Source organism: Allolucifera butyrica (assembly GCF_900476375.1).
Lineage (GTDB): Bacteria > Bacillota > Negativicutes > Sporomusales > UPPP01 > Lucifera > Lucifera butyrica.
Map to the genome: position 1 here is coordinate 1 of NZ_UPPP01000084.1, position 44,903 is coordinate 44,903.

Genomic DNA, 44,903 nt, shown 5'->3' on the forward strand with positions numbered 1-44,903 from the left:
GCATTGCCGTTGAATGGAAACTGCAGTTGTATCCGGTGTTGCCGTATATCAAGCCTGTCAAAAAAGAGCCTGTTGCCCCTTCGTCCAAACAAAAATCAACATGGAGGCCGCCTGATAGTCATTATTACAAATACGGCCATACCTTGATTAATAAAGTCTCCTTCGAAGATACCGACAAGGACATTCTAGCAATGCTGGAATCCATTTTCCTATGCAAATATGCTTAACTACGAGGTGACATTTTCTCACGATAATTATCCCTATTTGGGGGTGACATTTTCACAAGTTATTGACATGGTAATAGTCCCGGCAAATTAAGAAAAACGCTGACCCGGTTTTGCGGCCCGCGGCGCAGGGCTCAGGGCGCAGAAAGATAATATAAAAAGGCAGATGGTTTTCATCTGCCCCGTAATATTTTCAACTTAGCTTCTGAACATTCGCTGCTTGCAATCCCCTTTCCCCTTTACGAACGTCAAACTCGACCTTCTCCCCTTCATTTAAATTTTTAAACCCTTCGCCTTGTATTTCACTATAGTGAACGAAGACATCTTCGCCATTGCTTTGTGAAATAAAGCCAAAGCCCTTCTCTGAATTAAACCATTTAACAGTTCCTTGCGCCATAATTTTAACCTCCAAAACTATTATTTATTTCTTGCGCAAAAATAGTATTCCCCACCTAGGCTTAAAAATAACTGCCGCAAAAATTTTTATGTCATCTTTTAGGAAACTCAACCAGCTTGCCAATATTCAAAGTTAAAGCTAAAAACAAAAAGAACTTCCAGAGTTGCACTCTAAAAGTTCCAGAAAACAGATGGTGATCCACCCGCGACTCGAACGCGGGACACCCTGATTAAAAGTCAGGTGCTCTACCGACTGAGCTAGTGGATCAGATGGCTGGGGCGGCTGGACTCGAACCAACGCATGCGGGAGTCAAAGTCCCGTGCCTTACCGACTTGGCTACGCCCCAAAGCTATGAAATTAAATATTTAGTGGGGTGACTGGTGGGACTCGAACCCACGAGTAACGGAGCCACAATCCGCCGTGTTGACCACTTCACCACAGCCACCATAGTATTCGCCCCCGGACATTAGCCCGGCGACGAATTATATTTTATCATTCTGTAATACTTATGTCAATAAAATATTTAAACATTTCCACTTGTAATTATTGTAAAATAACTGGCCCTTGCATTATACCTTAAACCGCTTAACTACCTCTTGCAAGTCAGCCGCCATTTTCGCCAAAGCAGCGGCGGAAGCAGCCATTTCGGCCACTGAGGCATTTTGTTCTTCACTGGCAGCCGCCATATTGCCGGACCGGTCGGCATTCAGTCTGGCCGCATCCGCAATCAGACGAACTGTGCGTTCGACCTCGACACCGGCGGTTTGCTGCCGTTCAGTTAACTCCACAATATGATTAATGTCCTGGCGGATTGCTTTGATGGCTTGATAGATTTCCCGGAAAGCCCGGCCTGAGGCTTCAACGACTTCCGCCCCATCCTGAACCTCTTGGCTGCCTTTGTCCATCGCCTGTACGGCCTCACCCGTCTCCATCTGAATTGAATTTACAATTTCAAAAATCTCCTTAGCCGCAGTCTCCGATTGTTCGGCCAGTCTGCGCACTTCTTCGGCCACCACGGCAAAACCCCGGCCCTGCTCACCGGCGCGGGCCGCTTCAATAGCGGCATTTAAAGCAAGCAAGTTGGTCTGCCCGGCGATTTCAGCAATCACACCCATGATTTCTCCAATTTGCCTTGATTTTTCACCCAAATTATGAATAATCTGAGTGGCTTGGCCGACATCCGCCCGGATCTGATTCATTTTGACTACGGCCTGTTCCGCTTGATCCGCTCCCAAGGCAGCCGCCTGTTCACTTTTTTCCGAAGTTGTAGCCACACTATGGGCAGCCTGCGTTGTATCGGCGATCGCCCCGCTCATCGCCTCAATCACCTGAAAAGACTGTTCCGACAAAGTAACTTGCTGTCCCGTTCCTTCTACAACATATTGAACCGAGGCAATCACTTCATCCGAGGCTTTTCCCAATTGCCCGGCCGCTGCCGCCAGTTCCTGGGAAGAGTCGGCCACGGACACGGCCGTCGCCGACGCGCGGGTAATAATGGCGCGTAATGAATCAATCATCCGGTTAAATCCTGCCGACAACCGTTTCACTTCCAAAGCGCCGTAAACATTTACCGAATTAGCCAAATTACCGGCTGCCACCTGTTCGGATACATTAGCCAGTTCCTGCACGGGCTTGGCAATACTCTGCGCCGTATAATAGGCGATGGCAATGGCGAATAAAAGAATCAGCAGGATAATCGCCGCCGCGATCACGGCCGAACGGATTACGGACGCGAAAATTTCCGTCACCGGCTCATAGGCAACGACACCCCAATGATATTTTTCCACCGGGGTAAAAACGATTAAGGAATTCTCACCGCGGCTGGATTTTGCTTTTACAAAGTTGCTTTGTCCGCCAATTACCTGGCTTATATATGGTAAAGAAGCAAAACTCTCCTTCTTTAAGACTCTCTTTTTATCAGGATGCGCAACGATCGTTCCCTTATTATCTACAATATCAATGTAACCACTTTTGCCGACCTTCACCTGGTCGGCAATGTTCCAAAGCGATTTCAGGCTAATATCCGCCGCCATAACGCCGGCAATCGAACCGTCGGGCCTGTGAATCGGCGCCGAGATTGTCACGCAGGGTGCATTCGTAAACGCCGAAATATAGGAATCGGAAATATAGTTTTTACCCTGCATTGCCGCCTGAAAATAGGGCCTGTCCTTCCGGTTGGCCAGATCTCCCGACGTTCTGGCAATTTGCATGCCGCTGGCGTCCATAACATAAATCAGTTCAAACTGGGGATTTTTTTGCTGCGCCACCAGAATCATATTCCTTATGGCCGCTTTATCCATGGCCTGTGCCGAAGGCGCTCCCGCCAGCGTTTCTACTAAACCCTGGGCATCACCCAGCAGCCGGTCGATTTCACTTGCCATTTGATGGGCCGTATTCATATTGGCCTGAGCCGTGCTTTCTTCAGCCGCAGACATATTCATATAGGCGCTGACAATGCCCAATATGCTGGCTGGAACAAGGGAAAATAAGACAAATAAAACAATTAGCTTAACCTTAAGAGTTCGTAATTTCGACAATACCTTCTCCTCCGCATAGCAAATTTTAATGCCAATTTACATTATACGACAAAACAAGTCATAATTTCCATAAAAATTTGCAATTTTAACAAGATCCAGGAAACCTCAACAGAGAAAGGCCGCTCAGGGCGGCCTTTCGGTAATTGGAACTTGGCGAAGAGGGAAGGAATCGTTGCTTGTTTTATATATTAAACATAACCTTTATAGCATTAGCCTTTTTATCCCGCATGACCTGGAAAGCCTCTATCCCATCTTCTAATTTAAAAGTATGTGTAATCAGCGGGGCCGTTTTTATCCTGCCGGTTTTAATGGTATCAGCGGCTGCCGTCCATTCATAGCCAGGAAACGGGGCACTGTAGGACATCCACGAACCGGTTATTTCCAACTCCCCTCTCAGTATTTGTTCAAAACCAGCCGGCGATAAAGTTAAATCTTTCGTAGCCGTACCGATAAAAACAACCTGGCCCAGTTTTGCCGCTGCTTCAATGCTCTGTCTTTGCGTTATGCTTGTTCCGGCTGTTTCGATAACTATCTGCGGTTTCCCTGCCCCCGCCATAAATTCTACCGGATCGTTTTCCCGGGAATTGATCACAATATCCGCCCCTAGTTTCTTAGCCAATTCCAATTTTTCCGGCACAATGTCGATTACATAGACCCGACCGGCTCCTCTGGCTTTCAAGCATTGCAGCGTTAGCAGGCCGATTGTACCGGCGCCAAAGACAGCGGCTGCCGCTCCCGCTTTAAAAGCGATCCGGTCGATGCCGTGCAATGCTACCGTAAGCGGTTCCAGCATCGCTCCGGCCGCATACTCCACTTCGTCGTCCAGTTTGAGTACATTGGCCGCTTTGACCGCCACATATTCAGCCATCGCCCCCTGCTTACGCGAACCGATGAAACTGTAAGCTTCACACAGGGCCGGCCGTCCAATTTGGCAATAACCGCATTTTCCACAAGGCAAAAGCGGCGCGGCGGTTACCCGGTCACCGCTTTTAAACCCGTTCACCAGCCGCCCGGCTGCTGCAATCGAGCCGGAAAACTCATGTCCCAGTATATTAGGAAAATAATGGACCGCTCCATCGAGGGCGCGCGGCAGGTCCGAACCGCAAATCCCGCAAGCCTGCACCCTGATTAATACCTCATCTTCCCGGTACGCCGGAATATCAATCCTTTCGCAGCGCAAATCTCCTGGTCCGTAAACCAGCAGCGCTTTCATCTTCTCCATAAGTCTCTCTCCCCGATCACATTTTAAATAGCCTTTTGTCCGGTGTTCGCTGTGGTGGCAAAAAGATAATCATCGATACAATTAATAATTCTATCTTTTAATAACTCCCCGGGGGCATTTCTCAACAGTCCGTTCCGGATTTTTTGGTACTGTACGGGCATAAACTGGTTTATTAAGGTCAGAGGAATTTCTACCGAGCCAAGATTTTTCATTAACCGGTCAATCGCTGTTTGAACCGCCGAAACAGGTAAATAATACCGGCACCGGTCGGAAAAACTGTATTTTCTGGCATACCTTATTCGAGCTGGCTTACCATGGTAGTGTTTTAGCCAGTTCGCCGGATTCTGCCCCATAACACCGTCCAGCACTTCCATAAAATTCGACAGTTCCACCTCCGGACTAAACCGGAACAGCTCGGTTTCCATATAACTTAAAGCAAACAGTCCTTCCCGCATGGCAAAAGTCAAAGCCGGCCCGACTTTCAAAATAGCGATGCCGTCTTCCACCATTTCTTTTAGCGCCCGCGGCGTTTGATAATCCGTAGAATGCCCTTCAAAGACAAGGCCGGGATATTTTTTCAGCGCCTGCGACAGCTCCCGGGCAGCATCCCGGTTATATTCATGAATCGTCTCATCGCCAAATTCCACCCCGGGCTGCACGACTACCGCAATCACATTATTCCAGGCATTCGCTAACCCATGTTCTAAAAACGCCTGTTTAAAAGCAGCCACGGTATTTTCAAAATCCGCCGCCCTGGTGACTTGAATCCCCGCCTCTTCTTCCCGGCTGCCGCCCGGAACCGGAACCTCGCTGCCCACAATATATACCGGTCGAATCGCAGCCGGCCCGGCCGCTGCCCGGACCGTGAAAGAATCTTCCGCTTCTTTGGCCAGAACGGCGCCTCTGGCGGCGATTACCCCGGTATCGAGAGGCAAATCCTTCCGGTCATCGCCCAGACGCATGCTCGTGTCGATGTGAATCTTGGTAAACCCGGCCAGAACATACTGCCTTATTAGTTCCAGCGCTTTGCTCATGGCCGCGCCGGCCGGTTCCTCCTGCCAGGTTAACGGCCCGAGATGGTCGCCGCCAAGCAGTACCTTATCCAGCGGAAAACCTACTTTCCCGGCAATCGTATACACGAAATTTTTAAAATCAGCCGGGTTCATGCCGGTATACCCGCCAAACTGATTGACCTGATTGGCGGTTGCCTCGATCAGAGCATACTGATTATCCTCTAGCGCCCTGTGCATCACCGCTTCAATTACGTATTCATTCGCACTGCAGGCTGAATAAATCCCACAGGGAATGCCGTTTTTATGTTTATCTACCAGCTCTTTTAACGGATGTTTCCTCTTCATAACCTCACTCCTTGCGTTCACTGAATCGTTTTAGCTGCCGTAAATACTCTAGCTCCCGGTTATCAGGCAGGAGTGGTTTTATCCGCCGCGGCGATCCTCTTGCTTTCATCCTTGTAGAATTTTATAGTGGCAATTACGGAGGCGATATAAATCACGCCAATAATGACCAGTCCCGGCAAATTATCCGGCTTAAAGAGCTGCAGTAAAATATAGGTAATCGGACTGCCGCCCTGGTCCATGGACGCTACCTGGGTAACGCCTGCGGCCAGCTTGGTGCCTGCCTGCTGCGCGAGGATCGTGTGATAGGGAATTGTTTGGGTAGAAATCCATAACGTGCCGGCCATAATCACAAAGCCGGAAATAAGCGTCCGGAATAAATTGCCGCGATGGATGCCGACCGCCATCGCCACAAAGAAACCGATGGTGGCCAAATCACCAAACGGAAGAACTTTATTGCCGGGAACAATGGCGGCAATAATCAGCGTCAGGGGAACAAACAGCAGGCTCGCCGCAACAACTTGCGAGTCTCCCAATAATAATGCCGGGTCCAGTCCAATCGTAAACTTTTTGCCGGCGAACCGTTTTTCCAGCATGTCGCGGGCCGCTTCCGCCACCGGCAGCAATCCTTCCATGATGCATTTAACAACCTTAGGCATTAGTACCATTACGGCCGCCATTTGCATGCCTAATTGCAGAATCAGTTTGGCTTCATAACCGGCCATCGCGCCAATAATTGCCCCCAGGATCAAACCAATTATCATCGGCTCGCCGATAACGCCGAATTTCTCTTCAATAATTGCCGAATTAAAATTAATGTTTCTCAGACCGGGTATCCTCTCAATCAGCATCTCAACCGGAACGGCAATGGGTCCGCAATAAGCGGAAGTGCCGTGGGGAATGGCTACGCCTTTCAAATCATAATAATTTTCGATTACGGGGGCAAACCAGTCGCCCAGCTTAAAGACAAAGGCGGCATGAATTGCTACGCCGATCAACCCAATGGTGAGACTGCCTGTGGCAATATGCAGCAAAGCTCCCGTAAAAGCCATGTGCCAGATATTCCAAATGTCCACATTCACAACTCTGGTTAACCCCAAAACCAGCATCACCACATTGACGGCCACTGCCACCGGAATCGCCAGACTCCCTGCATGGGACGCCCAGGTCATGGGAGAGGAACCCGGCCAGCCCACATCCACAACGGTAAGCTGTACGCCAAAGCGCTCCGCCATCAGTTTTGCCGCCGGTCCCAGATTATTCAGCATAAGCCCGATGACCAAACCAATGCCGATAAAACCAATGCCGATCATGATGCCGGACCGGAATGCACGGCTTGGTTTTTGCCCCAGCAATATCGCAAAAATAAAGATGACGACCGGCAGCATAACCGATGGACCAAGCGCCAGTATATATTGAATAAACGCCATGATGAATACCCCCTTATAAAAATTAAGGTTATCTCAGGTTGAATGATCGCATACTGCGCCATTTGGTCTTCAGCGGCAGGTTTTGCTCAAAACGCTGGACTTTGAAGACCTTTTGGTGTATGCTCGTAGTAGTTTAACTATTTACTCATATATTGTCAGTGCTTTGCTCCGGGTGCGTTCCAAGACAACCGGGAGCCTTTTTTATTTTTATACCAGTCATACTTACTGCTCATTTCTTTATCAAGTGAGCACGAATCTTCTGCCAGGCTTCCCCCGCCCCGATGCCGGAGACAAAAGGCATACCGCTCTCCAGGGGAATTCCATAGTCTTTGGTCACCCGGGCCGTGGTCACGATTAAATCGGCATTCCGGCAATTCGCCCCAATCTCCGAAACCCGGCATTGGACAATTTCAACATCAATCCCTTCTTTTTTACTTAACTCCACAATTTTGTTGGCAGCAACCGTTGAAGTGGCAACGGCTCCCCCACAGGCAACAATAACTCTCTTCTTCATCCTTTTCACCTCCTTCCTTATATTTCTTGATTTATAATTTCCGCAACTGCTTTGGGATCCATGGCATTCTTGATTTTTAACATTACCGCCTCATTTTGAAAAAGTCCCATTAACTTTTGCAGAAACAATAAATGCTCTTGCGGCTTCGTTACTGCCAGCATAAATACGGCATTTACGTCGACAACGTCCGCATCACTCCCTCCCATAACCTGAAACGGTATACTATGCTCCAATACCCAAACCGCGGCCGTTGTTTGATTCACATGACCGGCAGCAGCATGCGGAATGGCCACGCCCAATCCGGCAGCCATAATTCCGGTAGGGAATTCTTTCTCCCTGTCCAGTAACGCCTGGACATACGACTCCTTCACATAGCCCTGTTCCACCAGCATGGCCCCCATAGCGCGGATTACTTCTTCCCGTTTCGAGGCTTTAACACCAATTTTGATTAAATTTTCATCAATCTTAGACACAGCCTGTTTTTCCAACATAGTTTAAAACCTCCGTTACAATGAGTCCGGCATCGGATAAATTGCCTAACTGCTCTACCATATCCGTTTCTTTAAGCAAACTGTAAAAGCTTAAAAACAAATCTTTATGTTCTGCTTTTAAGGCCAGCATAAATACCATACTAACCTCATCCTCATCCCAGGCTGCCGGATTTTTAATGACGGCAATGCCGATTCCCGGTTTATAAATGTTGGCCGTCTTTCCGGTATGGGGAATCGCTACCCCATTGCCGATATAAGAACTGCCCCAGCTTTCTCTTTCCATCACGTCGTTATAAAAATTCTCCCCAACATAGCCGGCTGCGCACATTACGCCGGCCATAATATTCAGGATTTCTTCTTTCGAAGCGAGTGAATGAAATACCCGGACCAGCCCTGCGTGAAACAAATCTTTCAGTCCGGCTGGAATACACTCTTCCTGGAGAGCATTCTTTTCAACCAGTTCGTCCCGTAATTTAATATTGGCAATCAGAGTTTCCAGTTTTTCCCCATTGAGAACTTCTTCCATTGGCAAAAAAGGAATCTCTTGATAATGGGGATTGATCATACCGGTAATCAGTACGATTTCCCGGCTGGCCTGTTGTAAACAAGCAATCTCTGCCGCAATATCCGACTGGCTTCCCATCAGTCCCAGAGGAATTACCTCCATGTCGCTTTTTAATTGCCGTAGTTTTTCTTCAATAATATACTTTATTTTTAATGCGGTGCCTTTGCCCGTAAAGCAAGTCGTAACAATCGTTTTCTGCCAATCCGTCTTGGGGCCGGTTCTTGGTTTGGCAATCAACCGGGGAAACAACTCGCCGAGTTCGACCAGCGAATCGTAAACCGTATACAATGTTGCCGAGGGCAATACGGACTTTCTGATTGCTTCCATAACCAAAAGCGTGTCTACCCGGGCAATAACCCGCGTTGGGATTCCCAGCTCTTCCGTTATCAGTTCGCCAAACGTAATCAGTGATCCCATATCTACCAGCAGCAGCACGCCCCGGCCCTGATTTACCGCCTTGGCGGCGGCTCGAACCCGTTCCAGTACGGCTTCCACCTTTTCATCCATTCCCATCGTTATGGCTACACCATGCTGAATCCCGACAATCGCCTGAGCAATATCAATCAGTGCTTTCGCCACTTCTCCATGGGTAACAACAATCAGTCCTACATTGCCGGCAAAATTGCCGGCTCTTTCTTTTGCCGAAAAGTGATTGAGATATAAAGCGATAAACCCGGCTTCCTCTTCCGGAAATTCCAGACCCAGTTTCAGTTTGAGCATTCTGGTAATTTTCAGGGCAATTTTGAATTCTCTTTTGTAATGATTCCTGACACTTTCCCAATGGGGGTTTACGATTGGCTTGCCGGTTCGCAGCCGCTCCCAGGCAGCGCTAAGATGCAAACAGAGAACGTTAATAATCCCAAAGTCACGAACCCCCATTTCGGATACCAAAATCCGTTTGATATCATCCATCACCCGGATCAGTTCCTCACCGACAATATCTTGCAATAACGTGGTTGATATCCCCGCATATTTGTTTTCAATACTCAGGGTGGTTACCCTGATTTTGTCTTCCAGTTCATTGTCCAGGATCTGTTTGGCCTCCGCCGCTGACTTATGGTCACGCAGCAGTTCATCCATTCTTTTCTCCATTAATTGGTAAATATTATATTCCGGTATGTCTTTACTAACCATAGCCGTGATCCCCGGTTTGCTATTGGGGGCAATTTCCAATTCACCGGCACCGATAAGATCCAGTTCCGTCTTTTGTAATACCAGATTCGCCGGTTGATTCTTTACATGCAAAGGCAAATCCGTCAGGCTAATCTTCATGATCTCGCTGCCGCCGGACAGGGAATTCAGGAATGCCTTCGCGCAAATAACCTGGATATCCGACTTTAATTGTCCGATATTGCCCGAACATTGATACAGCAGCAATAACTTCATGATTTCTTTGGGTACTTGGATTACTTTATTAATCCGGGCTGCTTCCCTGCCCAGAAAAATCCGGATTAACTGCAGCCGTTCCGAATTGGGCCTCCCTTCCAGCGGTGGAATCTGAATCGTGACAGGTATGCGGCGGCGGAAGGTGTTTAAAAGACTGGACTCAATGCCTTCCGTCGTCGCTCCGATGATCATAAGGTTTACTTTGCGAACCCGTTCCGTCTCGCCGAGGCGGGAAAATTCGCCTTTGTCCATAATGCGGAAAAGAATTTCCTGGCCTTTGGGCGGCAGCCGGTGAATTTCATCCAAAAACAAAATACCGCCGTTGGCTTTTTCCACTAAACCGGCCTTATCCGCCTCCGCCCCGGTAAAGCTGCCTTTTCCATAGCCGAACAACTGGGCTACCAGCAGTTGGGGATTGTCGCCGTAATCCGCGCAATTAAATACAACCAGCGGAATTTTCCGGCTGCGGACCTGCTGCGCAAAACGATGCATCTCTTCCACAAGCTGGCTTTTGCCGACTCCGGTGCTGCCGGAAATCATGGTATGCAGGCCGTATTGCGGATAGAGGATGGCTGCTTTGGCTAATTTGATCACGGGGGCAAGACTGCCATTGTAACCGACGACACTGGAAAATGCCTCATTCTTTTCTACTTCTGCGTTAGATAAAATACGCTGCGGCGGCTTGGCAATATCCGGTGTAGCCTTACCGGTGTTTCCCGCCCGAATCGCTTCCATATCCTTTCTATATTTAGTAAGACCAAATGAAGAGATTTGGAAGCCCTGTTTATTTAGCGCAATGACCAGTTTGCGATAGGAAAGATCCCGATTTTCCCGCAGCAGCTGCGCAATCGCTTTTAGCAAAACATCCTCCCGCCGGCTCAGATAATTGGGAATATCGGCAGCCTGCCTCAGCTCATTGATCTTTTCCCGCCCCACCCCTAAGCGCTGTGCCAACTCTTCGTCGGTGAGCGGATTTTTTTTGTCTTCCCCTTCAATTAAGGAACGCAGTTGTTTTATCAAGCTAAACCCCCCACGCTGTTTATTTATATTGCAAATCTTATGCCAAACTGTTTTATTCCTTTTATCAATCCTCGCAATTGCTGATTCTACAAAGCCGGAACAGCCCTTTTCATCACAAACTATAACACAGATGATAGCATTTTGAATATTAGTACAATTTTCCCTGTAGCTATAATCTGTGATATGAATTGCGAGGTTTACCCGTCCCCTCCCGCAGACTGCCAACAAAAAAATACAACCACCTGCCAATTAGGATTGGACAGGTGGTTGTATTTCCTCATTCGTCTTTCTGCTCGAGAATATATTCCATAATATCACCAGGCTGACAGTTGAGAACCGCACAAATTTGATGAACTTGAAAAGTATCGGGGTATTACTATTGGGCGGAACAAGAAATTGAAAAGTTAGAAAACGAATTATCTGCCGCTCTGCCGGAAAATACTTGTAAGCAATTGAGCAAACTGCATGAATCCTTTACGCTCCAGGAAACGATTGCCGGAGAAGTCTTCTATAATCAGGGATTCTCGGACGGCATCCGGTTTATTATGCAGTCCTTAACCTGGGAACCGGTTCGAAGATAACTCTCAGCCTGCCAGGCATTTCAAAACCTTGCATATTTTTCTGCTTATGGATATAATATAAGAAAAGAACTGACGTGCTCTAACGCCAGCCCAACAGGTTGTCTAACCGGAAACGGTTAGCCCAAAATGGCTAGTTACAAAAAGTAACCGCTTACCTTTGGCCAGGAGCGGTTACTTGCTTTTATAACATATTCTGCCAATTGGAAAAAGAAAAATGAATTGCCAGAAAACCAGCAGCGGGCCGGAACCGGCCCGCTGCTTCAATTTATAATTCAAATCAAGGAATGCTTCAGCTTATCTACTTCCCCCTTCATAATATAGGGTAGCCATTGTTGGATCTGATCCCGGGACCAATTCCACCATTGTATCTGCTGTAACCTGTTAATTGTTTCTTGGTCAAACCGTTTTTTAATTTCCTTGGCCGGGACACCGCCGGCAATCGAATAAGGCGGAATATCCTTGGTTACAACGGCTCTTGCTCCGACGATGGCGCCATCACCAATATGAACCCCCGCTAAGATCACCGCTTCATAGCCGATCCAGACATCATTGCCAATCACGATGTCCCCTCTATTTTCCCACGCAGCGGCAATATCCTTTCGCTCCAAATTCCATTCTTCAAAGAATATGGGAAACGGATAAGTCGAAAGGGATTGCAGGGTGTGATTCGCACTGGTAAAAAGAAACTTGGCCCCACAAGCGATGGAGCAATACTTGCCAATAATCAATCGGTCTTTATTGACCGGGTAATGGTATAGAACATTATTCTTTTCAAATTGCGCCGGATCGTTAACAAAATCATTGTATATAGTGTAATCGCCAACGATAATGTTGGGATTGGCAATTACATTCTGCAAATACACCGTGGCAAAATCATTGCTTCGCGGATATATCTTTTTCTCTGGAATAGTCATAAAAAATCCTCCCGAATTTTTATTCTTTATTCAACTATTCCAGTATAGACAATGCACAGTTTCACTGTACCACCAACCTTTACATATTAATAATCAAAATAAAAACTGCTGTTACTGTCTCAAATATACTAATTTCGCCATTTATTTCCTCTATCTTTTTTGGGCCGCACCGTCTAATATCACCACATAGCCTTGCGTTCCGTCTACGCGGATATGTTGCCCATCTTTAATCAGCGTCGTCGCATCATCCACCCCTACTACTGCCGGAATACCGTATTCACGGGCTACAACCGCCCCGTGAGTCATTAATCCTCCCACCTCCGTAATGATGGCAATGGCCGATTGAAACAAGGGAGTCCAGCCAGGGTCGGTGTGCGGTGCAACCAGAATCTCCCCTTCATTTAAAATGGCATCCTCCGGTCTGAGGATGATGCGGGCGATCCCCTCGGCGACTCCGGCGGAAACCGGACTGCCAATCAGTGTCCCTTCGGGAATAGCGCCCCGGTGCGCCGGCACCACTACAAATTCCCCCTCACTGGTCATTACCCGAGGCGGTTTCAAACTTTGATGCCATTCATACTGTTCCTTGCGGCGAGTGATCAATCCGGAAACGTTTTCCGCCGGTTTTCCTGCTATTAATTGGCTTAATTCCTCCAAACTCAGGTAATAGACATCCTCCGCCTGTTCCAATACCCCTTGGTGGACCAGTTCATTCGCTTCCGCCATAATTGCCTGCTTACACAACCCCATTACAGTGATTATTAAAAATTTGTGGTGTTCCCGCAGGCCGCCCAGATGACGAAACACGGTAATTAGCCGGGTAATAATCCTGGTTTTAAAATAATTTCCCTCTACCGCCTGTAAAATCCGTTCGGCGGCCGCGGCCGCTTCTTTCTCGCCCTCGGCAAAACGCAGCCTGTGTTCACCGGGTTGCAGACTTCGTATGTGGCTAAAAAGCGCCCCTACCAATCGGGTCGGCGCTTCATACCAGCGAGGATTGGTCAGGTCAATTTCCCCCGGGCATCGCATGCCGTATTTATCGATAAAGGTTTTCCAAGCATGTCCAAAGGGTTTACCGCCGGGAACCCGTTCAAGACCGGCAGAAAAGGTTTGGTCAACGGCCGTTTTTAGATATGCCTGAACCTCGGGTAATTCCCGCAGCCGGTCTGCCAGATCGCCAAGCTCCAGTCCCATTTCACTGGTAACATTACCGGGAAGAGACTTATTCAGCTTATTCAGCTCTGCCGGGTCTTTAAACTTACGGATCATTATTTTTTTCAGCAGCAGATTGGCAATCATTCCGGGCAGAAGATACGGTATAACAACCTTGAAAATATCCGAAACCAGGCTATCTAATTCCTGCTGCACCGCCCGTATGCGTTCAACACCCTGCCCCCCGCTGAGCGCTTGTCTGGTCTGGGCAATTCTTTGCTGCATGAAGGTTTCAACTTGCGACTTGCCAATTTGCGGATCACCGCTACGAAGGTTGGTCCACGCTTTTTTAAAAATGGGTCCCAGAACTTTCCGGGCAGCGGTGAGACCCGGGGCATTGGTTGATTCTTGACTTTTAAGAAACTCCGGACGTTTAACGATTGTCTCCACGGCACGGCTCATCGCCTCATCGGCATTCGTTAATAGTTTCGGAAAAACGATACGCGCTACTTTATAATGAAGCAGATCCGTAATATCGATAAAGATTCTGCCCCCCGCCTCCTTAAAGAAATTGGCAGGAAATATGGTTTTCAACACCGATAGCCCTAATGGCTTCATTGCGTCCGTCATCATTTGCACATGGCCGAATGATAACAACACCCGGATTGGCCGCTGCGGAATGTCCGGCAGCGGGTACAGCGTAGTGACCGGGCGGCTCTGAACAATAAAAAACTCCCCCTTTGCCAGACAAAACTCGATGTCCTGCGGTTTGCCATAGTGCTGTTCGATTTTTTTCCCTAACGCGGCCAGCTCAATTAACTGCCGGTCCGTTAAGACTTGCTTTTGCTGTTGTGCCGCCGGCAGTTCTTTACTGACTGTCCCACCTTCCGGCAAGGAATAAATGGCCAATTTTTTTTGTGATATCTTCTTACTAATCAGGGTATTGTTTTTTACTTTGTACAAGTCGGCCGATACTAAGCCGGACACCAATGCCTCTCCCAATCCAAAACTGGCGTCTATGGAAACGACCGTACGGTTGCCGTTTACCGGATCGGCGGTAAACAAAATCCCGGAGACATCCGGAATAACCATTTGCTGCACAACAATGGATAAATAAACTTCCCGGTGATCGAAGCCGTTTTTGGCCCGGTAAGCAATGGCCCGGTCGGTAAATAAAGATGCCCAGCAGTTACGAACCTGCTGTAAAATTTCCTCCCGGCCCTTGATATTTAAATAGGTATCCTGCTGACCGGCAAAAGAGGCATTGGGCAAATCTTCGGCTGTCGCACTGGAACGGATGGCATATGAATACTCAGTTCCCTGTTTAGTCCAGGCCTGAATAATTGCATCCCTGATTGGAACAGGCAGCGGTAATTGCTGCAAATGGGTACGGATCCGTTCCCCCAATTCCCGCAGCTGGGTCAAATTGGCGGGGTCTATTGCGGCAAGCTCGGCGAAAAAACGGTCCATTTCCCGGCTGGTGGCAATAAAGTCTTTATAGGCATGGGTTGTAACGCAAAACCCGCCGGGCACAGGAAAACCGGCCTGCGTCATTTCCCCTAAGTTTGCGCCCTTGCCGCCAACCTCGGCAAGGCTTGCGTGGTCAATTTGGTTGAAAAATAGTACATACCGGCTCATTGCATAGTTCACCTCTCATTTAATAAAGCATAGTAAGTACCTGCCTCATTATTTTTCTGCAGTTAGTTTCAATAGTATACTCCAGCCGAAAAGCAGTACCTTGTTTTTTTGCGCTGCCAAAAGGTCTTCAAACTTCTATTTATCCGGAAATGGACTTTTCCCATCCGTTGCATATTTTCTATTCCTTGGGTATAATATAAGAAAAGGACTGACGTGCGCAAACACGCCAGCCCCACAGGCTGTCTAACCGGGAACGGTTAGCTCATGTTACAGGGTTAAGAATAACCGCCGTCTTTGAGCAGGGGCGGTTATTTCTTTTTTATGATTAATACGATTAACGTAGCAAATGCGACCGCAAATGACAACGCCTCATATACAGTCATAAAGCACCACCCCCTTTCCAGAAGGGTGGCTAACCGTCCCCGACAACCTGATATAGTTAGTATAACATAATTTACCAGATAAAAACTATATCCAAAAAGGACGCCGCTTTTTTATTCTCTTCCGGCGGCACGAGTTATACTACCGTGGACGGCGGCTCTTGCTAGGTGAAAATTCTTTATAATTATTTTAGCCTTTTTTATAAAATCTTTAAAAATACTTTAAAGCCTGTTTATACTTTTTGTTTATAATGACCTCATAACAACTAAGGAGGTTATTTTTTCATGAACAAAATTAAACTTTTGTACGATGTCTTCCAAACATTTAAAAGCAAAGAAGCCGTAACCGGGGTGTTAAGGGCGGAAATTGAAAAAGACCAGGTGAAGGTATTTACCATTCAGAAGGACTTTGCAAAGAATCTATCAACCGGTCAAACCAGAGTAAAAATGAATGCGGAAGCAAATTATGAGGCAAGGACAGAGGGCCACGAATATTATGACCGGTTCCCGCATTGTCCGCCGGATAGAGGGCACCACGAATTTCTACCGCCACATCACTCCCATTGCCACGGGCGAGAGGGACTAAAGCGGAAATTTGCCAAATGGGCCTTGGCCTTAAGTATTTTAAACGCGTTACAAATGGAAGAAAAGGATAACCAAACAATTGAATTATCGCTAAAAGCGACCGATCTTCCGGCTGATGCAAAGCAGCTGGTTCGGGAAAAAGTGGCTCATGTCGCCTTGCGGCATCCTCTGGGTTGCAGCCTGCTTCAAGATTTCCAGTCCGGAGATCCGCTCGATTTCGGATTGATTGCGCTTGTCAACAAAAACTCAGAAGTAGAAAAAATAGTAATTACTGCCGCCGGGAATCGCTCCGATTCTCAAACTCAACAAGCCGCTCTAACGGCAAGCGCGGAACTCTCCCTGGTGTGGTAAAAGCATCCTAACCGGCAGCATCCTTCCCGCTGCCCCTATTATACCTGGGAAAAAATTGCTGCATTTATTGAAGTCCGGGGCGCAAATACTCTCTTTGCGCCCTGGATTGTTATCCATTATAATAAGGAACATAAATAAGTGAAAGGTGAAATCCATGGACCATTGCCATCACCCGCATCAAAAAAATATTCCCCCGTATTTACGGCGAAAGTATCACCGGGATCATTTCCTGCGGCATTATAAATATTTCCGTTTTCTTCGTCCTGTCACTATCTTATTTAACCTGACTATATTCTATTTATTATTTATCTGGGCCAATAATAAAGGACTGGTAATTTTTTTCGGTTCAGTAATTATTATTAAAGAAATACTTCACTTCTTTTTCTTATTGCGCTTTGACCGGAAAACAATCAAGCCCATGATAAAGATTAAACAGGGTCTGGACGAAGTTGCTAAAGGAAATTATAACGTAAAAATTGACTATGGTATGCCTAATGACATTGCCATCGTCATCGACTCGTTTAATGAAATGACGGCGAAACTTTATGAAAGTGAAAAAATCAAATCCGAATATGAAGAAAACCGCAAAGCACTAATTGCCAATATCTCCCATGATCTGAAAACGCCCATAACCTCCATTCAAGGCTACGTGGAAGCTCTTTTGGAGAACGCACCCGGCTCGGCGGAAAATAGATACAAATATTTACAGACCATTTATCATAACACCGTTTACGTGAATAAGCTAATTGACGATCTCTTTTTATTTGCCAAACTGGACATGCAAAAATTGGAGTTTCAATATCAGAACACAAAAATCCGGGCCTTTATGGATGACTTGATGGAAGAATACCGCTTTGATTTTAGTGAACGGAATATTGAATTTCACTACCACGCCGATTCCCTGGAAAATGTTTTAGTACAACTTGATGGCAAACGGTTCCGGCAAGCGGTCAATAATATCATAAATAACGCCATCCTGCACGGTCCGGCGGAGGGCTTACTGCTCTCGATAACATTATATCGCCAAAATGACTTTGTTTCTATCGATATCAAGGATAACGGACCCGGTATTTCTGACGAAAAACTGCCTTTTATTTTTGACCGGTTTTACCGCATTCATTCGGAACGCCCGAAAGAAATCACCGGGACGGGTTTGGGACTGGCCATTGCTAAAGAACTCATTGAAGCCCACTGCGGAAAAATCACCGTTTCCAGCACCGTAAACGAGGGGAGTTGCTTTACGGTCCGGCTCCCAATTTTGAACGAGGAAAGCGAGGCTTACAATGAAACGCATCCTGATCATTGAAGACGACCTTGATATTGCCGAACTCGAACGCGATTATTTGCAATTAAATGGTTATAAAGCGGAAATTGTCCAAAACGGACTGACAGGTTTGAAAAGGGCGGCTTCCGCTGCCTATGACGCTGTTGTTGTCGATTTGATGCTGCCCGATAAAGACGGCTTTGAGATCATTAAAGAAATCCGCAGGAATCAGGAAATCCCGGTCATTGTCGTATCGGCCAAAACAGAAGATATCGATAAAATCCGCGGTCTTGATTTCGGCGCCGATGATTATTTAACTAAACCGTTTAGTCCGGCGGAATTGGTGGCAAGAATCAAGGCTCATCTCAAACGGTACCAACGATTAAAAGGTCCGGGGCCGGCGCAGGATATAATTCAATATAAAGGTCTGGAAATTAATACGGCATCGCATAAGGTTTTTGTAAATGGCAGCGAAATTCAACTGACCACCAAGGAATATGACCTTTTACTCTTTATGGCTTCCAATCCCAATATCGTTTTTAGTAAAGAACATATTTTTGATGTGATTTGGGGTAATGATAACTTTGGCGAAGTAGCCACCGTAGCGGTTCATATCCAAAAGCTGCGCAAAAAGCTGGAAAAGGACCCGGCCAATCCGGAGTTCATTGAGACGTTATGGGGCACGGGTTATCGCTTTAATTCCCTTTAAAGAACTTTTAAATTATTTTAAAAAAATTATTCTTGACATTATTTTCTAACAAGCTTTATAATTTGAATATAATTCAAATTATCGAGGTAGATAGCCATGGCCAGAACGCCGCAAGATCCCCAAATCCGTATCAATGAAATCTTAGACACCGCCGATCTTCTATTTTTCACCCAGGGCTACCAGGCAACAACGATCCGGGACATCGCCAAAAAAATGGGGGTTGCCCAGGGAATGCTTTATTATTACTTTAAATCCAAAGAGGAAGTATTGGAAACCCTGCTGGAGCGGCACGCCGCTTTCCTGATTTCAGAGATCAAAAATGTAATCTGTCTTAACAGCTCTCCAGCGGAAAAAATCGCTTTAATCGTATCGACGGTGTTACATAAGGCCGCTTATAAAGACGGATTACTGCTCAATATGCTGTATGCTGCGCAAAATTTGCATCTTAAGGTCCAATTATTTCATCAACTCGAATTGGCGCTCTCTCCCTGGCTGCTAAAAATTTTGGAAGAGGGAATTGGCAATCAGGATTTCTGTGTGTCTCACCCCCCCACCGCCGTGGATTATATCCTGGTTATTACGGATTTTTTAAGTGAAGCGCTTTATCAAAAAACGTCTGCCGATATTTTGTCCTTTCGCTTAAGCATGGCGGAAGCCCTTATTGAAAAAGCATTGGGCGCACAGGAAAAAACAATTCATATCTTACTGTGATCGCCAGTAAAAAAATAATTACGAAAAATCCCGCTATCCAAACCGGTTTTGGATAAGCGGTTTTTTTAGACAAATTAATTGAATATAGTTCAATTAATAAAATTTCAGATCACCCTCTATAAAAAATAATTATGAAAAGGAGTCCATTCATGAAACGATTCCATTGGCTAACTAAACTTCCTAAAAAACAATTACATTATGGTTTAGCTGCGGCAGCAGGACTCTGTATTGCCGCGAGTGTTATCCTGAGTCAGAATAGCGAAACGAAGATTCCGGCTGAAGAGACTGTTACTGTACGTACAATTACGATTCACACTGCAGAAGACACACAAGAATACACCTATGCCGGTGAAGTGCGCGGCTGGTATGAAAGCCATCTGGCGTTTCAAGTCGGCGGAAAGATCATTAAGCGAAATGTAGAACTGGGCAGTAAAGTCAAGGCCGGTGATATATTAATGCGGATTGATGCCCAAGACATTCAGCAAATGGTAACTAGCAGTTCAGCCCAGGTAGCTTCTGCCGAATCACAGTTGCGGCTGGCTGAAAGCAATCTGAACCGCTATAAAAAACTTTTCGCTGATGGAGCGATTAGTCAGGCCCTGTATGAACAATATGTCAATGCCTATAATGTTGCCGCTGCCGGGGAACAGCAGGCTTCTTCCCAATATGTACAAAGCGCCAATCAACTGGCTTACAGTCGCCTACGGGCCGATAAACCGGGTATTGTGTCTAATATCGCCGCCGAAGCGGGGCAAGTAGTCGGTGCCGGCCAAACGGTTATTACTATAGTACAGGATGGCGAACGCGAGGTGGAGATCAGTGTTCCGGAAAATCGAATGGAAAAACTGTGTAATGCAGGACAAATTAAAGTAACCTTTTGGGCTCTTCCCAAGGTGACTGTAGCGGGGAAAATAAGAGAAATTGCCCCGATGGCCGATCCCATTACCCGTACTTTTAAAGCACGGATTCGTTTAATCAATCCGCCGCCGGCAATAGAGCTCGGCATGACAGCAACGGTTCATGTGGCTGACAGCCGTGCGCAACAAACTATAAATATTCCTTTGGCGGCCGTTTATCAAACTGGGAATACACCTGCCGTTTGGGTAGTAAAGGATAATGTGCTCGCCCTACAGCCAATTACAACCGGTCAATTCGGCAACGGAACGATTCAAGTGCTAAGCGGCCTCAAACAAGGCGACTGCATTGTAACTGCCGGAGTCCATAAGCTCAGAGAGGGGCAAAAGGCAAGATCAGGCGGTGATTCCTTATGAAAAATTCCAACCTGGCAGAATGGGCTCTTAAGCACAAGCAATTTATTTATTTTTTCATGGCCCTCTTTTTTACCACTGGCTTGTTTTCCTATATAAATCTAGGACGTATGGAAGACCCCGATTTTACAATCAAACAAATGGTAGTTAGCGTAGCCTGGCCGGGAGCCACTGCCCGTCAAATGGAAGAACAGGTGACGGACAAAGTGGAAAAAAAGCTGCAGGATTTACCGGGCCTGGATTATTTACAAAGTGATTCGAGGCCGGGACAAACTATTATTTACGTCAATTTGAAAGATACGGTGCCGAAGAAAGACGTTCGCGCCAAATGGCTGGAAGTCCGCAACATGGTTAATGACATGGCGGCCACTTTGCCCACCGGCGTTCAGCCCCCGCAGTTTAACGACCGCTTTGATGACGTATACGGGATTATTTATGCTCTTACCGGGGATGGCTATACCTATGAAGAACTGCGGGAAAAGGCGGAAAAAATCCGCCGCATCCTCCGGGACGTACCGAGTGTAAAAAAAGTTGAACTGCTGGGCACACAAACCGAAAGTATCTACATCAATATAGAAAATAGTAAAATGGCCCGGTTGGGAATCGATCCTGCGCTGATTACCGGCACGATTCAGGCGCAAAATTCCATGACGGCCGCCGGAATGCTTGAAACGTCGACCGATAATGTATATCTGCGCCTAACGGGTATGTTTGAACGGGTAGAGGACATCCGGACCCTTCCCATTACAGCCGGCGGACGCACTTTCCGCCTGGGGGATATCGCCAAAGTAACCCGCGCTTATGCCGAGCCGGCGGATCCCGAGTTTTTTTACAATGGCCAGCCTGCCATAGGGATTGCCGTCTCCATGGAATCCGGGGGAAACATTCTCACCCTGGGAAAGCGTCTGGAAACAACCATTGCCAGGATTCAGCAGGAATTGCCTGCCGGACTGGAAATCCATCAGACCGTAAATCAACCGAAAATTGTAGAAAATTCCATTAACGAATTTGTAAAATCGCTGGCCGAAGCAATACTCATTATTTTTATTGTTAGCTTTGCCAGCCTCGGCATGCGCCCGGGCTTCGTCGTCGCCCTCTGCATTCCTTTTGTCCTTGCCGTTGTCTTTACCATCATGTATTTAAAGAATATTGACCTGCAGCGGATCTCTCTGGGAGCGCTCATCATCGCTCTGGGGCTGCTTGTCGACGATGCGATGATTGTCATCGAAATGATGGCCGTGAAATTGGAGCAGGGCTGGGAACGGCTGAACGCCGCCGCCTTCGCCTATAGCGCCACCGCTTTTCCCATGCTGACGGGAACCCTTGTTACCTGCGCCGGTTTTATCCCGGTCGGGTTTGCCCAAGGCAGCGCCTCCGAATACTGCTCGTCCATTTTTTCGGTGATCAACATTGCGCTAATCATATCCTGGATTGTCGCCGCTACCGTAACGCCACTCCTGGGATACCTCTTTATCCAGCCCGCAGCCACGGCAAAAAACAAAAAAGAGAACCCTGTATATGATTCCAGGCCTTACCGGTTGTTTAAACAAATGCTCAGTTGGTGTCTGACCCATCGTAAAATCGTGTTAACCGCTACTTTGGTTTTGTTTATCGCCTCCGTCGGCTTACTAACCTTGGTGAAAGAAGAATTCTTTCCCGCATCCACCCGGCCGGAACTGATTGTCCAGCTAAAATTGCAGGACGGAGCTTCCCTGAAAAACACGGCAGCAGTAGCCGGTCAGTTGGCCCGGAAACTGAATGGCGATCCCCTGATTGCTTACTATACCTATCATGTGGGGGAAGGAGCGCCCCGTTTTGTTCTTACTTTCGACCCTACTTTTAATCGAACCAATTTTGCCGAATTTGTTATTGTTGCTAAAAATACGGATGCCCGTAACCAATTGCATACCAAAATCAACAGATTGTTAGCGGAAGAGTTTCCCAGCGTTCAGGTCCATATGAAAGTAATCAGCAACGGAACCTCTGCCGACTATCCTGTTATGCTGCGCGTAGAGGGTTATGACCATGACAAAGTCCGGGCCATCGCTAAAAAGGTCCAAACGGTCATGGCCGCTAATCCCAACACCAAAAATGTTAATATGAACTGGTATGAAAAAAGTAAAATTATGCATTTATCCATTGACCAGGACAAAGCCCGCAACCTGGGTATCACTTCCGAGTCTTTGGCCGCCGCGCTCCAAACTGATTTATCCGGAATAAACATTGCCGAATTCCGGCAAGCCGACAGAACCATCCCGGTCATCTTGCGTTTTGATGCTCATTCCAGAAATGACCCTGCCCGTGTCAAGGACCTTTCCATCCCTATCGGAAGTGGCAACTATATACCGCTTGCGCAGATTGCCAAAATCAGCTTTGAAGCGGAAGACGGATTAATTTATCGCCGCGATTTAAAACCGGCGATCCTCGTGCAGGCGGAAATCAAACCGGGCGTCACCGGGGATGATGTGACCCGTCAAGTATATGAAAGCCTCCATGAGCTGCGCGCCGGTCTGCCGCCCGGCTATACGATCCAATATGACGGTTCAACCGAAGAAAGCATCAAGGAAACCCGGCTGCTCATGGCCCCTGTACCGGCCATGATGATCATCATCATGATTCTCCTGATGCTTCAACTGCAAAATATCCCTAAAATGATATTAACTTTATTGACGGCGCCGCTGGGTATCATCGGTGTCGCCGTCGGTCTCTTTTTAACGGGAAAGCCGGTCGGGTTTGTCGTACAGCTCGGTATATTAGCCCTATCCGGGATCATTATGCGCAACTCAGTGATTTTAATAGACCAAATTGACCAGCATCTCGCTGTCGGCGAAAACGTACGGGATTCCATCATTAATGCTGCAGTAACCCGCTTACGCCCCATTTTGCTGACGGCAGCAGCTGCTATCTTAGCGATGATTCCTTTAGTTTCCAACATATTTTGGGGGCCAATGGCGGTCGCTATCGGATCCGGCTTGTTTGCCGCCACAGTATTGACACTGCTGGTACTGCCGGTTATGTATGCTGCCTGGTATAAAGTTTAACGATGAATTAATTCCAGGACCCTCTGTATCTCGCTCAAAAATTCATACCGGCCGGCCCCATTTTCTCTGACCGGTTGCATATTTTACATTCTATGGGTATAATATAAGAAAAGGACTGACGTGTTGTCGCACGCCAGCCCCACAGGTTGTCTAACCGGAAACGGTTAGCCTGAGTTGGGATTATTTAAGAAATAACCGCGAACCCTGGCATGGGGCGGTTATTTCTTTTTTATGATCAATACGATTAACATAGCAAATGCGACCGCAAATGACAACGTCTCATATGTAGTCATAAAGCACCACCCCCTTTCAAAAGGGTGTGGCTAACCGTCCCCAACAACCTGTTACGCTTAGTATAACATATTTTCCCAGTGGTAAAAAAGGAAGTTTTTGTTCCCGGTTTTGCACCGCCTTCTCAACACGAGAGCGGCCTTTTTATTTCCCCGCTGCACATTTCCCGACTCCCTTTCCGGCAGGCCCGTCACACGGGGCGCGGCGGCACGGTTTGGCTGCCGTGGCCGACCCGATAAACAGAAAACAACATAAAATACAAACTGCTTCTTGCTACTCCCTTGGCAATGCTATAATGTAAATGACGAAATAACAAGACAAGCAGTAACCCGGTACCGGAGGTGAACTGAATGCACGCCTTGTCAGACCTGTTTTATCCCCTTATTGCCAGGCCCAAACATACACTGCAATACATGGAAATCCCCCCAAGCAATCTGTTAAGGCCCTATATACGCTGTTTCTGGGGATCAGCTTGCCCCCAGCCACCCTTCCCGGAAGCAGAAAAGGCAGAATCGCCTACCCTCGTCATTCCGGATGCCTGCATGGACATTATCGTTACCATCAATCACAGTTCGGGAAAAATAAACGCCGCTTTTTGCGGTATCAACGACGTTCCCTTTTCTGCTGCGGCTGATAACCGGACGGCCTTAACGTCAACCTTTGCCATCCGCTTTTACTTCTGGGCTGTCGCTCTGTTTGCCGACACCGGCATGAAGGAAGCATTAAACACATTTACGGATGTGGACCATTATTTTCGCGACTTCCGGGAAAAATTAACCGGTGCGCTGCTGGAAAGACAAACCATAACCGGCCGGGCAGCGGCGGCGGAAAACTATTTGTTACACCGCCTTAAAAATTCGCATCCTGCAAACCCCAATGTCCTGAATGCGTTCCATCTTATCTTAAAAAGCAAAGGCTTGGTTTGTGTGCCGGACCTGTGCGCCACTTTAGCGGTCAGCCCAAGACAGCTGGAACGTCTCTTTGCAGAGTTTACAGGGGCTTCCCCCAAAAAAATTGCCGACATTATCCGCTTTCAAATGATCTGGCAGGACATGCTTTGCGCCCGCAGCCGCAATTTTAGCGATCTTGCCTATCGCTACCAGTTTTCCGATCAATCGCATTTTATCAACAATTTCAAGAAGTTTGCGGGACAGACACCATTGACAGCCTTGCAGTATGCCCGGAGTTAGCCTGTCGTTTTTTTACAATACAGCCGCCGGTTGTTGTGGTAAAGTGAAGAAAAAACGAACAAAGGAGGCCCCTCTGTGAAACTTGAAGTAACGGAACAAAAACCGGTGTATTTTCAGGAAGAATGGCCCGGACAATATGAAGTATTTCATTGGTTTGAATTTGTGTGCGGCATTCCCCATCCGTTGTTTATGATTTCGACGTATAAAGAAAATGGACAGCCTAACGCCTGCCTGCATTCCTGGAGTTCCTTCTCCGGCGACGGCGGCGGCTTTTATGCAATCATGCCGGGACTGCTCCGCCGGACGCATACTTATCAAAACATTCTGCGAACCAAAGAGTTCTGTGTGAATTTTCTCAGCCATGATTACTTCGAACAATGCCAACGTACCATTGTCAGCAATGATTTCGAAACCGACGAATTCGCAGCCGGCGGTTTCACGCCCGAACCGGCCAAAACCGTTCGTGTCCCGCGGATCAAAGAAAGCTTTTTAACTCTGGAATGCAGCCTCGTAATGGAAAAAGATCTATCCCAGCAAGGAACGTCCGCTCTGGTCATCGGCAAGGTACAAGCCATTGCCCTGGACGAAAAGCTCGGCGAGAATGCCTATGCGCGTTATGGACAGGATGGCTTTCTGTTCAATATTCACCAGCCCCAAAACCCGTCGAATGGCCAGGGGAAACTGTCGGGAATCGGAGTGATTGAGGTAATAAAAAAATACGGCTAACGCTATCAACCTGTTCCTCATTATTGACACAAGCGAATTGGATATTTGAAGTGCCGATACAATAAGCATCCAGACAACACAACCGTAATAAATTCTGCAATAGGAACCGCCAGCCAGATGCCCTGAATGCCAAACAAAACCGGCAACACGGCAATGCCGGCTGCAATCCATACGATTCCTTTGCTCAATGCAATGAATACCGCCTTCCTGGGACTGCCAATGGCTGTAAAATAACCGGCTGTAACAATATTTAAACCATTAACCAGAAAAGCAAATGCATACAGCTTCGCACCCTCCACAGCAAAAACAAGCACCTGTTCATTTCCTTCATTTAAAAATAATGCAATGACTTCTTTGCTAAAAACAAAAATTGCAATAAAAATTCCCACACCGATCACAAAACCAGTAGCAGAAACCAGCTGCAATGCCTTTTTTACCCGATCCATCTGACGGCTTCCATAATTGTAGCTGATGATCGCCCCCACGCCATCGGACAATCCGATCAGAATATTATTGCCAATAAACGCCAAATAACTAATGACAGTAAAAACAGCCACGCCCATTTCACCCACATAACGCATCAGCGTAATATTAAACAAAAAAGTAGTAATCCCTGTCCCTATCTCGCTCAATCCCTCAGATAAACCGCTGTAAAGAATCTGTCCGGCCGCATGTTTACTGAAACTGCCGGCAAAAGGTCTTAACACTGCCTTTTTAGTAAAAAAAGGCAGTGCCGCCATCCCAAATGCAATCAGGAAACCAATCCCGGTAGCGAAGGCCGCCCCTTTCATGCCCAATGCAAGTTTTGCAATCAGCAGCCAATTAAATAACATATGGCTCCCGACGGCAACCACCAGGGCCAGCATGGCATAGACCGGCATAGCTATCGTTTTTAACGCATAATCCAGTACCATCATAAGCGCAAGGAAAGGTAAAAACAACCCTAAATAACCAATATATGCGGCAACCTGCGGCATTAAATGTTCATTGGCTCCCAAAAAATACGCAATCTGGACAGGAAAATTCATAGCGGCGGCCATAAATAACAGCGAAACTCCCCCGGCGAGCAGCCCCGCTGTTCTAAAAGCGGTATTGGCCGCCATGACATTCCCCTCCCCCAGTTTTCTGCCGATCAAACTTTGCGCTCCAATGCCAATAACCACACTAAATGCAAACAAGAAACTGCTGAAAGGCATCGCAATATTAACACAAGCCAACCCATCTGTACCGATATAGCGGCCTACAAATAATCCGTCCACAATCGTATTCAGTCCTAGAAACAGCATAGCCGCAATAGTCGGAATACTATACTGTAAAAATAGCTTGCCAATGCGCTCTGTGCCCAAAATATTTTCTCTCATATATCTCACCCCATACAAAAGAATAAACCTTGGAGCAACTCCAAGGTCAAGCAGAATGTAGCACAATCCAAATTTCGTAGTAATCGTAACCGTCTTTATGGGTACTTGCCAGGTATCGCCCGAGCAAGGGCCCCTCAACTTGCCTGCCTTTCTCTTTCAGCCAAGCCAACGCTTTAACCAGGACTTCATTTTCCTGCCGGGAATAATCCGTACCCAATACCGTATACAGACAATCCTTTTCCGGTAAAGAAGAAAACTCTTGCTGCTCAGATAAATCAAGCTTACTCAGGGTCTCCTTATCAAAGCTGATGCCAATCTGCGCCGAATCAAAACTCCGATTATTGAACAGTTCGTCCGGCGGCAACAACAAGGTATAGCGAGCACTATGCATCCAGCTCCGATCCGGCTTTTTATAATGGCGAATAATCTGAAGCAGATCCTCCTCCTGCGCGCCCCAGAATTTATATTTAAAATCAGGTGCCGGCACAAGTGAAAATTTGCCAAGCTGTTGTTCACATAGTTCATACTGAGCAATAATTTGCCCGAGCAATGTCCGCTGCCTTACCAAAGCTTCGATTCGCTCCTCAACAAGCTTGTCATTTTGTATCAATACCTGTTTAATATCGCCAAGGTCCATCCTTGTTATCATTGGTCGAATATCCTTAACAGCTACCTCCATGTTACGGAAAAGCAAAATATCCATAAGAATCACAAGATCATCATAGGAATAATACCGGTAACCATTATCGCAATGCCTGTCGGACGAAAGCAGTCCGGCCTTCTCATAATAGCGCAGCGTATCGGTTGATATATCGAACAGTTTCGCCATTTCGCCAATCTTCCACTTATGGTTCATACACTCTTACCTGCCTAATTCCCGTTAGACTGCCTCACTGTATCATAAATCTTGCCGCTCAAACTACAGTGGCCCAGCTTTACAATTTATACGGGTATTGTATCACATCTCTTTGACAATAGGAACGAGACTGCTGGTAAACTAAAGCCTCGCAGACAGAATTTCTTCTCGACCGATTGTAGGCCTTTTCAGTTACATATTTTACAACCTATGGGGCTGACGTGTTGCTAGCACGCCAGCCCCATAGGTTGTCTAACCGGAAACGGTTAGCCTCAGTTTTAGATTATTAAGAAAATAACCGCAAACCTTAGCTTTTTTATTTTCCTACCGCGGCTGTGTTGTTGTCAAATTGCTATAAAAACGACAAAAAAGGCTTTACGAAAGTATCGTAAAACCTTTGAGATATCTATGGCGACCCCGGCAGGATTCGAACCTGCGGCCTTTTGATTCGTAGTCAAACGCTCTATCCAGCTGAGCTACGGAGTCAAATTCAACTTACTTATCTATTATATCTATTAGTATGCAGAATGTCAACTGTAATTTATTATTTTAAACTTGTTTCGTCGCCTTCCCACAAGTACACTACGAAAGAACAAAGTAAACACCAAAACCGAAAACTACTTGTGATAAGCGCTCAGCAGTGTTACATTTATTGTAAGCATACGCATCGGAGGTGCTAACGATGTATTACAGTCAATATAATACCATTGTTAAACTCCGCTCGGCAGAAAGTAAACGCTATGTTTTATATAATTCACTTACAAATGGTCTCGATTTATTGGATGAATTTCAGCACAGCCAGTTGCAAACTATACAGCTGTCTGCGGATATACAGGATGTTGACCGTCAGTTTATCAATGCTTTAACACGGCAGGGATATTTATTTGCCGCCCAGGAGGAAGAGTCGCAGCGGGCAGCGGCGGAATACGGCCGGATACAACAGCATTTACAAAATGCTCCCATCCGGCTTTGTCTAACTGCTGCAAGCAGTCCCGTCTTATTTACCCACCCATCCATTGCCGGTGAAGATCCACATTCCCCGGCGAGCGCCGCGTATGAAGTTATGAATGCATTTTTTAATTTTGCGACGCATTTTGAGAAACACGCAATGCCGCCTTCGCTCCTCTTCATGATTAGCCGGTCCCGACAGCCTGACAGGCAAAACACCCTGCTGCGCTATTTCAGCAGCCAGTGTTTACGCTATAATTATCCCTTTTCCCTGGTGATTGACAGTCATGAACTGGCCGGCTATGCTACTACGCTAGTTACCTTGCCGGCACAAAAAGTACACATTGTTTTCCAGCCCGCTCCTGTATCCGGTACCGCTTCCCGGAATCAAGCGGATCCCTCTCCCTGTTTTACGGCCATAGCAGCTGCTCTCGTTCCGCTAATCCGGCATGAAGTCCCCATCTTGCTTCATATACTGGTTAACCGCGAACTTGACAATATGGTTCCCCTAATAACAGCTTTAGAAAGCCAGAATTTATTATCCCTTGACCCAAAACAATTTGCCATTCTGTTAGAACTTCCCTTTGACGAAACCGGCATCCCCGCTCCGGAGCGCCTAAAATTTTGGCAGCAATTGGCTGTACTCAGTAAACAACACCCGCTAATGAAAAAGGTCCGGCCTGTGGACTTCGAATTTATCCGTCACAGCTTAGAACCGGAAGGCAAAAATCCTCTTTGGGATCCCGCTGACCCGGTCTGGCTTGGCGACCAGCAGGGAACGATTCATGCCTGGCCGGCCACTAATGTAAACGGACAAAAAGAAGGTAAGCTGGGTTCTTTCTATCCCCAGCTTACCTGGAACGGCCCGGCTTTTAAAAATTGGCAGCAGCAAAATGCCCGGCAGCGGGCCGATTGCCGGCAGTGTCACGATCAACTGCCCTGCAGCAGACACCGGATGGCTGCCGCCTATTGCGGGCATCCTGTTTCCCCTGCCTGTCCGCCAACGGAGCAGTTAATTGAGGCCGCCCTCCGTTATTATCTGGAGTGAAAAATCTTTCTCAAGCCGGAATCGACAGTTTGGCTTTCAGACGGGCTAACGGCAGCAGCTTCAGCAAAACTACGCTGATAATCAGCTCCGGTCCTAAATAACTGGCGTTAAAAAGAAAGGAATAGACATAAGGTGACATTCCCTGCGGCGCGTAACTGGCAAAAAAGACCACCCCAGATAAAAAGTGACAGAAAAAGCGGCCACCGATCGCCACTACAGTCCCCAATAAGATCCGGTTCGGAAAATAACCGGCCAGTCCTAAGGCCATAAACGGCAAAGGATAATCCAGCAAAATCTGTACGGGATGCAAAAAATACGGCTCCTGCACCATGGTGACCATACCGAACAGAAATCCTGTAATCATGCCAACCCGTGGACCATGCAGATAGGCCATGACCAAAATAGGCACCATGCTCCCCATGGTCACACTGCCGCCCTGGGGCATCTGATAAATTTTAAATAGTTTTAAAACCGTTGCCAACGCCAGCATAACGCCAATCTGAGCTACTAATTTTGTGTCAAACTTCCTATGGTTCATCCCCAATACCTCCTCTGTGCCGGAGCGCGCTAAAAAAACCGTAATCCAGAATCGGATTACGGCTTTTTTCTTCCGTCGCTTTCCTACGCTGGTATTATCCAGATCAGGTGTGAGGGTTAATGATTACTCATTTCTCAGCCGGCACCGGCACCCCTAGCACAATTTCTTTTTCTTGATTGTAACATTTTTCCATTTTAAATTCAAGTCTTAAAACAACAATAAACACCCAGGCAACCCGAATCAACCGCAACCTGGAAACTTGTCCCCCCTGCCGCCGGTAAGTTACTAACGGCGTAGGGCATTGCATAGCGCAGCGTTACCGCCGTCAGCGGCCATTTAACCTGTTTAATGCTCACTCCCTGACAGACGGGAGTGAAGGCCAGCAGGGAAATCGCCGTTACCTCTTTCTTTAGCCCGATTTTAACGCCATTTTTACCGTGCAGCAAAACCAACAGTTCTTTTTCGTCGGCGAGGCAGCAAGCATGAATGCCATGGTCCGGACCGCCGGTCAGAGAAATTACATTACTCCATAAATGATCAAACCGTCCGCCCCAGCAGCCGGTAGCCACAACAGTACTCTCACCGTATACATCCCCGACGCGCTGTAGCAGCAACTGTAAATCAGTCAGATCCTTGTCAACGGGATACTGTTCAACGAAAACAGCCTGCCGCCGGGCCCAATTCCAGGCTTCGGACGAAGCACTGTCCCCGTCGCCGATCAAGCGTTCCGGCAAAAGACCGTATTGATAACAAACGTCAATTCCCCGGTCGGCGCACCATATAGCCGGATGGGCAGCAGCCAGTTCAGTCAGCCACAAACCGTCGGGACTGCGCCCTCCCGCTACTAACAGAACCTGTTTTTCCGGGAGAGGATTCACAAATTCCACAGCCGCCTGTGGCAATACAAAAGTATTTCCCACTGCCCCAACCTTCCATTTCGCGTATTTTATATTTATTTATTTTCGGCAAAGTCCCAGCGATTCCCTTTATAATCCCATGAAATAATGGCGGCTTACTGTCATGCAATGCACATTTCGGGGAAAAATACAGCTGGAGGTGAATTTAAATGCCAAAAAACAAAATAAATCCCGGTTATAGCGCTAACAATCCCGAACCGCCGGAATACAAGGAATCGGGATTGTTACCCAATGAGGATGCGCTTCATTCAGCAGAAGAATATATTTATGGCGCCACCGATGCTACGCAAGATAACCAGACCAAAAATGAGCGGGGAGGTCATACCCATGGGACCATCCAATGATTCAGGGTCAAAAATGCAGCCCGAATTCAACCGTAATGTATCCCGTTCCCAGGTTGTCAACTACGTCACGCCGGCGACAGGCGGTTTTATTCAAGACCTGTTGCGGGCTAAAAATGATGCCGAAATGGCTGCCGATTTTACCGTATCCCCCCCAGAGCCTTCTGCCGACGAGCCCTGGGAGCAGGAAGAACCGGCAAAATCAAGATCCGGATCACCGTCAAAACAATGACCCGGACTAAAAGAATGGCTAAATCTATAAATAATTACAGCGTATCATGGGATTCGGAAACATGATACGCTTTTCATTTTCAGCCTGCAACTATGTCCTTTTCAACTGGAAATCGGCTCAATTTCTTCCTGCGGGATTGATGTCCGCAGCGGTGTTTCCCGGATACTGTAACTTTTCCCCGGAAATCTTGCCACATATTCTTCCGCAAGCTCCCGGGAAGCAAACGCACCGACAACAAAATTTTCCTCATAATATCTTAAATAAATCAGATACGTATTCACGCTATCACCTCCCTCTTTTATTGTGTCTGACAGCAGGAAATTTTATTTTAAAGTCAGACCCCATAAGAAAAAATCGGTCCATAGCGCAGGGCTCAGTGCCCATAAAAAAACAAGGCGCCGCGGAAAACTCCGCGACACCCTGTTTATTCTAACCGGCTTAACCGATCCGAACCACTTGTTTTTGACCGCGTTTTACATTACGCCCTTCTTCAAAAATCACCTGGTTTCCTGCCGCTAAATTCACAAAAATTACCGGAGTGATTACCGACGGGACCTTTCCCTGTACTTCTTCCAGGTTTACCTTCAACAGAGGCTGCCCGGCTTTTACTTTCGCATCCTGTTCCACCAGAGCCGTGAAGCCGTCACCGGCCAGTTCCACCGTATTAATCCCGAAGTGAACCAATACTTCCATGCCGTCCTCTGTCGTGATGCCAATGGCATGCTTCGTGGGGAAAAAGGTAGTAACCGTTCCATCCACAGGAGAAACGACTTCCCCGTTAGCCGGGTCAATGGCAAAACCATCGCCCAGTATTTTTTGCGAAAAGACCTTGTCCGGAACTGCCGATAAGGGCAGTAGTTTTCCATCCACAGGAATCACAAAGTTTTTAGCGAAAGCCGTCTTATCAACCTTGGCGGTCTCCATCGACGCCGCTATGCCGGCATCCGGTTCAGGCATCATACCGCTCATGACCTGCTGCATCTGCGTTTTGAGCTGATCCGATTTGGTGCCGAAAATAGCCTGAATGTTATTTCCCACTACCATTACGCCGGCCGCACCCAGCCGTTTCAATTCGCCTTTCTTAACCTGCTTGATATCTTTTACACTGATACGCAGCCGGGTAATGCAGGCATCAAGATTCGCAATATTGCTTTTTCCGCCTAACGCCGTCAACACATCAGCAGCCAGGGATCCTCCCGATACAACCTCCGCACCGTCCTCGGTTTCACTGTCGTCTTCCCGTCCGGGAGTTTTAAGGTCCCATTTGCGAATGGCAAACCGGAAACCAAAGTAGTAAATCACAGCGAAAACCAATCCGACAGGAATTACCAGCCACCACTGTGTCCGGTTCGGCAATACGCCGAATAACAAATAGTCAATAACCCCGCCGGAAAAGGTCATACCGATTTTTACATTAAGAAGCTGCATGATCATAAATGACAAGCCGGCAAAAACACAATGAATCGCAAACAGGAGAGGCGCTACAAATAAGAAACTGAATTCAATCGGTTCCGTAATCCCCGTTAAGAAAGAAGTCAGCGCAGCCGAGGCAAAAATCCCGGCAACCAGCGCTTTCTTCTCCGGCTTGGCTTCATGATACATGGCCAAAGCGGCTGCCGGCAGACCGAACATCATAAAGGGAAACTTGCCGGCCATGAATGTACCTGCCGTAAAAGGAACCCCATCCTTTAATTGTGCAAAGAAAATCCGTTGGTCGCCATTTACAATTTGTCCCGATTTGGTAACATATTCGCCAAATTGGTACCAGAACGGATTATACCAGATATGGTGCAGACCGAAAGGAATCAGGGACCGCTCGACAACACCGAAAATAAATGCGGCTAATGTTTTATTGGTATCAATCATATTATGGGAAAGATAAAACAAACCATGCTGGATCGGCGGCCAGACAAAGGTTAAAGCAATTCCCAAAATCAGCGAATATACAGCGGCAACAATCGGCACAAACCGCTTGCCGGCGAAGAAACCCAAATAAGAAGGAAGTTCAATCGTATAATACCGCTTGTATACCTGCGCGGCCAAAACGCCGACCATAATACCGCCAAACACACCGGTTTGTAAGGTAGGAATCCCCAATACCATGGTGTACATGGGATTTTTCAGCACGGCGCTGGTAACACCGGCCATCTGCCCCATGGTAATATTCAGAATTAAAAAACCGACAATCGCCGCCAGCCCGGCAACGCCTTCCCCACCGGCCAGCCCTACGGATACGCCTACTGTAAACAGCAACGCCAGGTTGGAAAAAATAACATTACCTGCCTGTTCCATGATGCGCGAAAGTCCCTGAAACCCATCCGCACCAAGTACAGGCAAAAAGTGCAGCAACTGCGGATTCTGAAACGCGTTGCCAAAGGCCAACAAGAGACCGGCCGCAGGCAAAATTGCCACCGGCAGCATGAGTGCCTTACCAATTTTCTGCAACGTACCAAATGATTTCTTAAACACGACTCATTCCTCCTTTGTAAAATGGGGATGTTACCAAAACACAAAAGGCATGAGCATGATTAATATAAAATAACATTTTTCATGTTCATCGTCCTATCGACGCGAACCGGAAAAAGGTATTTTCTATTAACCATTGCTCATGCCTGATCGAATCAGTAACACGCTCTGGATAACAAAATTATTCAATTTTCTTATTCCTATGTAATTAATATAGCATAGTCTTATTGTAAACTCAATACAAAATTATTAAACTTTTTCAATTTTTTTGCTGGTGACATTTTCATTTCTGCGCTATACTTAAATACGCTATTAAAGATCTCACCCGGAGGAAATTCTCATGCGTGTAAAACAAAGGTTGAACAATAACGCCATCGTAATCTATGATGAACAGAATGATACGGAGAAGATTGCTATCGGGAAAGGCCTTGGCTTTCAGTCGCGCATCAATGAACGCATTGATTCCGCCCAAATTGAAAAGTTGTTCATTATTGAAAACAAAATAACTTACAGTAAGTTTGCGCAAATTTTAAAATCCATTCCGGAAGAATATATTACACTGTCGGAAGAAATTATCAGCCATGCCGAAGAAATATTAAAGAGCGCACTCAATATTCACATTCATATATCTTTAACCGACCACATTGCGTTTGCCATTGAACGGCTCAGGGCAGGCATTCCCATCAATAATAAGTTATTGACGGAAATTAAGATTTTGTATAAAGAAGAATACGCAATCGGTCAATGGGCCAAACAGCGGATCGAAGATAAACTGCATATGTCGATCCCGGAGGATGAAGCCGGATTCATTGCCCTTCATATCCACTCTGCCAAACTCAATCAGAGTGAAATTTCCTCCTCCCTGAGAATTCCCACCATCATAAAAGGTGTTATTGATTTGATTGAAAAGGATTTCCGCATCCGTATCGACGACCAAACCATTGCCTATCACCGCCTGATTACCCACCTGCAGTTTACTCTGCAACGGCTGAACAGTGGTCAGACCCTGCACGAAATTGATCAGGACATTTTTATGATCATTCAGCAGAAGTACCAGCGGGAATTTGCCTGCGCCATAAAAATCGGCCTCTATCTAAAAAAAGAATATGGCATTTCTCTTCCCGAAGCCGAACTAGGCTATATGTCCATGCACATTAAAACAATTACCAGCCGGACCGGCGACTAACCCGGAAGAGTAACGCGCCAACCTGCGAAAAGGCTGACCTACTGTCAATAGGTCAGCCTTTTATACTGCTATTTTCAATATAACCTTCTTTATTCATCCAGTAATTTATTGACACGATATAGATAGAAAAGAAAACCGACCGTCAACAGAATATAAAACAAGGTTTCCAGCATATTCTATCATCTCCTTACTATAAATAATCCCGCCGCGGCGGGACTGAATTCATACGGCACGCTGCAAACCGGTTGCGACTGCAACAACTTTTCTCATGTCTCCCATTATAATGATGAAATGTGACAGACATGTGACTATAAATTTTAGCAGACAAACCAGGCTGCTGCAAGAAGAAATAAAATCCATCGCCATGTAGTTTACCCATTTATTTTCTATAAATTCATCAGACAACAGGCATCCTAAACCAGGACTATGAATCGTATGATTTATCTCCGTGTGTAAAGAATATACTATGGGTTAACTCAAGGGAGCGCGAGAAAGATGAATCATTTTCCTTCATCCGAATATGTCAGAGATTTAGAAAACATTTTAGCCTATCATCGTTACCTGCATTGGGCCAAGTATGAATTCTTATCAGTCCCCTGGCTTCTTTTGACAGCAGTCACGGTGCTTGCCATAGCAATCTGGGTAAAATTGGTTGATAAAAAAAATATAATCGAACTATTACTTTTTGGTTCGTGGATTGCAATTGCCTGCGTTTCTTTAGATGAATTCGGCTATGAGTATCGTTTATGGCGTTATAAATATCATGCTATTTCGCAATTTCCGCATATCTTATGGGTCCACTTCGTTATTCTGCCTATAATCTATATGCTTATTTATCAATATTTTCCCAAATGGAATTCTTTTATAAAAGCCCTGGTAATTTTGTCGGCTATCTTGGCCTTGCTCGGCGAACCCCTCTTGGTTCGGCTTGATATTTACGAATTACTTCACTGGAAATACATATATTCATTTCCTATATACATTTTAGTTGGGGTAACACTGAAAGCCTTAATCCTATGGCTGAAGAATTTTTCGTCCCAATAGGGGAAAAAATTAAAGCCCCGCTTTCGCGAGGCAAATAAGAAGTTACAGACAACGACATTTCATCTGAATTATTTATCGAAGCCGGTCTTTAGCTTGCTACCAGGCGATGAGCGCTAATAAAAGCAGAAGGATCAGACCGGCCAGCAATACAATGCCAATAGATGAAAACAAAAAGGAAGTCAGCAGTAAGCCGCCGCCGATTAGCAGGAATAGCAGGGCCAACGTGAAAATTCCCATTGATAGCATCCCCCTCCTTTTACAAGGGTTATACTACATAATATGAATCACAGTGCGAGACAGACACAAAGGAATGTATCAAAAGCTTATTTGGCAATCACTTCAAACTTATAGCCAATCCCCCACACAGTATGAATGTAGGCATAAACCGACGTATCAATTTTATGCCTTAACCGGTTAATAGTGGCGTCAACGGTCCGGTCAGCCCCTTCAAAATCATAGCCCCAAACATTGGCCAGCAGTTGCTGCCGCGAAAAAGCAACCTTCGGATGACGGGCCAAAAAAAGCAACAGCTCCAGTTCTTTGGGCGAGAGTATATTTTCTTCTTCCTCGCGTTTGACACTATGTGTACTGGGACTAATGCTCAACCCCGGAAAATCAATTGTAGTGCCGACTCCGTACAATAGACCGCAACGCCGGAGAACAGCCCTGACTCTGGCAACTAATTCACGGGGGCTAAACGGTTTGGTAATATAATCATCTGCTCCCAGCGAAAACGCGGTCATTTTGTCATCCTCGGCATGTTTGGCAGTAAGAAAAATTATTGGAACCTTTCTTTGTAATGACTGACAAATGTCCCAACCGGAACATTTAGGCAACATCACATCCAAAATCAGAATATCCGGTTGTTCCGTCGTTTCTATCTGCAGTGCTTCTTCCCCATCGGCTGCCGTAAACACGGTAAAGCCTTCTTTTTCCAGGTAAAGTTGTACAACATGACAGATATTACTTTCGTCATCAGCAACCAATATTTTAATACTCATATATCATATGCCTCCCTAGGAATTTGCTGTAATAACCGACAAAAATTACCAGCTAATTATATAATACAATTTATTTTTGACAAATTTGTTACAGAACGTGCTAAATTTAACATATAAGAAAAAAAGCCCCCACAAATGTAAGGGTTTTTTAAAAGGAATATGTGCCTACGTAATAGTATTAATAATAACTACAGCAAATCAAAATACTTACATACAATCAAACCTGCAGTCAGTACAGCAACAAAAATAAGGCCGTAAATAAAACCCAGTAATAGCATGGGTCTCCCCCCTATTATGAAAAGTAGAAAGAGCCTCTACTCTTTTATTTGTATTTTACCAATAACTTGTAACAAAATTATGACAAGAAAGGCCCATGGCGGATTATGAATCGTCGGCTTTCCCGGGAAAAACAAATTTTAAAAACAATGATTGCCATTTACTGCTATGGCTGTCATAAAATCGGCGATTCCTTGTGCCCAGGCTGTCATTCCCTGCTGGAATATGCACTCCAGCACCTTCAGCATTGTAAATTTGGCGAAAAGAAACCGGCTTGCCGCCAATGCCCGGTTCATTGTTACCGCCGGGATATGCGCGAGAAAATCATTCAGGTCATGCGCTATTCCGGTCCCCGGTTACTATTTAAACACCCGTTACTAGCCCTGGCCCATTGGCTTGATTCCTGGAGGAATAATCCCGGGTAGCATAAAAAAGACCGCTTAAGGCGGTCTTTCAGTTTATCTCTTATATCTTTTCTCCCTCCATGGCAATTCTTTTATAAATCTGTACTTACTTGATTCTCCAGAGTACTGCCGCTTGCTTTAACTTTGGTTCTTCCTTTTTTTGTTTTAACATCAAACCAAACAGCGGCGGCTAAAATTATCCCCTTTACTATATATTGCCAATATGCATCCAAGTTCATCATGCTCATGCCATTGTCCATCGTTGTCATTATTAAACCACCCAGAATTGCACCGGCTACCCTGCCAACGCCGCCTGTCGTCAAGCTTGCTCCGCCTATAACCGCAGCGGCAATTGCATCTAATTCAAGATTTAGCCCGGCTTCCGGGGTCCCCGCATTCAGCCGCCCCGCCAATATTAAACCGGCAATGGCAGCCATAAAGCCGTTCAGAGCATACACTAACGACATATTCTTCTCAACATTTATTCCAGAGTATCTTGCCGCCTCGATGTTACCACCAATAGCATATAGTTTCCGGCCAAAAATTGTTTTTTCAGCAACAAATGAAAATATCAGCACGAGAAACAACATTATAAAAACAGGAACAGGAAGGCCACGATAACTGTTAAGGATTGCCACAATGATTAAAATAATCGCAGAGTAGCCGATACAGCGCAGCACCATCTTGCCTAAAGGTTCTACAACATTATGATATTTTTCTTTGGCTATGCGTCTACGAATTTCACTACCAACTAAAAACAGTATAGCAACCATTGCAATAATAATAGTAACAAAATCGCTAAGATAAGCTTGTCCGAAATAAACTAATGACCGTTCCAACGGTGCAATTGTAGTCCCCTTAGTAATCCCAAGAACACCACCTCTAAACACAAATAATCCAGCAAGTGTTATAATAAAGGCCGGTACTCCTGTATAAGCGATCAAACTTCCCTGTAAAAGACCTATGAGGCAACCAGTTGTAATGCATATAAGAATTACCTCAACCGTGTTCATGTGATACCATACTTGAAGAGCCGCTCCCATGCAACCAATAAAGCCCATGACCGACCCTACCGAAAGGTCAATACCCCCTGACACAATAACCAGTACCGCGCCTGTACCTAAAATACCAGTAATAGCCATTTGCAGAAGAAGATTAGATAAATTTCTTGAGGTTAAAAATGAACCCCCAAAGTTCGTAAAACCATTGCTTGTAAAATAGGTAAATCCAATCCACATAATAATAAGTGCAACAAACATTGTATAGGTTCTCACATCAAGTTTTTCAATATTAAACAACTTGGATCTGTATAAGGACGGCTTCCCCATAATTAATTCTCCCTTCTCGCTGATGCATGCATTAATTTTTCCTGTGTTGCTTCAGTAATTTCAAACTCCCCCGTTATGATGCCATTGCTCATAGTTATTATTCTATCGCTCATACCTAATATTTCTTCCATTTCGGAAGAAATCATAATAATTGTCACGCCTTGATCCACCAGTTCATTCATAATCTTATAAATTTCATACTTTGCACCAACATCAATCCCTCGTGTCGGTTCGTCCAAAACTATGATTTTGGGTACTGTCATCAAACATTTCGCAAAAACAACTTTTTGTTGATTACCGCCACTTAATGTATTGGCTAAAACCTCGCAACTAGGAGTTTTAATTTTGAGATCATTGATGTATCTATTTGTTTCACAAACAGCCTTATCGCTATTTATAACACCCCAATGAGCCACTTTTCTCAAAGCAGCCAGAATAATATTCTCCTTAATGCTCATTATAAGATTAAGCCCAAATTTCTTTCTGTCCTCGCTTAGCAGAAGGAATCCGTTATGCAACGCATCCATCGGGCTTTTGATATCGACTTTTTCTCCTTCGATAAAAACTTCTCCCCTAGCCGGCTCACTAAAAGCCCCAAAGACCGATGTAAACAATTCTGTCCGTCCTGAGCCAACCAAGCCTATAATCCCCAGAATTTCCCCCTTATAAGCTTTAATGTTCACATTATTTATCAACATCTTCCCCATAATATCCGGATGGGCGACACTGTAATTTTTAAGTTCGAAAGAGAGTGCTCCCCGTCTATGGGGTACCCTCGGATACATATTTTTCAGTTCACGCCCAACCATTAACCTTATCATTGTCTCTTTACTCATGTTCTTCTTTTCACGGGTTTCAATGGTCTCTCCATCTCTCAGAATAGTAATTGTATCGGCTATTTGCATAACTTCATCCAGCTTATGCGATATATATATGCAGGTAACGCCTTTTTCCCTTAAACCATCAAGAATATTTAAAAGTATTCCAGTCTCGGCTTCCGATAATGCAGCCGTCGGTTCGTCTAAAATCAGCAGCTTGGCTTCTACAGATAACGCTTTGGCAATTTCAACTAATTGTCTTTGACCAATACCAAGATTTCTAATTTTATCGTTCGGAGTCACCCCATTTTTTGACTTAATATCTAAACCGATTTTCCCGAGTAATTCCATAGTTTTTCTATACATCTCGTCAAAATTGACTATGCCAAATCGGTTGGGTTTATTGTTCAAAAAAATATTCTCGCTGATACTAAGGTCAGGCGCCAGGTGCAACTCCTGGTGAATACAAGCTATACCTGCATTCTCAACACATTTAATCGTTGCAAACCTTTTTTCCTCTCCATTAAAAATTATTTGTCCTTCATATGTACCATAGGGATATACCCCGCATAGAATTTTTATTAATGTAGATTTGCCAGCACCATTTTCACCAACCAGAGCATGTATCTCACCCTTTTTAACACTAAAATTTACATTATTTAAAGCTTTGACTCCCGGAAACTTCTTTGTGATATTTTGCATCTGCAATATATACTCTTGCACGCTTACACCTCTCAATCGATGTATATTGATCATCTTCCATAAAAAAAGAAGGGGGTAGCTGATGATGCATAAAAATTATTATCATCTCTATACATCATCAGCCTGGCATAAACGAGTCCAAACTATTCTTTCGGCCATTGATCCTGCGGTACATTTTTATAAACATCTGCCAATTTTTGGAATTTATCCTGTTTGATAAGAATCTTATATAAGTTAGATTTATCAATTGCGGTAACATCTACGAAGTAGCTAGGAACATCTTTAAAGTTATTATTCAGTGTTTTCCATTCACCAAGTCCTTGGTCTATGGCAGACTTGGGGTCTTTACCTAGGGCAAGCGCTACAGCAAGTTCTATGGCCGCTCTATTTAGTTTAGCAATTGGTTTATATACAGTTCCCGTCTGAGTACCCTCCACGATTCTCTGGCAGGCAGCCAGATCGGCGTCCTGACCGGCAATTGGCACCTTACCCGCAAGTCCCTGGGCAGCAAGTGCCTGAATCGCACCACCGGCAGTACCATCGTTCGAGGCGATAATTCCTTGAATATTGTTTTGTGCTATAGTAAGACCGTTTTCCGTATTTTTGAGTGCTTGGTCAGGATCCCATCCCTTGCACCACTGTTCCAGAACTACTTTTATATCTCCTCTGTCAATATAGGGCTGAAGTATTTTTTTCTGTCCTTCTGCTACCAAATGAGCATTATTGTCTTCAGGGCCGCCTTTTAGCCAGATATAGTTGCCCTTTGGCGCCTTATCCACAATAAATTTCGCTTCTACTTCCCCCACTTTTACGGAGTCAAATGTAATATAATAATCTAAATCAGAGTTCATAATAAACCGGTCATAGGATATAACAGGAATATGGGCCGCATGAGCTTCCTTGACAATCGGATCACAGGCGTTTGCATCAATAGACTGGACAATCAGAACATTGACACCCTGGTTTATCAGATTTTCACATTGAGAAACCTGCTTTTGCGGGTCATCATCAGCCACTTGCACTAAAAGCTGAAACCCGTTCTTCTTTGCATAATCGTTAAACATGTCAATTTCACGTTGCCAACGTTCTTGTTTAAGAGTGCCAATGGAAACACCAATTTTGATGTGGTTGATGTCTTTTGCTGCCTTTCTTTCTGATGAGTTTGAAGAACCGCTGTCTTTGCCGCAACCAGCAGCCATGATAATAAAGACAAGCATTACCAGAACCAATAATAGCGCAGAGATTTTCTTACTGAGTTTCACTGGAATATTCCTCCCCTTACTTTTTATATTATTTGTATCTGTTGCTGGCAGATACAAAATAATAGCTAAACCGGGTATTCTTACGAACCAAGAAATACTTCATTGTTATTGTAGTTGTTGCTTCGCCATATCCTAAAGAAATAAACTCTAAATTCTCTGCTTCGATCTTGGGTTCATTTTATCCAAAATATTTTAAATATTCTATAGATTTCTTGTTTAGATATCAATAGAATATTCAGTTTTTTTAAGGAATCTTAGCCAAGACTTTCATTATCTTGCTTTTTACAATTATCCCCGGCGGTTATCTCGCTAAGTTGAATAGTCACTCTGAACAAACTATTGATCCCCTACTACCGGTAAAATGGAACCTCCCTGCGGAATGAGAATAACTTTTGCCTCATTGCCAAGTTCCTCTAACGCATGATTCAATGCGCTTTGGACATCATGGAATGGCTCAAAAAATATATTTTTGACTCGAAAATCGTCCAAATCAGATACTAAATAAACTTTTTGATTTTGCATCACCATAGCTATGGCCGCTGCTTTATGTCCACCCAGTTTGAAATTTTTCTTAATCCTGTCAATCAATTCATCCGGCTCTCGCGCCTCGACGATCCACTCTTCAAAGGTCTTTTCACCAAAGCCTTCTCTGCAGGAGGCCACGAAGATAATAATTCCGCCCTTTTTCACAGCATGTTTCGCATTATCTAATGCTTTCTGCGCCTGATAAAGATTTAAGTCTTTGGGAAATCCGCCTGATGAGGTAATTACGACATCCGCTTTTTCGCGAATTTTAATTTTATAAAACCGGTCCAGGAATTGGCATCCTTCGCGGTGGGCGTCAATATAATGACCGGCAACCGCCTTAATAATCTTTTTTTGTTCATCCAATACCACATTTAGAATAAAATCAATGGATATATATTTTGCCACAGCGTCAATATCCAGCCGCACCGGATTGGTGTTTAGATTTCCGGCATGAGAACGTTCGTCAACCATTCTGCTGTGGTTAGCCTGAATGGCGGCCCTGGTAGACACGCCCGGCATGATGGCTTTGGCCCCGCCGCTGTAGCCGGCAAAATAATGATACTCTATATTGCCGAGGCATATCCTTCGGTCAGCGTCGGCCACTATATTGCAAATATCTACAGGAGTCCCGTCCGCAGTGTGCCCAAAATGCCTGAACCCGTTAACGCCGCCATCGACACAGTGAACCCGTTCATATACTTTATCGCCAACAAGATACTTTTTTTCTTCTTCCGTATGCCGCCGGTGGCTGCCCAGGGCAAATACGACGGTAATATCTCCGTCTTGAACTCCCGCTTCTCTTAGTTCGTCCAAAAGCGGCGGCAAAACAGTCTTGCTGGGCATAGGCCGGGTTATATCACTGGTTATGATAGCAATTTTTTCGCCAGGCTTTACAATTTTCCGCAGTCTTTGGGCATTGATAGGCCGTTTCAAGGCTCGAATCACTTCTTCTTCTCCCGTTAGTTCAATTTCCATTTTGTTTGCACGCAATACGCCCAGCAAATTGTGGTCGGAAATCGTTACGTTCATTGTGCTCTTATCAAAACCGAGACTATATTCCATAAAGACCTCCTTTTAAACCGGATAACAGACAGAGTCCTGTCTGTTATCCGGTTTTTCCATTATCTTTTCCGCCGCAGTACCGTTTCCACCTTACTGACGATGGCCAACGGCGTCAGGCCAAAACGCTGTTTGAGATAATCCTGGGGTCCCACTTCACCAAACTGGTCATTGACTCCGACCCGTTCCATCGGTACGGGTTGATTTTCCACCAGTACTTCCGCTACCGCCGAGCCCAGGCCGTTGATGATGTTATGGTTTTCCACGGTGACGATCGCGCCGGTTTCGGCGGCACAGCGGATAATCAGTTCTTTATCAATGGGCTTGAGGGTGAAAAGGTTGACCACTCTGGCCGAGATGCCTCTGGTTTTTAGCTCTGCCGCCGCCGTTAAGGCGTCGTCGACTAAGATGCCGCTGGCAATGAGGGTGACGTCGCTGCCTTCAGTCAGGGTAACTCCCTTGCCGATGGGAAAGGTCGAACCGTCCTCATAGATTTTCACGGCATTTTTCCGCAAGAGACGAATGTAGTAGACGCCGTAGCCCTCGGCGGTCTGTTTGATCAGGTCCCGCAGCATGACCGAATCCACCGGTTCTAAGATGGTGATGCCGGGTATGGTCCGGACGATACCCATGTCCTCAAAGGGCA

Annotated in this window: 39 protein-coding genes, 4 tRNA genes, 1 pseudogene and 1 riboswitch; of the genes and pseudogenes, 16 read left to right on the forward strand and 28 right to left on the reverse strand. The window is 45.9% G+C overall.

Translation table 11 applies throughout. From position 1 onward, the window contains the following. On the forward strand, positions 1-227 hold a 227-nt coding region (locus LUCIF_RS26545; protein ID WP_207857955.1), incomplete at its 5' end, for a hypothetical protein. A 190-nt stretch (positions 228-417) separates the two neighbouring features. Here the strand turns inward: LUCIF_RS26545 and LUCIF_RS17010 are convergent. From LUCIF_RS17010 to LUCIF_RS27350, 12 genes and pseudogenes are all read right to left on the reverse strand, one after another. Beyond that, entirely contained in the window at positions 418-621 is a 204-nt protein-coding gene (locus LUCIF_RS17010) for a cold-shock protein (RefSeq protein WP_122629094.1), read from the reverse strand. A gap of 191 nt (positions 622-812) precedes the next feature. Beyond that, positions 813-888: transfer RNA gene (locus LUCIF_RS17015), tRNA-Lys, on the reverse strand. Positions 889-891: 3 nt separating this feature from the next. Then, positions 892-967 (reverse strand) — tRNA-Gln (locus LUCIF_RS17020). 23 nt (positions 968-990) lie between these two features. Further along, positions 991-1,066, reverse strand: a tRNA-His gene (locus LUCIF_RS17025). Positions 1,067-1,190: 124 nt separating this feature from the next. Then, entirely contained in the window at positions 1,191-3,158 is a 1,968-nt protein-coding gene (locus LUCIF_RS17030; RefSeq protein WP_122629095.1) for a methyl-accepting chemotaxis protein, read from the reverse strand. 181 nt (positions 3,159-3,339) lie between these two features. Further along, positions 3,340-4,380: a galactitol-1-phosphate 5-dehydrogenase gene (locus LUCIF_RS17035; protein ID WP_207857956.1), complete on the reverse strand. Its 1,041-nt coding sequence runs from the start codon at positions 4,378-4,380 to the stop codon at positions 3,340-3,342. A gap of 23 nt (positions 4,381-4,403) precedes the next feature. Continuing rightward, a complete protein-coding gene (locus LUCIF_RS17040; RefSeq protein ID WP_122629096.1) occupies positions 4,404-5,738 on the reverse strand; it encodes a class II D-tagatose-bisphosphate aldolase, non-catalytic subunit in 1,335 nt (444 codons plus the stop codon). Between the two features lie 62 nt (positions 5,739-5,800). Continuing rightward, positions 5,801-7,165: a PTS galactitol transporter subunit IIC gene (locus tag LUCIF_RS17045; protein WP_122629097.1), complete on the reverse strand. Its 1,365-nt coding sequence runs from the start codon at positions 7,163-7,165 to the stop codon at positions 5,801-5,803. A 229-nt stretch (positions 7,166-7,394) separates the two neighbouring features. Then, the gene (gene gatB / locus LUCIF_RS17050) at positions 7,395-7,679 is read right to left on the reverse strand and encodes a PTS galactitol transporter subunit IIB (protein ID WP_122629098.1); all 285 of its coding nucleotides are present in this window, start codon (positions 7,677-7,679) and stop codon (positions 7,395-7,397) included. A gap of 17 nt (positions 7,680-7,696) precedes the next feature. Continuing rightward, positions 7,697-8,170, reverse strand: a complete 474-nt coding sequence (locus tag LUCIF_RS17055) for a PTS sugar transporter subunit IIA (RefSeq protein ID WP_122629099.1) — start codon at positions 8,168-8,170, stop codon at positions 7,697-7,699. Next, positions 8,145-11,141 carry a sigma 54-interacting transcriptional regulator gene (locus LUCIF_RS17060; protein WP_122629128.1) on the reverse strand — a complete coding sequence of 999 codons (2,997 nt, stop codon included), beginning with the start codon at positions 11,139-11,141 and terminating at the stop codon, positions 8,145-8,147. Before LUCIF_RS17060 ends, LUCIF_RS17055 begins: the two co-directional genes overlap by 26 nt. 277 nt (positions 11,142-11,418) lie before the next feature. Beyond that, positions 11,419-11,496, reverse strand: a pseudogene (locus tag LUCIF_RS27350) (helix-turn-helix domain-containing protein); the annotation flags it as partial. 97 nt (positions 11,497-11,593) lie between these two features. On the opposite strand from LUCIF_RS27350, the gene LUCIF_RS27050 reads away from it, so the two are divergent. Beyond that, the gene (locus LUCIF_RS27050) at positions 11,594-11,722 is read left to right on the forward strand and encodes a hypothetical protein (protein WP_279386969.1); all 129 of its coding nucleotides are present in this window, start codon (positions 11,594-11,596) and stop codon (positions 11,720-11,722) included. A 272-nt stretch (positions 11,723-11,994) separates the two neighbouring features. Here the strand turns inward: LUCIF_RS27050 and LUCIF_RS17070 are convergent, their stop codons facing one another. Together LUCIF_RS17070 and LUCIF_RS17075 are read right to left on the reverse strand one after the other, a co-directional pair. Further along, complete coding sequence (locus tag LUCIF_RS17070) at positions 11,995-12,636, reverse strand: CatB-related O-acetyltransferase (protein ID WP_122629100.1); 642 nt, start codon at positions 12,634-12,636, stop codon at positions 11,995-11,997. A 150-nt stretch (positions 12,637-12,786) separates the two neighbouring features. Beyond that, on the reverse strand, positions 12,787-15,426 hold the full coding sequence (locus LUCIF_RS17075; protein ID WP_122629101.1) for a phosphoenolpyruvate synthase: 2,640 nt from the start codon (positions 15,424-15,426) through the stop codon (positions 12,787-12,789). Between the two features lie 665 nt (positions 15,427-16,091). Here LUCIF_RS17075 and LUCIF_RS17080 point away from each other — a divergent pair. The 8 genes from LUCIF_RS17080 to LUCIF_RS17115 all read left to right on the forward strand — a co-directional run bounded on the left by LUCIF_RS17080 (position 16,092) and on the right by LUCIF_RS17115 (position 25,942). Continuing rightward, on the forward strand, positions 16,092-16,742 hold the full coding sequence (locus tag LUCIF_RS17080) for a hypothetical protein (protein WP_122629102.1): 651 nt from the start codon (positions 16,092-16,094) through the stop codon (positions 16,740-16,742). Positions 16,743-16,896: 154 nt separating this feature from the next. After that, positions 16,897-18,048, forward strand: coding sequence for a sensor histidine kinase (locus LUCIF_RS17085; protein ID WP_122629103.1), 1,152 nt, complete (start codon positions 16,897-16,899; stop codon positions 18,046-18,048). Further along, positions 18,026-18,715 (forward strand): response regulator transcription factor, encoded by a 690-nt coding sequence (locus LUCIF_RS17090; RefSeq protein ID WP_122629104.1) that lies wholly within the window; start codon positions 18,026-18,028, stop codon positions 18,713-18,715. The genes LUCIF_RS17085 and LUCIF_RS17090 overlap by 23 nt, the downstream gene beginning before the upstream one ends. 96 nt (positions 18,716-18,811) lie before the next feature. Beyond that, positions 18,812-19,426, forward strand: a complete 615-nt coding sequence (locus LUCIF_RS17095) for a TetR/AcrR family transcriptional regulator (protein ID WP_122629105.1) — start codon at positions 18,812-18,814, stop codon at positions 19,424-19,426. A gap of 149 nt (positions 19,427-19,575) precedes the next feature. After that, positions 19,576-20,697 (forward strand): efflux RND transporter periplasmic adaptor subunit, encoded by a 1,122-nt coding sequence (locus tag LUCIF_RS17100; RefSeq protein ID WP_122629106.1) that lies wholly within the window; start codon positions 19,576-19,578, stop codon positions 20,695-20,697. Then, entirely contained in the window at positions 20,694-23,735 is a 3,042-nt protein-coding gene (locus LUCIF_RS17105) for an efflux RND transporter permease subunit (protein WP_122629107.1), read from the forward strand. The genes LUCIF_RS17100 and LUCIF_RS17105 overlap by 4 nt, the downstream gene beginning before the upstream one ends. 641 nt (positions 23,736-24,376) lie before the next feature. Beyond that, positions 24,377-25,216: a helix-turn-helix transcriptional regulator gene (locus LUCIF_RS17110; protein ID WP_122629108.1), complete on the forward strand. Its 840-nt coding sequence runs from the start codon at positions 24,377-24,379 to the stop codon at positions 25,214-25,216. A gap of 75 nt (positions 25,217-25,291) precedes the next feature. Continuing rightward, positions 25,292-25,942: a flavin reductase family protein gene (locus LUCIF_RS17115; RefSeq protein ID WP_122629109.1), complete on the forward strand. Its 651-nt coding sequence runs from the start codon at positions 25,292-25,294 to the stop codon at positions 25,940-25,942. Positions 25,943-25,962: 20 nt separating this feature from the next. Here the strand turns inward: LUCIF_RS17115 and LUCIF_RS17120 are convergent, their stop codons facing one another. The 3 genes from LUCIF_RS17120 to LUCIF_RS17130 form a co-directional block, all read right to left on the reverse strand. Beyond that, positions 25,963-27,303: an MATE family efflux transporter gene (locus LUCIF_RS17120; RefSeq protein ID WP_122629110.1), complete on the reverse strand. Its 1,341-nt coding sequence runs from the start codon at positions 27,301-27,303 to the stop codon at positions 25,963-25,965. 46 nt (positions 27,304-27,349) lie between these two features. After that, entirely contained in the window at positions 27,350-28,159 is an 810-nt protein-coding gene (locus LUCIF_RS17125; protein WP_122629111.1) for a MerR family transcriptional regulator, read from the reverse strand. A 409-nt stretch (positions 28,160-28,568) separates the two neighbouring features. Next, positions 28,569-28,645: transfer RNA gene (locus LUCIF_RS17130), tRNA-Arg, on the reverse strand. A 196-nt stretch (positions 28,646-28,841) separates the two neighbouring features. Here LUCIF_RS17130 and LUCIF_RS17135 point away from each other — a divergent pair. Further along, positions 28,842-30,155: a hypothetical protein gene (locus LUCIF_RS17135; protein WP_122629112.1), complete on the forward strand. Its 1,314-nt coding sequence runs from the start codon at positions 28,842-28,844 to the stop codon at positions 30,153-30,155. 10 nt (positions 30,156-30,165) lie between these two features. Here LUCIF_RS17135 and thiT read toward each other — a convergent pair whose 3' ends face one another. Then, on the reverse strand, positions 30,166-30,693 hold the full coding sequence (thiT, locus tag LUCIF_RS17140) for an energy-coupled thiamine transporter ThiT (protein ID WP_122629113.1): 528 nt from the start codon (positions 30,691-30,693) through the stop codon (positions 30,166-30,168). Between the two features lie 63 nt (positions 30,694-30,756). Next, positions 30,757-30,858: riboswitch (TPP riboswitch) on the reverse strand. 35 nt (positions 30,859-30,893) lie between these two features. Further along, on the reverse strand, positions 30,894-31,613 hold the full coding sequence (locus tag LUCIF_RS17145) for a thiamine diphosphokinase (protein WP_122629114.1): 720 nt from the start codon (positions 31,611-31,613) through the stop codon (positions 30,894-30,896). Between the two features lie 146 nt (positions 31,614-31,759). Here LUCIF_RS17145 and LUCIF_RS17150 point away from each other — a divergent pair, with 146 nt between their 5' ends. Together LUCIF_RS17150 and LUCIF_RS17155 are read left to right on the forward strand one after the other, a co-directional pair. Beyond that, a complete protein-coding gene (locus LUCIF_RS17150) occupies positions 31,760-31,954 on the forward strand; it encodes a hypothetical protein (RefSeq protein WP_122629115.1) in 195 nt (64 codons plus the stop codon). Continuing rightward, positions 31,938-32,183, forward strand: coding sequence for a hypothetical protein (locus LUCIF_RS17155; protein ID WP_122629116.1), 246 nt, complete (start codon positions 31,938-31,940; stop codon positions 32,181-32,183). Before LUCIF_RS17150 ends, LUCIF_RS17155 begins: the two co-directional genes overlap by 17 nt. A gap of 101 nt (positions 32,184-32,284) precedes the next feature. Here LUCIF_RS17155 and LUCIF_RS17160 read toward each other — a convergent pair whose 3' ends face one another. Continuing rightward, complete coding sequence (locus tag LUCIF_RS17160; RefSeq protein WP_122629117.1) at positions 32,285-32,464, reverse strand: hypothetical protein; 180 nt, start codon at positions 32,462-32,464, stop codon at positions 32,285-32,287. Positions 32,465-32,621: 157 nt separating this feature from the next. Further along, positions 32,622-34,652: a glucose-specific PTS transporter subunit IIBC gene (gene ptsG, locus LUCIF_RS17165; protein ID WP_122629118.1), complete on the reverse strand. Its 2,031-nt coding sequence runs from the start codon at positions 34,650-34,652 to the stop codon at positions 32,622-32,624. Positions 34,653-34,989: 337 nt separating this feature from the next. On the opposite strand from ptsG, the gene LUCIF_RS17170 reads away from it, so the two are divergent. Together LUCIF_RS17170 and LUCIF_RS17175 are read left to right on the forward strand one after the other, a co-directional pair. Then, entirely contained in the window at positions 34,990-35,835 is an 846-nt protein-coding gene (locus tag LUCIF_RS17170) for a PRD domain-containing protein (RefSeq protein ID WP_122629119.1), read from the forward strand. 495 nt (positions 35,836-36,330) lie between these two features. After that, the gene (locus tag LUCIF_RS17175) at positions 36,331-36,879 is read left to right on the forward strand and encodes a CBO0543 family protein (RefSeq protein WP_122629120.1); all 549 of its coding nucleotides are present in this window, start codon (positions 36,331-36,333) and stop codon (positions 36,877-36,879) included. 96 nt (positions 36,880-36,975) lie between these two features. Here LUCIF_RS17175 and LUCIF_RS26175 read toward each other — a convergent pair whose 3' ends face one another. Then, on the reverse strand, positions 36,976-37,116 hold the full coding sequence (locus tag LUCIF_RS26175; RefSeq protein WP_165866040.1) for a hypothetical protein: 141 nt from the start codon (positions 37,114-37,116) through the stop codon (positions 36,976-36,978). An 86-nt stretch (positions 37,117-37,202) separates the two neighbouring features. Continuing rightward, the gene (locus LUCIF_RS17180; RefSeq protein ID WP_122629121.1) at positions 37,203-37,880 is read right to left on the reverse strand and encodes a response regulator transcription factor; all 678 of its coding nucleotides are present in this window, start codon (positions 37,878-37,880) and stop codon (positions 37,203-37,205) included. Between the two features lie 383 nt (positions 37,881-38,263). On the opposite strand from LUCIF_RS17180, the gene LUCIF_RS17185 reads away from it, so the two are divergent. Then, the gene (locus tag LUCIF_RS17185; RefSeq protein WP_122629122.1) at positions 38,264-38,581 is read left to right on the forward strand and encodes a nitrous oxide-stimulated promoter family protein; all 318 of its coding nucleotides are present in this window, start codon (positions 38,264-38,266) and stop codon (positions 38,579-38,581) included. 71 nt (positions 38,582-38,652) lie between these two features. On the opposite strand, the gene LUCIF_RS17190 is transcribed toward LUCIF_RS17185, so the two are convergent. The 5 genes from LUCIF_RS17190 to LUCIF_RS17210 form a co-directional block, all read right to left on the reverse strand. Next, a complete protein-coding gene (locus LUCIF_RS17190) occupies positions 38,653-39,858 on the reverse strand; it encodes a sugar ABC transporter permease (RefSeq protein WP_207857959.1) in 1,206 nt (401 codons plus the stop codon). Positions 39,859-39,890: 32 nt separating this feature from the next. Then, complete coding sequence (locus tag LUCIF_RS17195) at positions 39,891-41,429, reverse strand: sugar ABC transporter ATP-binding protein (protein ID WP_122629124.1); 1,539 nt, start codon at positions 41,427-41,429, stop codon at positions 39,891-39,893. 122 nt (positions 41,430-41,551) lie between these two features. Next, positions 41,552-42,670: a sugar ABC transporter substrate-binding protein gene (locus tag LUCIF_RS17200; RefSeq protein ID WP_122629125.1), complete on the reverse strand. Its 1,119-nt coding sequence runs from the start codon at positions 42,668-42,670 to the stop codon at positions 41,552-41,554. 336 nt (positions 42,671-43,006) lie between these two features. Beyond that, positions 43,007-44,260 carry a nickel-dependent malate racemase, LarAH6 family gene (gene larAH6, locus LUCIF_RS17205; RefSeq protein ID WP_122629126.1) on the reverse strand — a complete coding sequence of 418 codons (1,254 nt, stop codon included), beginning with the start codon at positions 44,258-44,260 and terminating at the stop codon, positions 43,007-43,009. Between the two features lie 59 nt (positions 44,261-44,319). Then, positions 44,320-44,903: transketolase family protein (locus LUCIF_RS17210; protein WP_279386970.1), on the reverse strand; the 584-nt coding region annotated here is incomplete at its 5' end.

What these genes read in the sequence shown, in the direction of transcription:
- LUCIF_RS17155 (WP_122629116.1), top strand. Translation starts at nt 31,938, where the DNA reads ATGGGACCATCCAATGATTCAGGGTCAAAAATGCAGCCCGAATTCAAC.
- LUCIF_RS17080 (WP_122629102.1), top strand. Translation starts at nt 16,092, where the DNA reads ATGAACAAAATTAAACTTTTGTACGATGTCTTCCAAACATTTAAAAGC.
- LUCIF_RS17035 (WP_207857956.1), bottom strand. Translation starts at nt 4,380, where the DNA reads ATGGAGAAGATGAAAGCGCTGCTGGTTTACGGACCAGGAGATTTGCGC.
- larAH6 (WP_122629126.1), bottom strand. Translation starts at nt 44,260, where the DNA reads ATGGAATATAGTCTCGGTTTTGATAAGAGCACAATGAACGTAACGATT.
- LUCIF_RS17110 (WP_122629108.1), top strand. Translation starts at nt 24,377, where the DNA reads ATGCACGCCTTGTCAGACCTGTTTTATCCCCTTATTGCCAGGCCCAAA.
- LUCIF_RS26175 (WP_165866040.1), bottom strand. Translation starts at nt 37,116, where the DNA reads ATGGGAATTTTCACGTTGGCCCTGCTATTCCTGCTAATCGGCGGCGGC.
- LUCIF_RS17135 (WP_122629112.1), top strand. Translation starts at nt 28,842, where the DNA reads ATGTATTACAGTCAATATAATACCATTGTTAAACTCCGCTCGGCAGAA.
- LUCIF_RS17125 (WP_122629111.1), bottom strand. Translation starts at nt 28,159, where the DNA reads ATGAACCATAAGTGGAAGATTGGCGAAATGGCGAAACTGTTCGATATA.
- gatB (WP_122629098.1), bottom strand. Translation starts at nt 7,679, where the DNA reads ATGAAGAAGAGAGTTATTGTTGCCTGTGGGGGAGCCGTTGCCACTTCA.
- LUCIF_RS17095 (WP_122629105.1), top strand. Translation starts at nt 18,812, where the DNA reads ATGGCCAGAACGCCGCAAGATCCCCAAATCCGTATCAATGAAATCTTA.
- LUCIF_RS17150 (WP_122629115.1), top strand. Translation starts at nt 31,760, where the DNA reads ATGCCAAAAAACAAAATAAATCCCGGTTATAGCGCTAACAATCCCGAA.
- LUCIF_RS17040 (WP_122629096.1), bottom strand. Translation starts at nt 5,738, where the DNA reads ATGAAGAGGAAACATCCGTTAAAAGAGCTGGTAGATAAACATAAAAAC.
- LUCIF_RS17105 (WP_122629107.1), top strand. Translation starts at nt 20,694, where the DNA reads ATGAAAAATTCCAACCTGGCAGAATGGGCTCTTAAGCACAAGCAATTT.
- LUCIF_RS17175 (WP_122629120.1), top strand. Translation starts at nt 36,331, where the DNA reads ATGAATCATTTTCCTTCATCCGAATATGTCAGAGATTTAGAAAACATT.
- LUCIF_RS17010 (WP_122629094.1), bottom strand. Translation starts at nt 621, where the DNA reads ATGGCGCAAGGAACTGTTAAATGGTTTAATTCAGAGAAGGGCTTTGGC.
- LUCIF_RS17090 (WP_122629104.1), top strand. Translation starts at nt 18,026, where the DNA reads ATGAAACGCATCCTGATCATTGAAGACGACCTTGATATTGCCGAACTC.
- LUCIF_RS17170 (WP_122629119.1), top strand. Translation starts at nt 34,990, where the DNA reads ATGCGTGTAAAACAAAGGTTGAACAATAACGCCATCGTAATCTATGAT.
- LUCIF_RS17070 (WP_122629100.1), bottom strand. Translation starts at nt 12,636, where the DNA reads ATGACTATTCCAGAGAAAAAGATATATCCGCGAAGCAATGATTTTGCC.
- LUCIF_RS17185 (WP_122629122.1), top strand. Translation starts at nt 38,264, where the DNA reads ATGAATCGTCGGCTTTCCCGGGAAAAACAAATTTTAAAAACAATGATT.
- LUCIF_RS17045 (WP_122629097.1), bottom strand. Translation starts at nt 7,165, where the DNA reads ATGGCGTTTATTCAATATATACTGGCGCTTGGTCCATCGGTTATGCTG.
- LUCIF_RS17055 (WP_122629099.1), bottom strand. Translation starts at nt 8,170, where the DNA reads ATGTTGGAAAAACAGGCTGTGTCTAAGATTGATGAAAATTTAATCAAA.
- LUCIF_RS17085 (WP_122629103.1), top strand. Translation starts at nt 16,897, where the DNA reads ATGGACCATTGCCATCACCCGCATCAAAAAAATATTCCCCCGTATTTA.
- thiT (WP_122629113.1), bottom strand. Translation starts at nt 30,693, where the DNA reads ATGAACCATAGGAAGTTTGACACAAAATTAGTAGCTCAGATTGGCGTT.
- LUCIF_RS17120 (WP_122629110.1), bottom strand. Translation starts at nt 27,303, where the DNA reads ATGAGAGAAAATATTTTGGGCACAGAGCGCATTGGCAAGCTATTTTTA.
- LUCIF_RS17075 (WP_122629101.1), bottom strand. Translation starts at nt 15,426, where the DNA reads ATGAGCCGGTATGTACTATTTTTCAACCAAATTGACCACGCAAGCCTT.
- LUCIF_RS17100 (WP_122629106.1), top strand. Translation starts at nt 19,576, where the DNA reads ATGAAACGATTCCATTGGCTAACTAAACTTCCTAAAAAACAATTACAT.
- LUCIF_RS17180 (WP_122629121.1), bottom strand. Translation starts at nt 37,880, where the DNA reads ATGAGTATTAAAATATTGGTTGCTGATGACGAAAGTAATATCTGTCAT.